Source organism: Actinotalea fermentans (assembly GCF_007991475.1).
GTDB classification, from domain to species: Bacteria; Actinomycetota; Actinomycetes; order Actinomycetales; family Cellulomonadaceae; genus Actinotalea; species Actinotalea fermentans.
In genome coordinates this window covers 112,560-158,366 of record NZ_BJYK01000002.1, presented here as the reverse complement: position 1 = coordinate 158,366, position 45,807 = coordinate 112,560, and the positions used below count along the sequence as shown (strand labels likewise).

The 45,807-nt window shown below is 73.7% G+C and carries 40 protein-coding genes (1 of these 40 cut by a window edge); 23 read left to right on the top strand and 17 right to left on the bottom strand.

Going from position 1 to position 45,807, the window contains the following annotated elements:
• The 6 genes from AFE02nite_RS07145 to AFE02nite_RS07120 all read left to right on the top strand — a co-directional run.
• Positions 1–4,232 (top strand): endo-1,4-beta-xylanase (locus AFE02nite_RS07145; protein ID WP_146819338.1); only part of this gene is annotated, 4,232 nt, incomplete at its 5' end.
• A 354-nt stretch (positions 4,233–4,586) separates the two neighbouring features.
• Positions 4,587–7,631, top strand: coding sequence for an endo-1,4-beta-xylanase (locus AFE02nite_RS07140; RefSeq protein WP_052113745.1), 3,045 nt, complete (start codon positions 4,587–4,589; stop codon positions 7,629–7,631).
• Positions 7,632–8,579: a sugar-binding protein gene (locus tag AFE02nite_RS07135; protein ID WP_146819337.1), complete on the top strand. Its 948-nt coding sequence runs from the start codon at positions 7,632–7,634 to the stop codon at positions 8,577–8,579.
• A gap of 154 nt (positions 8,580–8,733) precedes the next feature.
• On the top strand, positions 8,734–9,558 hold the full coding sequence (locus tag AFE02nite_RS07130; RefSeq protein WP_034246841.1) for a Bax inhibitor-1/YccA family protein: 825 nt from the start codon (positions 8,734–8,736) through the stop codon (positions 9,556–9,558).
• 92 nt (positions 9,559–9,650) lie between these two features.
• On the top strand, positions 9,651–11,057 hold the full coding sequence (locus tag AFE02nite_RS07125; protein WP_034246843.1) for a cystathionine beta-synthase: 1,407 nt from the start codon (positions 9,651–9,653) through the stop codon (positions 11,055–11,057).
• A 48-nt stretch (positions 11,058–11,105) separates the two neighbouring features.
• A complete protein-coding gene (locus AFE02nite_RS07120; RefSeq protein ID WP_034246845.1) occupies positions 11,106–12,098 on the top strand; it encodes an acetylxylan esterase in 993 nt (330 codons plus the stop codon).
• A gap of 15 nt (positions 12,099–12,113) precedes the next feature.
• Here AFE02nite_RS07120 and AFE02nite_RS07115 read toward each other — a convergent pair whose 3' ends face one another.
• Positions 12,114–12,701 carry a TetR-like C-terminal domain-containing protein gene (locus AFE02nite_RS07115; RefSeq protein ID WP_261765521.1) on the bottom strand — a complete coding sequence of 196 codons (588 nt, stop codon included), beginning with the start codon at positions 12,699–12,701 and terminating at the stop codon, positions 12,114–12,116.
• 22 nt (positions 12,702–12,723) lie between these two features.
• Complete coding sequence (locus AFE02nite_RS07110) at positions 12,724–13,569, bottom strand: alpha/beta fold hydrolase (RefSeq protein ID WP_034246067.1); 846 nt, start codon at positions 13,567–13,569, stop codon at positions 12,724–12,726.
• Between the two features lie 213 nt (positions 13,570–13,782).
• Between AFE02nite_RS07110 and AFE02nite_RS07105 the strand changes: the two genes are divergently transcribed.
• Positions 13,783–14,184, top strand: a complete 402-nt coding sequence (locus AFE02nite_RS07105; protein WP_034246070.1) for an FKBP-type peptidyl-prolyl cis-trans isomerase — start codon at positions 13,783–13,785, stop codon at positions 14,182–14,184.
• 90 nt (positions 14,185–14,274) lie between these two features.
• Here the strand turns inward: AFE02nite_RS07105 and AFE02nite_RS07100 are convergent, their stop codons facing one another.
• From AFE02nite_RS07100 to AFE02nite_RS07090, 3 genes are all read right to left on the bottom strand, one after another.
• A complete protein-coding gene (locus AFE02nite_RS07100; RefSeq protein WP_052113667.1) occupies positions 14,275–15,291 on the bottom strand; it encodes a glycoside hydrolase family 43 protein in 1,017 nt (338 codons plus the stop codon).
• Positions 15,292–15,438: 147 nt separating this feature from the next.
• Entirely contained in the window at positions 15,439–16,125 is a 687-nt protein-coding gene (locus AFE02nite_RS07095) for a response regulator (RefSeq protein ID WP_034246073.1), read from the bottom strand.
• On the bottom strand, positions 16,122–17,486 hold the full coding sequence (locus AFE02nite_RS07090) for a sensor histidine kinase (protein ID WP_052113668.1): 1,365 nt from the start codon (positions 17,484–17,486) through the stop codon (positions 16,122–16,124). Before AFE02nite_RS07090 ends, AFE02nite_RS07095 begins: the two co-directional genes overlap by 4 nt.
• Before the next feature lie 54 nt (positions 17,487–17,540).
• Here AFE02nite_RS07090 and AFE02nite_RS07085 point away from each other — a divergent pair, with 54 nt between their 5' ends.
• Both AFE02nite_RS07085 and AFE02nite_RS07080 read left to right on the top strand, forming a co-directional pair.
• Positions 17,541–17,852, top strand: coding sequence for an ArsR/SmtB family transcription factor (locus AFE02nite_RS07085; RefSeq protein WP_034246075.1), 312 nt, complete (start codon positions 17,541–17,543; stop codon positions 17,850–17,852).
• Positions 17,849–18,301 (top strand): SRPBCC family protein, encoded by a 453-nt coding sequence (locus tag AFE02nite_RS07080; RefSeq protein ID WP_052113669.1) that lies wholly within the window; start codon positions 17,849–17,851, stop codon positions 18,299–18,301. The genes AFE02nite_RS07085 and AFE02nite_RS07080 overlap by 4 nt, the downstream gene beginning before the upstream one ends.
• 113 nt (positions 18,302–18,414) lie before the next feature.
• Here AFE02nite_RS07080 and AFE02nite_RS07075 read toward each other — a convergent pair whose 3' ends face one another.
• The 3 genes from AFE02nite_RS07075 to msrA form a co-directional block, all read right to left on the bottom strand.
• Positions 18,415–19,275 carry an ABC transporter permease subunit gene (locus tag AFE02nite_RS07075; RefSeq protein ID WP_034246076.1) on the bottom strand — a complete coding sequence of 287 codons (861 nt, stop codon included), beginning with the start codon at positions 19,273–19,275 and terminating at the stop codon, positions 18,415–18,417.
• A complete protein-coding gene (locus AFE02nite_RS07070; protein WP_034246078.1) occupies positions 19,272–20,246 on the bottom strand; it encodes an ABC transporter ATP-binding protein in 975 nt (324 codons plus the stop codon). Before AFE02nite_RS07070 ends, AFE02nite_RS07075 begins: the two co-directional genes overlap by 4 nt.
• A 175-nt stretch (positions 20,247–20,421) precedes the next feature.
• Positions 20,422–21,084 (bottom strand): peptide-methionine (S)-S-oxide reductase MsrA, encoded by a 663-nt coding sequence (gene msrA, locus AFE02nite_RS07065; protein ID WP_034246081.1) that lies wholly within the window; start codon positions 21,082–21,084, stop codon positions 20,422–20,424.
• A 202-nt stretch (positions 21,085–21,286) separates the two neighbouring features.
• Here msrA and AFE02nite_RS07060 point away from each other — a divergent pair, with 202 nt between their 5' ends.
• From AFE02nite_RS07060 to ilvA, 3 genes are read left to right on the top strand one after another with little or no spacing between them, the layout of a single operon-like run.
• A complete protein-coding gene (locus tag AFE02nite_RS07060) occupies positions 21,287–22,486 on the top strand; it encodes a cystathionine gamma-synthase (RefSeq protein WP_034246100.1) in 1,200 nt (399 codons plus the stop codon).
• A complete protein-coding gene (locus AFE02nite_RS07055) occupies positions 22,483–23,658 on the top strand; it encodes an AI-2E family transporter (RefSeq protein ID WP_052113670.1) in 1,176 nt (391 codons plus the stop codon). The genes AFE02nite_RS07060 and AFE02nite_RS07055 overlap by 4 nt, the downstream gene beginning before the upstream one ends.
• Positions 23,655–24,872 (top strand): threonine ammonia-lyase, encoded by a 1,218-nt coding sequence (ilvA, locus tag AFE02nite_RS07050; RefSeq protein WP_034246083.1) that lies wholly within the window; start codon positions 23,655–23,657, stop codon positions 24,870–24,872. The genes AFE02nite_RS07055 and ilvA overlap by 4 nt, the downstream gene beginning before the upstream one ends.
• A 124-nt stretch (positions 24,873–24,996) precedes the next feature.
• On the opposite strand, the gene greA is transcribed toward ilvA, so the two are convergent.
• Positions 24,997–25,485, bottom strand: a complete 489-nt coding sequence (greA, locus tag AFE02nite_RS07045; RefSeq protein WP_034246086.1) for a transcription elongation factor GreA — start codon at positions 25,483–25,485, stop codon at positions 24,997–24,999.
• 247 nt (positions 25,486–25,732) lie between these two features.
• Positions 25,733–26,176, bottom strand: a complete 444-nt coding sequence (locus AFE02nite_RS07040) for a DUF4307 domain-containing protein (protein ID WP_034246088.1) — start codon at positions 26,174–26,176, stop codon at positions 25,733–25,735.
• Positions 26,177–26,344: 168 nt separating this feature from the next.
• Between AFE02nite_RS07040 and mca the strand changes: the two genes are divergently transcribed.
• From mca to AFE02nite_RS07025, 3 genes are read left to right on the top strand one after another with little or no spacing between them, the layout of a single operon-like run.
• The gene (gene mca / locus AFE02nite_RS07035) at positions 26,345–27,214 is read left to right on the top strand and encodes a mycothiol conjugate amidase Mca (RefSeq protein ID WP_034246090.1); all 870 of its coding nucleotides are present in this window, start codon (positions 26,345–26,347) and stop codon (positions 27,212–27,214) included.
• Positions 27,214–27,480: a hypothetical protein gene (locus tag AFE02nite_RS07030; protein WP_052113671.1), complete on the top strand. Its 267-nt coding sequence runs from the start codon at positions 27,214–27,216 to the stop codon at positions 27,478–27,480. Before mca ends, AFE02nite_RS07030 begins: the two co-directional genes overlap by 1 nt.
• 8 nt (positions 27,481–27,488) lie before the next feature.
• The gene (locus tag AFE02nite_RS07025) at positions 27,489–28,274 is read left to right on the top strand and encodes a nitrilase-related carbon-nitrogen hydrolase (RefSeq protein WP_052113743.1); all 786 of its coding nucleotides are present in this window, start codon (positions 27,489–27,491) and stop codon (positions 28,272–28,274) included.
• 35 nt (positions 28,275–28,309) lie between these two features.
• Here AFE02nite_RS07025 and trhA read toward each other — a convergent pair whose 3' ends face one another.
• Entirely contained in the window at positions 28,310–28,999 is a 690-nt protein-coding gene (gene trhA / locus AFE02nite_RS07020; RefSeq protein WP_034246830.1) for a PAQR family membrane homeostasis protein TrhA, read from the bottom strand.
• A gap of 226 nt (positions 29,000–29,225) precedes the next feature.
• On the opposite strand from trhA, the gene AFE02nite_RS07015 reads away from it, so the two are divergent.
• From AFE02nite_RS07015 to AFE02nite_RS07005, 3 genes are all read left to right on the top strand, one after another.
• Positions 29,226–29,987 carry an isoprenyl transferase gene (locus AFE02nite_RS07015; RefSeq protein WP_034246827.1) on the top strand — a complete coding sequence of 254 codons (762 nt, stop codon included), beginning with the start codon at positions 29,226–29,228 and terminating at the stop codon, positions 29,985–29,987.
• A 377-nt stretch (positions 29,988–30,364) separates the two neighbouring features.
• A complete protein-coding gene (locus AFE02nite_RS07010) occupies positions 30,365–31,621 on the top strand; it encodes a PhoH family protein (protein WP_261765524.1) in 1,257 nt (418 codons plus the stop codon).
• A 187-nt stretch (positions 31,622–31,808) separates the two neighbouring features.
• Entirely contained in the window at positions 31,809–33,941 is a 2,133-nt protein-coding gene (locus tag AFE02nite_RS07005) for a methyl-accepting chemotaxis protein (RefSeq protein ID WP_052113741.1), read from the top strand.
• Positions 33,942–33,957: 16 nt separating this feature from the next.
• Here AFE02nite_RS07005 and AFE02nite_RS07000 read toward each other — a convergent pair whose 3' ends face one another.
• The gene (locus AFE02nite_RS07000) at positions 33,958–35,466 is read right to left on the bottom strand and encodes an aspartate ammonia-lyase (RefSeq protein WP_146819334.1); all 1,509 of its coding nucleotides are present in this window, start codon (positions 35,464–35,466) and stop codon (positions 33,958–33,960) included.
• A gap of 2 nt (positions 35,467–35,468) precedes the next feature.
• Complete coding sequence (locus AFE02nite_RS06995) at positions 35,469–36,125, bottom strand: carbonic anhydrase (protein ID WP_146819333.1); 657 nt, start codon at positions 36,123–36,125, stop codon at positions 35,469–35,471.
• A 145-nt stretch (positions 36,126–36,270) separates the two neighbouring features.
• Between AFE02nite_RS06995 and AFE02nite_RS06990 the strand changes: the two genes are divergently transcribed.
• The 4 genes from AFE02nite_RS06990 (at position 36,271) to AFE02nite_RS06970 (ending at position 40,820) form a co-directional block, all read left to right on the top strand.
• The gene (locus AFE02nite_RS06990) at positions 36,271–37,563 is read left to right on the top strand and encodes an extracellular solute-binding protein (RefSeq protein WP_034246820.1); all 1,293 of its coding nucleotides are present in this window, start codon (positions 36,271–36,273) and stop codon (positions 37,561–37,563) included.
• Entirely contained in the window at positions 37,560–38,552 is a 993-nt protein-coding gene (locus AFE02nite_RS06985) for a carbohydrate ABC transporter permease (protein WP_034246818.1), read from the top strand. Before AFE02nite_RS06990 ends, AFE02nite_RS06985 begins: the two co-directional genes overlap by 4 nt.
• Positions 38,552–39,394, top strand: coding sequence for a carbohydrate ABC transporter permease (locus tag AFE02nite_RS06980; protein WP_034246816.1), 843 nt, complete (start codon positions 38,552–38,554; stop codon positions 39,392–39,394). The genes AFE02nite_RS06985 and AFE02nite_RS06980 overlap by 1 nt, the downstream gene beginning before the upstream one ends.
• A 118-nt stretch (positions 39,395–39,512) precedes the next feature.
• Positions 39,513–40,820, top strand: coding sequence for an ABC transporter ATP-binding protein (locus AFE02nite_RS06970; RefSeq protein WP_052113897.1), 1,308 nt, complete (start codon positions 39,513–39,515; stop codon positions 40,818–40,820).
• A gap of 67 nt (positions 40,821–40,887) precedes the next feature.
• Here AFE02nite_RS06970 and AFE02nite_RS06965 read toward each other — a convergent pair whose 3' ends face one another.
• The 3 genes from AFE02nite_RS06965 to xseA are packed head-to-tail and all read right to left on the bottom strand — an operon-like array spanning position 40,888 to position 43,651.
• The gene (locus AFE02nite_RS06965; RefSeq protein ID WP_307726039.1) at positions 40,888–41,958 is read right to left on the bottom strand and encodes a carbohydrate kinase family protein; all 1,071 of its coding nucleotides are present in this window, start codon (positions 41,956–41,958) and stop codon (positions 40,888–40,890) included.
• Positions 41,955–42,254, bottom strand: a complete 300-nt coding sequence (locus AFE02nite_RS06960; protein WP_034247751.1) for an exodeoxyribonuclease VII small subunit — start codon at positions 42,252–42,254, stop codon at positions 41,955–41,957. The genes AFE02nite_RS06965 and AFE02nite_RS06960 overlap by 4 nt, the downstream gene beginning before the upstream one ends.
• Positions 42,251–43,651 carry an exodeoxyribonuclease VII large subunit gene (gene xseA / locus AFE02nite_RS06955; protein ID WP_146819331.1) on the bottom strand — a complete coding sequence of 467 codons (1,401 nt, stop codon included), beginning with the start codon at positions 43,649–43,651 and terminating at the stop codon, positions 42,251–42,253. The genes AFE02nite_RS06960 and xseA overlap by 4 nt, the downstream gene beginning before the upstream one ends.
• 116 nt (positions 43,652–43,767) lie before the next feature.
• Here xseA and AFE02nite_RS06950 point away from each other — a divergent pair, with 116 nt between their 5' ends.
• Positions 43,768–44,853: a 4-hydroxy-3-methylbut-2-enyl diphosphate reductase gene (locus tag AFE02nite_RS06950; protein ID WP_034247752.1), complete on the top strand. Its 1,086-nt coding sequence runs from the start codon at positions 43,768–43,770 to the stop codon at positions 44,851–44,853.
• Between the two features lie 129 nt (positions 44,854–44,982).
• Here the strand turns inward: AFE02nite_RS06950 and AFE02nite_RS06945 are convergent, their stop codons facing one another.
• A protein-coding gene (locus AFE02nite_RS06945) for a DNA recombination protein RmuC (RefSeq protein WP_034247753.1) crosses the window boundary here: on the bottom strand, positions 44,983–45,807 show its 3' portion. It continues 465 nt past the right edge of the window; only the last 825 of its 1,290 coding nucleotides appear in the window; its start codon lies off the right edge, out of view; it ends in the stop codon at positions 44,983–44,985.

Sequence of the window (45,807 nt, the reverse complement as noted above, 5' to 3'; positions counted from 1 at the left end):
GCCCGGCCGGCCTCACCGCCGCCGAGCTCTACATCGAGGCCTCCGACGCGACCGCGTCCTTCCTCGTCGACGACGTCCTGATCACCGCGCCCGTCGCGGAGCCCACGATCCAGACGGTGCTGTCGAGCACGTTCGACACGGCTGACTACTCGCCGTGGTTCGGTCGGGGCATCGGTGGCACGGTGCTCGCGCAGGAGACCGCGGAAGCGCGGACCGGTGCGGGCAGCCTCTCGGTGACCGGGCGGACGGGCAACTGGCACGGGCCCGCGACGAACGTGTCGGCGCTGTTCACGGCGGGCACGACCTACACGATCTCGGCGTGGGTGAAGCTGCCGGACGGTGCCAGCGGCACCACCGACATGAAGTTCACCGTCGCCGAACAGCCCGAGAACTACCAGCAGGTCAACACGGCCGTCCCGGTCGGGGCGACCGACTGGGTCGAGCTGCGGGGCACCTACACGCGCCCGGCCGGCCTCACCGCCGCCGAGCTCTACATCGAGGCCTCCGACGCGACCGCGTCCTTCCTCGTCGACGACGTCCTGATCACCGCGCCCGGTTCCGCCGGCGGCGACGACTGGACGCCCGACCTGACCGACTTCGTGCCGGGCGGCGCCGTCGGCGCCGCCGCGACTCCGGTCACGACGGCTCGCGGTGACGGGAACGTCGCCGCCCTGACCTTCGACGACGGCCCCAACCCGGGCGAGACCGAGGCCCTGCTGGACTTCCTGGCCGACGAGGGCATCACCGCCACATTCTGCATCATCGGGCAGAACGTCCAGGCGCCGGGGGGCGCGGCGGTCCTGCAGCGGATCGTCGCCGAGGGCCACACCCTGTGCAACCACACGACGGGCTACGGCACCGTCGACACCCTGACGAAGGCGCAGGTGGAGACCGAGCTCAAGGCGAACCTCCAGATCATCCGCGACGCCCTGGGTGACCCGACCTACCCCGTGCCGTACTACCGCGCTCCCAACGGCCTGTGGGGCCAGAGCGCACAGGTGGCCGTCGCCCTCGGCATGCAGCCGCTCGGCGTGGTCAACACCATCGAGGACTGGGCGACGCAGGACGCCGCCACGCTGGCCACCAACCTGCGTGCGGCCATGAAGCCCGGGCAGATCGTCCTGGCGCACGACGGCGGCGGCGACCGCACCGGCACCATCGCGGCCGTCGTCGAGGTGGTCACCGAGCGGCTGGCCGCCGGCTGGACCTTCGGCCTCCCCGAGGGTGGGGTGCCGGCCGGGCTGCGCATGCAGTTCGACTTCGAGGACGGCCTGCAGGGCTGGGTGGCTCGGGCCTCGCAGGGCACCCCGACCGTCGACGTGACCGACGCCGACGCCCACGGCGGCGACCAGGCCGCGATCGTCACCGAGCGCGGTGGCCAGGGCGACGGTCTGCTGTACGACTTCAGCGGCATGCTCGAGACGGGCGTGGAGTACGAGATCAGCGCGTGGGTGAAGCTCGCCCCGGGCGAGAGCGCCGACGACATCGTGCTGAGCATCCAGACCGCCGAGAGCGGTGACGGCGCCTTCTCGAACATCGACCGGCTCACCGGCGTGACCGACGGCGAGTGGGTCGAGCTGCGGACGTCGCACACGTTCGCCGGCACGGACATGGCCCGGATCTACTTCGAGACCCCGTGGGTCAGCGCGGACGACCCGGGCACGACGACGTCGTTCATGGTCGACGACATCTCGATCGCGTCCGTCGACGCGACGCAGATCGAGGACCTCCCGTCGATCTTCGCCGAGTACGCCGACGACTTCCCGATCGGTGTGGCGATCGACTCGCGCGAGACCGTCGGGTCGCCGGCGGAGCTCACGCTGCGGCACTTCAACCAGCTCACGGCCGAGAACCACATGAAGGTCGAGTCCTGGTACGACGAGAACCGCAACTTCCGGATGCACCCGCAGGCGATCGCGATGATGGACTTCGCGCGCGACAACGACCTGCGTGTGTACGGCCACGTGCTGCTGTGGCACTCCCAGACGCCGGACTGGTTCTTCCAGGACGACGAGGGTCGGCAGCTGACGAACAGCCCCGAGGACCAGGCCTTCCTGGCCGACCGCCTCGAGACGCACATCGACAACGTGGCAGCGGCCATCGTCGCCCGGTACGGGGAGTTCGGCAGCGACACCAACCCGATGGTCGCCTGGGACGTCGTCAACGAGGTCGTCAACGACCAGCCGAGCGCTGCGACCGACGGGCTCCGCAACAGCCCCTGGTACCAGATCATGGGTGAGGGCTACATCGACCTCGCCTTCGAGCTGGCGAACGAGGCGTTCAACGGCACCTACGCCGCCGACGGCGTCGACCACCCGGTCACGCTGTTCATCAACGACTACAACACCGAGCAGTCCGGCAAGCAGAACCGGTACTACGCCCTCGTCAACCGCCTGCTCGACCGGGGTGTGCCGATCGACGGCGTGGGTCACCAGTTCCACGTGTCGCTCTCGATGCCGGTGGAGAACCTCGGCGGTGCGCTCGACCGGTTCGCGGACCTGCCCCTGGTGCAGGCCGTGACCGAGCTCGACGTCACGGTGGGCAGCAGCCCGACGGACGCGCTGCTCGTGGAGCAGGGCTACTACTTCCGCGACGCGTTCCGGGCCTTCCGCCAGCACGCCGAGGACCTCTTCTCGGTGACCATCTGGGGTCTGACGGACACCCGGAGCTGGCGGTCGGAGCAGGCGCCGCTCGTGTTCACGGGCAGCCTGCGTGCCAAGCCCGCCTACCACGGGATCATGGACGCCGACCTGCCGCCGCAGATCCGGACGGCGAACGTCTTCGCCGGCGACGTGGCCGTCACCGCGACGGCCACCCGCTCGCCGGAGTGGGGGCGGCTCCCGCTCCTGCCGCTCGGTGACGCCGGGGTGTTCGCGCTGCGCTGGGCCGCCGACCACCTCACCGCCTACGTGAGCGTCGACGACGCCACGAACGACGGGGCCGACGACGTGCTCGCCTTCGAGTACGGCGACGACACCCTGACGTTCGCCCGCAACGGCACCGGGGACCTCTCCGGCACCGTCGTCGAGCGCACGGGCGGCTACGACGTCGTCGTCCACCTGCCGGGGACGTTCACCCAGGGCCAGCAGCTCGGACTGGACGTGCGGGCCACCGACGGCGCCACGGAGTCCGAGAACGGGTGGAACACCCCGGGCGCGCTCGGCACGCTGACGCTCGTCGAGGCGCTGTCGTACACCGCCGTGGCGGAGGCGCCGACGGCGCCGACGATCGACGGCGAGGTCGACGGCGTCTGGTCCCTGTCGGAGGTGCTCACCACGGGCAAGCTCACGACCGGGACGTCCGACGGCGCGGCGACCGCCGAGGTCCGGACGCTGTGGAACGGGGACGGCTCGACGCTCTACGTGCTCATGGACGTCACCGACCCCGAGCTCCGGGCGACGGCCTCGGACCCGTGGGAGCAGGACTCGGTCGAGATCTACATCGACCGCGGCAACTACAAGAACGGCTCCTACCGGTACGACGACAACCAGATCCGCATCGACTTCGAGGGCGAGATCTCGTTCGGTTCGGGTGACGAGGCGTTCCAGGCCGACCAGGTCGACTACGACGTCGCGCTCACCGAGGGCGGGTACGTCGTCGAGGCCGCGATCAACCTGCTCGAGTACGGCGGCGCGCGGACGTTCCACGGCGTCGACTTCCAGGTGAACGACGCCACCCAGACGACGCGGAACATCCACAACTGGGCCGACCCGACCGGGCTCGGGTACCAGAGCACGGCGCGCTGGGGCGTCGCTCAGCTGGTGCCCGCGGCCACGCCGACGATCGCCCTGGGGCTGTCGGAGGTCAAGGCCGGCGGCACCGTGCCCGTCACGCTCGCCGGGTTCCAGCCCGGGGAGCAGGTCGAGCTCCACCTGGCCACGTCGGGGCTGGTGGCGCCGGGTGTCGCCCTCGCGGCGGCCCCGGGGGGCGCGCGTCTCGGTTCGCTCGTGATCGGTGCGGACGGCACCGGGCGGGGGACGCTCACCGTCCCGGCGACCGTGGTCGCGGGGTCGTACTGGCTGAACGTGCAGGTCGACGGGTCGGTGCTCGCGAGCGCGCAGCTCCGGGTGCTCGCCGCCGACCCGGCCGCGCCGGGCGGCGGCACGGGCGGCCAGCTCCCGCGCACGGGCTCGGAGGCGTTGGGCCTGGTCCTGACGGCTCTGCTGCTGATGGCGCTGGGCGCGGGCCTGGTCGCGACGCGGCGACCGCTCCGCAGGGGGCTCGTGGCCTGAGCGCGAGCATCGCGCCGGCGTGAGCGCCCGCCGCGCGTGAGGTGATGGCGGTCGTCAGCGGCCGTCGGACAGCGGCCCCGGGACCCTGCGTCCCGGGGCCGCTGCCGTCCCGCCATGCGAGCGGGAACGTCCCGGATCTCAGACGCCGGCAGTGAGCGTGCCGCGTGACGTGGCGAGATGCGTTCTGCAGAAATGTGTCGAATGGGTGCCGAAACTATCGCCCGATCGGGTGGTACGGTGCGTCTCATTTTCGGCAGGTCCCGCATTTCGAGAAATGTCTGACAAGGTCACCTATACCGCTCAGGAGTCCCCTACCGTGTGGCCATCGGCACTGCCACACGCAAAGGGGCGACCATGCGGCACTCCCGTTCCATCCGAGCCGTCACAGCAGCCGTCGCGGCCGCTGCGGCCGGTCTGATCTCGGCAGTCACGGCGCTGCCCGTCACCGCGGCGGACACCATCGTGATCAGCAGCGACTTCGAGGACGGCGCCGCCGCCCCCTGGCAGGCGCGCGGGTCGACGATCGCGGTCGTCGACACGGACGCGCACGGTGGCACGCACTCCCTGAGCGTGACCGGCCGGACGGCCGACTGGCAGGGCGTGCAGACCGACGTCGTCGGCCTCGTCACGCCCGGCCAGACGCTCACGGTGTCCGGGTGGGTCAAGCTCCAGGGCGAGGGCAGCACCACCGCCAAGTTCACCGTCAACGAGACGACGTCGAGCGCGTACACGCAGGTCACCGAGCCCGTCACGGTCGACGGGACGGCCTGGGTCGAGATGACCGGCACGTACACCGTCCCCTCCGGTGAGGCCGGCCTGATCCTGTACGTCGAGGCCGCGGAGCCGACGGCGAGCTTCCTGCTCGACGACCTCACGGTGACCGCCGCCGGCGCGCAGCCTGGGACCGTCACGGTCACGGGCGTGGACTTCGACGACGAGACCCTCGGCGACTGGACGACCAGTGGCAGCCCTGACCTCACCTACGTCGACGCCGACGGCGGCAAGGCGCTGAGCATCACCCGCGGCGCGGACTTCGACGGGATCCAGTCGCCGACCGGGCTGCTGGAGCCGGGCGTCGTCTACACGTTCTCGATGCGCGCCAAGCTGCCCGACAACTCGCCGCTCGACTCGAGCCAGATCCGCTTCGTCGTGGCGCCGGCCTACACCTGGGTCGCGAACACGACGATCACGAAGGACGGGTGGAGCGAGGTCACGGGCACCTACACCGTGCCGGCCGACACCGCCGACCCCACCACGCTGCAGGTGTACCTGGGGACCACGGACCAGGCGGTGGGCGACTACGTCATCCTCGTCGACGACGTCCTCATCACCAGGCCGACCGGCGGCGGCGGGGCCCCCGTCGACCTGCGGTTCGACTTCGAGGACGGGCTCCAGGGCTGGCAGGCGCGCGACGCGCAGGGCACGCCCACGGTCGCCGTGACCGACACCGAGGCCCACGGCGGCGCGCAGGCCGCTCTCGTCAGCGACCGCGCCGGTCAGGGCGACGGCATCGCGCTCGACGTCACCGACGTCTTCGAGCCGGGCGTGACCTACGACATCAGCGCCTGGGTGAAGATGGCGGCCGGCGAGGAGCCGGACGGTCTCTGGCTCTCCGTGCAGCGCGTGACCGAGGGCGCCAGCGCGTTCGACACCGTCGGGCAGTTCTCCGGCATCGGCTCGACGGAGTGGACGCAGGTCACCGCCAGCTACACGATGGCGAGCGCCGACACGGCCCTGCTGTACTTCGAGACCCCCTGGGTGAGCGAGACGGACCCGGGCACCACGACGCCGTTCCTCGTCGACGACATCACGATCCGGTCCCAGGACGCCCCGGTGGTCCAGGACCTGCTGCCGATCAAGGACACCGTCGACTTCCCGCTCGGCGTGGCCGTCGACAGCCGCGAGACCACCGGCTCCTCCGCCGAGCTCACGCTGCGGCACTTCGACCAGCTCACGGCCGAGAACCACATGAAGGTCGAGGCGTGGTACGACGACGCCCGCACGTTCCGGATGCACCCGGAGGCCATCACCGTCATGGACTTCGCGCAGGAGAACGACCTGCGGATGTACGGGCACGTGCTCGTGTGGCACAGCCAGACGCCTGACTGGTTCTTCCAGGACGACGAGGGCGCTCCGTTGACGGACAGCGAGGCGGACCAGCAGGTGCTCCGCGACCGGCTCCGGACCCACATCTTCAACGTCGCGCAGGCCATCTCCGACCGCTACGGCGCCTTCGGCAGCGACACGAACCCGCTCGTGGCCTGGGACGTCGTGAACGAGGTCGTCTCCGACAGCGCCGAGTTCTCCGACGGGCTGCGGCGCAGCGAGTGGCACCGGATCCTCGGCGAGGAGTTCATCGACCTCGCGTTCACGTACGCGAACGAGGCCTTCAACGGCGAGTACGCGGCCGAGGGAGCCTCGCACCCGGTGCAGCTGTTCATCAACGACTACAACACCGAGCAGAGCGGCAAGCAGGACCGGTACTTCGCGCTGGTCAGCCGGCTGCTCGAGCGCGGCGTCCCGGTAGACGGCGTCGGGCACCAGTTCCACGTCAGCCTGTCCACGCCGGTCGCCTCGCTGGCCGCAGCGCTCGACCGCTTCGCCACGCTCCCCGTGGTCCAGGCCGTGACCGAGCTCGACGTCACCGTCGGGTCGCCGGTGACCCAGGCGAACCTCGTCGAGCAGGGCTACTACTACCGCGACGCCTTCCGGATCTTCCGGGAGTTCCACGCGGCCACGGGTGACCTCTTCTCGGCCACCCTCTGGGGCCTGCAGGACGCGCGGAGCTGGCGCTCCGAGCAGGCGCCGCTCGTCTTCGACGGCCGGCTCCAGGCCAAGCCGGCCTACGACGGCGCCGTGGACGGCGAGCTGCCGGCCCGGCTCCAGGCCGAGCTCTCGTTCCAGGGCTCGGTGCCGCTGGACGACGCCGCGGCCGGCTCGCCCGAGTGGCAGCGCCTGCCGCTGCACGCGGTCGAGGACGTCGCGCGGTTCCAGACGCGCTGGGAGGCCGATCACCTGACCGTCCTCGCGCAGGTCACCGACCCGACCGTCGACGCGACGGACGGCCTGACCTTCGCCGTGGGGGACGCGACGTACGCCATCGGGCGGGACGGTGCCGGCGACGTGGCGGGCCTCGTCGCCGAGACGGAGGCGGGCTGGTCCGCCGTCGTGCACCTGCCGCTGACGGACGCGGCGCAGGGCGACGACCTCTCCTTCGACCTGCGGGTCACCGACGGCGAGGTGACCACCGGGTGGAACGCCCCGGGCGTGCTCGGCACGCTCACCCTGGTCGAGCCGCTGTCGTTCGTGCAGGTGGCGGAGGCCCCGGAGGCGCCCGTCGTCGACGGCGCGGTCGACGAGGCCTGGGCGCTGGCGAACGCCGTGACGACCGACACCTAGATCGAGGGGACCGCGGAGGGTGCGGCGACCGCCCAGGTCCGCACGCTGTGGAGCGGCGACGGCAGCACGCTGTACGTGCTGGCCGAGGTCACGGACGACCAGATCGACCTGACGCCCTCGAACCCGTGGGAGAAGGACTCCGTCGAGATCTTCGTCGACGCCGGGAACGTCCGGAACGGGCCTTACCGCTACGACGACACGCAGATCCGGATCAACGCCGAGAACGTCGTGTCGTTCGGCACGGGCGACGAGACCTACCAGCAGAACCGGCTCACCAGCGCCACCGCGCTGACCGACACGGGATACGTCGTGGAGGCGGCGATCAGCCTGCTCGAGGCGGGCGGGCCGGGGACCTTCCACGGCCTGGACTTCCAGGTGAACGACGGCACCGACGGCGCGCGGACCTCCGTGCGCACCTGGGCCGACCCGACCGGGCTGGGCTACCAGAGCACGGCGCGCTGGGGCGTCGCGCAGCTGACGCCCGCGCCGTTCGTGCCCGACCCCGACGTCGCGGTGCGCCCGCTCGTCGCCAAGGCCGGCTCGCCGATCACCGTCGACGTCTCCGGTTACCTGCCGGGGAGCACGGTGGCCCTCCGGCTGGACCCGGAGATCGTCCTCGGCCACGCCCGTCCCGTCGAGCTGGGCCAGGTCACCGTGGACGACTCGGGCGCCCGCAGCGCGCAGGTCACCATCCCGCGCGGCACCAAGCTGGGCGTGTACTCGGTCGTCGGCACCTCGGGCGACCTCGTCGCCGAGGACTGGCTGCTCGTCGTGCCGAAGCCGGCGCTGCCGGGCGGGCCGGGTCACGGTCAGGGGCCTGGTCACGGCCCCGGTCACGGGCCCGGCAGTCACGGGCCTGGTCACGGGCCCGGCGGTCACGGGCCTGGTCACGGGCCGGCTCCCGCGCCCGGGCACGGTCCTGGCCACGGTCGGGCGAGCTGGATCTGACGGTGGCCGACGGCGCCCCGGGTCCTCGTGGCCCGGGGCGCCGCGGTGCCCGTCGTGAGTCGTGGGAGTGATCGGGAACCCGGCGACCCCGCCCGGCGTTGCTTAGGATGGCGACACGTCCCAGCCGTCGCACGACGGCCCGACAGGAGGCACAGTGAGCAACCCCGTCTTCTCCAACAGCCAGGTCTTCGGCCAGCGCCGCGGCGCCGCGCCGGTGGCCTACGGCCAGGCGGGGGGCGTGGCCGCGGATGCCGCGACCCTCGAGCAGATGTACAGCGCGCCCACCGCGACGACCCGCGACACGGGGCGCATGACGTACGACGACGTGATCGTCAAGACCGGCGGCCTGCTGCTGCTCCTCATCGTCGTCGCGGCGGCCACGTGGCAGCTCGCGCCCGGGATCTGGCCGATCGGCATGGTCGTCGGTCTCGTGCTGGGCCTGGTCAACTCGTTCAAGCGGGAGCCGAGCCCCGCGCTCATCGTCGCCTACACGGTCGCGGAGGGCGTCTTCCTCGGGGGCGTGAGCCTGGCCTTCCAGACGATGACGCTCGACACGTCCACCGGCAACGCCCAGCCGATCGTGCTGCAGGCGATCCTCGGCACGTTCGCGACGTTCGGGGCGGCGCTCTTCCTGTACAAGTCCGGGCGGGTGCGCGTGACGCCCAAGTTCACGCGCTTCCTCCTCATCGCGCTCGTCGGCTACGCGCTGTTCTCGCTGGTGAACTTCGGCCTGTCGTTCTTCATGGCGAGCGACGGCTTCGGCCCGCTGCGCAACGGCGCCATGGGCATCGGCGTCGGGCTCCTCGCCGTCGGCCTCGCGGCGATGTCGCTCATCATGGACTTCGACGCGATCGAGCGCGGGGTCCGGCAGGGCGCCCCGGCCCGCTTCGCGTGGACCGCGGCCTTCGGGCTCGTGGTCACGCTGGTGTGGCTGTACCTGGAGATCCTGCGCCTGCTCGCGATGTTCAACCGCAACTAGCTCGTCCCACGGACCGCCCGGGAGCCGCGAGGCCCCGGGCGGTTCCGTTTCGCCGCCACCGCCGGTCCCAGAACGACCCGAGAAGGAGTCCCGTGCGCTACGCCGAGCACATCACCGAGCTGGTCGGCGGTACGCCGCTGGTGCGCCTGACGTCGGTCACGCAGGGCCTGAGCGCCACCGTGCTGGCCAAGGTCGAGTACCTCAACCCGGGCGGGTCCGTGAAGGACCGGATCGCGCTGCGGATGATCGAGGCGGCCGAGGCGAGCGGCGAGCTGCGGCCCGGCGGCGTGATCGTCGAACCGACCAGCGGCAACACGGGCGTCGGGCTGGCGCTCGTCGCCCAGCGCCGTGGCTACCGCTGCATCTTCGTGTGCCCGGACAAGGTCTCCCAGGACAAGATCGACGTGCTGCGTGCCTACGGCGCGGAGGTCGTGGTGACGCCGACGGCCGTCGCCCCCGAGCACCCCGACTCCTACTACTCGGTCTCCGACCGGCTCATGCGCGAGACGCCCGGGGCCTGGAAGCCGGACCAGTACTCCAACCCGAACGGCCCGGCGAGCCACTACGCCACGACCGGCCCGGAGATCTGGGCCGACACGGACGGTCTGGTCACGCACTTCGTGGCGGGCGCGGGCACCGGCGGCACCATCAGCGGGGCGGGCCGGTACCTCAAGGAGGCCAGCGCGGACCGCGCGGCCGACGGCGGTGGCGTCGTGCGCGTCATCGGCGCCGACCCGGCGGGCTCGGTCTACTCCGGTGGCGACGGCCGGCCGTACCTGGTCGAGGGCGTCGGCGAGGACTTCTGGCCGACGGCCTACGACCCGGCGGTGCCCGACGAGGTGGTCCCCGTCACGGACGCGGAGTCGTTCGAGATGACCCGCCGCCTCGCGCGCGAGGAGGGCCTGCTGGTCGGCGGCTCGTCGGGCATGGCGGTCGTGGCCGCGCTGCAGGTCGCGCGGCGCCTGCAGGAGGAGGACCCGGCGGCGGCCGCCCGCGCCGTGGTCGTCGTGGTCCTGCCCGACGGCGGGCGCGGCTACCTGTCGAAGATCTTCAACGACCACTGGATGCGGTCCTACGGATTCCTGCACGACGACGCGCACGCCGTCGTCGGCGACGTGCTCAGGGCCAAGACCGGCGGCATGCCCGCGCTCGTGCACGCGCACCCCACGGACACGGTGCGCGACGTCGTCGACATCCTGCGCGAGTACGGCGTCTCCCAGCTGCCGGTCGTGAAGGCCGAGCCGCCCGTGAAGTCGGGGGAGGTGGCCGGCTCCGTCAGCGAGCGGGCGCTGCTCGACGAGATCTTCGCCGGGACTGCCCAGCTGGCGGACGCCGTCGGGAAGCACATGGGCCCGCCGCTGCCGCTCATCGGCATCGGCGAGGACGTCGAGGCGGCGCGCGTCGCGCTGCAGCGCGCCGACGCGCTCATGGTCGTCGCCGACGGCGAGCCGGTCGGCGTCCTGACGCGACACGACCTGCTGGGCTTCCTCGCGCGCTGAGGTCGGTGGGAGGATCGAACCGATCCGACACCACGCGAGGAGGCCCCCGTGCCGTTGTACGACCTGCCCGTCGACCAGCTGCGGACGTACCGCCCGGACGTCGCGGAGCCCGAGGACTTCGACGAGTTCTGGGCCGGCACGCTCGACGACGCGCGGCGCCACCCGCTCGGTCTCCAGGTCCTCCCGGTCGCCTCCGGCCTGCGCACGGTCGAGGTGTTCGACGTGACGTTCGCGGGCTTCGGCGGGCACCCCATCAAGGCCTGGTACACGCGCCCGGCCGGGGTCGCGGGCGACCTGCCCGTCGTCGTGCAGTACCAGGCCTACGGCGGCGGGCGCGGGCTGGCGCACGAGCGGACCCTGTGGGCGAACGCCGGCTACGCATACCTGTTCATGGAGCCCCGCGGCCAGGGCAGCACCTGGGGCAACGGTGGACAGACCCCCGACCCGGTGGGCAACGGGCCGGCGCGCCCCGGGTCGATGACGCGCGGCATCCTCGACCCCCGCGAGCACTACTACCGGCGCCTGTTCACCGACGGCGTCCGGGCGGTCGAGGCGGCGCGCGCGCTGCCGGGGGTGGACGGCTCTCGGGTGATCGTCACCGGCATCAGCCAGGGCGGCGGCGTCACGCTCGCGGTCGCCGGGCTCGTGCCCGACCTCGTGGGCGTGATGGCGGACGTGCCCTTCCTGTGCCACATCCGGCGCGGGGCGGAGATCAGCCCGCAGGACCCGTACCTCGAGGTCGCGGGCTACCTGGCCGTGCAGCGGAACCACGTGGAGCAGGCGTTCCGCACGCTCTCCTACATCGACGCGGTGAACTTCGCCCGCCGCGCGAACGCGCCGGCGCTCGTCTCGGTGGGGCTCATGGACCAGATCTGCCCGCCGTCGACCGTCTACGCGGCGGTCAACCACTACGGCTCCCGCTCCGGCGGTCCGCGGCCGGACGTGGACGTCGTGGAGTACCCGTTCAACGACCACGAGGGCGGCGATGCGCACCAGCAGGCGCGCCAGCTCGCCTGGGTGGCGGAGCGGTTCGGCGCCTGACGGCGGAGCTGGCGGTCAGGCGCCCTCCTCGGCGACCCCCAGGCCGGAGACGAGGACCTCGAGCAGGAGCCCGAAGCTCCGCTCCAGGTCCTCGGGCAGGGCGAACCCGCCGTGCAGCTCCAGGTCCACGAAGCCGTGGATGGCCGCTCGGACGACGCGCACGACGTGCACCCCTGTCTCCTCCGTGTCGGTGCCGGCCGCGGCCGACTGTGCGGTGACGGCGCCGCGCAGGGCCTCGGTCAGGACGACGACGACGCGCCGCGACGCGGTGGACAGCCGCGCGTCGGGCAGGTCGCCGAGGCTCGGCGCCGCCTGCACGGCCGCGTACCGCGCCGGGTAGGCCAGCGCGTAGGCGCGGACCGCGCGTCCGGCGGCGCGCAGGGCCTCCGCCGGCGAGCGGACCGCCACGGAGCCCGCCAGCGCCTCCGCGAACTCGGTGGCGGCCCGCCAGGCGAGCTCGCGACGCAGGTCGACCAGGCCGTCGACGTGCTTGTACAGGCTCGGCACCGCGACGCCGGCGCGCGCGGCGACGGCCGCGAGCGTGAGCCCGTCGAACCCGCCCGGGCCGGCCTCGTCGGCGACGGCCTGGGCGAGGTCGACCACCGCGGCCCGGTTGAGCCCTGCCCTAGGCACGGACCTGGGCCAGGTGGGCGAGGAGGGCGGGCACGACGACGTCGGGCCGCTGGGCGTGCGGGTAGTGGCCCGCCTCCGGGACGAGCAGCCCCTCGACCGACGCGGCGCGGGCCTGGAGGCGGCTGACCGCGGTCGCGAGCTCGGCCGCCGGGTCCGTGAACTCGGGGTCGAGCGCGCCGTGCAGCACGAGCGTCGGGGCGACGACCTCCTCCAGCGGCACCGGGTGGTGGCTGGTGACCAGGGCGCGGGCGAGCCGGCCGAAGGAGACCAGGTGGGCGCCGTCGCGCAGCGAGGCCCGCACGGCGCGGACGTGCTCGTCGAACCAGTCCGCGCGCCGGCCCTTGTGCAGCGACCGGTAGTACGCCGTCCAGAAGCCGGCGCCGATCGGGCGGCGGATGGCCTGGGTCATGATCCGGGCGATCAGCGTCGCGACGCTCCCGCCGCCGGTCAGGTGCGGGCTGACGAGGACGAGGGAGCGGACCAGCTCCGGGCGGCGGGCCGCGACGACCGCCGCGGCGCCCGCGCTGACGGAGTGGCCCAGGAGCACGACGGGCACCCCGAGGTGCTGGACGAGGGCTTCGAGGTCGCGCGCGATGGCCAGCACGTCGTAGCTCTCGAACGTGGTGTCCGACTCGCCGTGCCCGCGCAGGTCGGCCGTCACCACGCGGGCGCCGCTCGCCCGCAGCGGCCCGACGACGTCACGGAACACCCCGCGGAGGTCACCCATGCCGGGGGAGAGGACCACGGTCGGCGCGTCCGTGGGAGCGCCCGCCGGCTCGAGGACGGTGTAGGCGATGCGACCGGTGCGGCGGTCGAGGTACTGGATCTCGGTGGTCATGACACCTAGGCTAATGCCATTAGCCACCGTGTCAAGCCTGGGAAACCGGTGCCGTGCTGAGCTGCCGCGGCGCTCGTCCGCAGCGGCACGCAGCGGGCGCCCGGCGGCGCACGGTTCGTCAGGTGCCCGACCACCCGGCAGGATGGGGGAGGCCCGCGAGGGTCCCGCGGCGCGGCGCCTCGCCCGTCGCGTGAGTCGACCGAGAGGTGTCTCATGCTCCCCACGGCGTCCGGTTCCTTCGGGGACAAGCCCGTCATCACGTTCCCCGACACGCCGGCCCCGGCGGACCTCGGCGTCGAGCCCCTGGTCCTCGGCGAGGGCGACGTCGTCGAGGCGGGCGACGAGATCGAGGTGAACTACCTCGGCCAGGTCTGGGGCGGCCGGGTGTTCGACAACTCCTACGACCGCGGGGCGCCCGTGCGCTTCCCGATCGGCGTGGGCGCGGTCATCCAGGGCTGGGACGAGGCGCTCGTCGGCGCCAGCGTCGGCAGCCGCGTGCTCATCTCGATCCCGCCGGACCTCGGCTACGGCCCGGCGGGCATGCCGCGCGCGGGCATCGGCGGCACCGACACGCTCGTCTTCGTGGTCGACGTCCTGGGCACGCACCGCCGCTGACCCGCGCTCGAGCTCGGCACACGCACGAGCTCGGCACACGCACGAGGGCCGTGGGTGGTGGCACCACCCACGGCCCTCGGTGCTCGTCCGTCAGGGCTCGATCGTGACGATCTCGCCGTCCGCGGTGTAGTCCAGCGGTGCCACCTTCACCGACCGCATGTGGTGCACCCCGCCCGACGCGAGGGCGTCGTGGTAGAAGAGCCACCAGCGGCCGGCCGCCTCCACGATGGAGTGCTGCGTCGTCCACCCCACGACGGGCGTCAGCACGACGCCGCGGTAGGTGTAGGGGCCGTAGAGGTCGTCGGCGGTCCCGTAGCAGATGAGGTGGCTGTCGCCGGTCGACCAGGACAGGTAGTAACGGCCGTCGTACTTGTGCACCCAGCAGCCCTCGAAGAAGCGGCGCGGGTCACCCTCCGTGAGCGGCTCACCGTCCTCGTCGACGATGACGACCTCGCGCGAGGGCTCGGCGAGGGCGGTGAGCTCCGGCGTCAGCCGCGCGACGCGCGGGCCGAGTGCGGGCTCGCCGACCGCCGGGACGCCGTTCGCCGGGTCGGCGACGTCGTCGCGGTAACGCTGGAGCTGGCCGCCCCAGAGCCCGCCCCAGAACAGGTAGTGGGTGCCGTCGTCGTCGGCGAACGCCGTCGGGTCCATCGAGTACGTCCCGGCGATGGGCTCGGGCTCGGCGACGAACGGACCCTCCGGGTGGTCGGCGATCGCGACGCCGATGCGGAAGACCCCGTCGGGGTCCTTCGCCGGGAAGAACAGGTAGTACTTGCCGTTCGCGGCTGCGGCGTCGGGTGCCCACATGTGACCGGCGGCCCACGGGACGTCGTCGACGTGCAGCAGCGGCCCCAGGTCACGAGCCGCGCCGTCGGGCGCGTCCCAGGTCAGCAGGTGGTAGTCGACCATGCCACCGAAGTGGCCGCCCTCGTCGTCGAAGGGCAGGCCGGCGTCCTGGTCGTGGGACACGTAGACGTACAGGCGCCCGTCGAAGACGTGGGCAGAGGGGTCGGCCGCGAACAGGTCGGGGACGAGGGGCTCGCGAACGCTGCTCGTTCCCTCGGCGGTCGGCAGCGCACCGCCCTCGGGCGTGGAGATGTCGGACATGATTCACCTTGATCGGCTCGGACGGTGCGGTGGCGCTCGTACCGCGGGGCCGCCCCCAAGGATAGGGGGATGCCGGGCACGGGGGCCGGGACCCGTGCCGGGGCGCGCAGACGTCAGTGCAGCCCGGACGTCAGTGCAGCGCAGACGTCAGTGCAGCCCGGGGCCGACGAGACCGGCCTGGTAGCACAGGACGACCGCCTGGACGCGGTCGCGCACCCCGAGCTTGGCCAGGATGCGGCCGACGTGGGTCTTGACCGTGGCCTCCGACAGGAACATCCGCTCGGCGATCTCGGCGTTCGACAGCCCCTCGGCGACCGCGCCGAGCACCTCGCGCTCGCGCGCGGTGAGCTCGGCGAGCCGCGGGTCCACACCGCCCGCCTCGGCGTCCGCACCCGCGGCGTCGGCGGGCAGCCGGTCCGCGAACATCTCGAGCATGCGCCGCGTGACGCGCGGGGAGACGACGGCGTCGCCCGAGGCGACCGAGCGGATGGCCGCCACGAGCTCGGCGGGCTTGGCGTCCTTGAGCAGGAAGCCGCTCGCGCCCGCGCGCAGCGCCGCGAACGCGTACTCGTCCAGGTCGAACGTCGTGAGGATGAGGACACGCGTGCCGGGGTGCTCGGCGACGATGCGCTCGGTCGCGTCGATGCCGTTCATCCCGGGCATCCGGACGTCCATGAGCACCACGTCCGGCCGCAGCGCGACCACCTGGTCCAGCGCGCTGCGCCCGTCTGCCGCCTCGCCGACCACCTCCAGGTCGGTCTCGCCCTCGAGCACGAGCCGGAAGCCCATGCGCAGCAGGGCCTGGTCGTCGACGAGCAGGACTGTCGTGGTCATGACGCCTCCTGGGGCCAGGGGATCGATGCGTGCACGCGCCAGCCGCCCGCGGCGGGACCCGCCTCGACGGTGCCGCCGTAGAGGGCCGCGCGCTCGCGCATGCCGATGAGACCGCGGCCGGTTCCCGGCGACGGCGGGACGGCGAGGGTTGCGCCGTGGTCGAGCACCGTCACCTCGACGGCGGCCGGGTGCCGGTGCACGCCGACCTCCACCGCCTGGGTGCCGGGCGCGTGCCGCAGGGTGTTGGTCAGCGCCTCCTGCACGATCCGGTAGACGGCCAGCCGCAGGTTGGCGTCCTCGGGCAGGCGCGCGTCGAGGACCGCGCGCACGGGCAGCCCGGCCGTACGGAACCGCTCGACGAGCTCGTCCAGGTCGGACCCCGGCTGCGGGACGAGGGGCGCGGCGTCGGCCGCGTCGGCGTCGGGGTCGGTGTCGAGCACCCCGAGGACGCGGCGCATGTCGGCCAGGGCGGCGCGCCCGGTGCCGGACAGCTCGTCGAGCGCCGCGCGTGCCCGGTCGGGGGAGCGCTCGAGGGCGACGCCGGCGCCGTCGGCCAGCGCGATCATCACGGACAGGCTGTGCGCGACGACGTCGTGCATCTCGCGCGCGATGCGCGAGCGCTCGGCCGCCCGCGCCAGCTGCGCCTGCTGGTCCCGGTCGCGGGCGAGCGCGTTGGCGCGCTCGACGAGGTCGGCGACGTGCAGGCGGCGGTTGCGCACGCTGATGCCGATGGCGAGCGCGACGAGGAAGGTGATGGCGAGGGCGACCACCGACGCGACGCGGTCGGACTCGGCGAAGGCGCTGGTGCGCCCCGCCATCGTGCCGTCGAAGGTGGGGACGAGGTAGATGGCGCCCGCGGTCGCGGCCAGCGTCGCGGCCAGCGTGCACCAGGCGACCCAGAGGGGGCGCGCGGCGGCGACGGCGTAGATCGTGAAGGCGACGGCCATCTCCGTCGTCGTGGCGCCGCCGGTGAGGAAGACGCTCGCGCAGAAGAGGAAGGTCTCGCCCGCGGCGACGAGGAGCGGGCGGCGGCGGCGCCAGAACAGCAGGGCGGTCGCCGCGACCGTGAGCGCGAGGTAGCTGGTGACGAAGCTGTCGTTCGCGGGCTGTGCGTCGGCGACCGCGCCGAGCAGCGCCGGCGCCACGAAGACGGCCATGACCAGCACGTCCATGGCGACCGGGTGCCGGACGAAGTAGCGGCGGACCGGGCCCAGGCGGCGCGCGGACAGCTCGGTGAACGGCGCGGCTTCGGGGGCGGTCGTCGGGGCGGCGGGTGCGGCGGGCGGCGGCCCCGCCTGGGCGACGGCCGGTCCGACCGTGGCGTCGGCGGCGGCACGCCCTCGCGTCGACCGTGCACTCACGGGGGTCAGCCTCTCACTCTGGCGAGATACTTAACCGTCTGGTTAAGTATCTCCATGCCGTTGGATGACACGCTCGGAGCGCTGGCCGACCCCACGCGCCGCGCCGTCGTCGAGCGGCTCGCGCGTGGTGACGCCACCGTCGGCACGCTCGCCCGGCCGTACCCCATGTCGCTGCCGGCGTTCAGCAAGCACCTGACGGTGCTGGTGGACGCGGGTCTCGTGCGGCGCAGCAAGGTCGGCCGCACCGTCGTGTGCTCGCTCGAGCCCGCAGCCCTCGACGACGTCGCCGCCTGGGTCGCGGAGACGACCGCCTTCTGGCACGCAGCCATCGACCGGCTCGAGCACGTCCTGGAGGAGGACACATGACCGGAGCCCCGACCGGAGCGCAGGCCGACCGGGCGCGCGTGCCGCAGGCACGCGTCGAGCGCACCCTGGCCGCCCCGCCCGAGCGCGTCTTCGCGGCGTGGACCGACCCGGCGGTCCTGCGCCGCTGGTTCTGCCCCAACCCGGACCTGGCGCTCGACGTCGAGGCGGAGGCCAGGGTCGGCGGGCGGTACCGCGTCGACATGGGCGAAGGTCGCTTCGTCGCCGAGGGCGAGTACACCGAGCTCGTCCCCGGCCGCGTGGTCGCCTTCACCTGGCGCTGGACGACGTCGGACGTCGTGAGCGCGGTGCGCGTCGAGCTGAGCCCGACGCCCGAGGGTGGGACCCGGCTCGTGCTGGTCCACACGGGCCTCGCGGACGCCGACGACGCCCAGGGCCACCGCGAGGGCTGGGAGCTCAGTCTCGCCCGCCTCGAGGCGCTCGACGCCTGACGCGGCGAGCGGGGCCATGGGGCTCCGGTCCGCGGCGGGACACCGGGTCGCCGGGCCCGCGGCGCCGCTCGTGGAGCGGTCGCGCGGGCCCGGCGCCCCGTGCACCGTCATGCTCAGGCGTCCCTCCTACGCAGGAGCACGGCGGCGAGCACCAGGAGGACGGCGACCCAGGTCAGCAGGACCCCGAAGCCCTGCCACGGGCCGAGGTCGACCCCGACGGAGGCCGCGTTCAGCGCGTCGACGTTCGCCTGGGTCATGACGAGCCGGCTGCCCGCGTTGGAGGGCAGCAGCGGCTCGAGGCGGTCGAAGAAGGCCAGCGGGATCGCGGCCACGACCTGCTCGACGACGAGGAGCAGACCCAGCACGATGCCGAGCGCGCCCGGCGAGCTGCGCACGAGGGCGCCGATCGCGAAGCCGAGGAGGGCGATGCCGGCGACGTAGAGCGGCATGCCGCCGAGCAGCCGCAGCGTCTCGCCGTCGGACAGGTCGAGCGTGACGCCGAGCCCGTCGTGGAACGGCATCCCGGCGATCGTGGCGGTCACGACGCCGACGAGGGTGGTGAGCGCCGCGACGACCGCGAGGACGATCGCCTTGGCCGCCAGCGCCGGGATCCGGCGCGGCACCGCGACGACGGTGGAGCGGATCTGGCCAGTGGAGTACTCGCCCGTGATGGTCAGCACGCCGAGGACGGCGAGGACCAGCTGCGCGAAGTAGCCGCCCGGGCCGATGAGCTCGGCGGCGGAGAGCTCGCCGGCCACCGGGTCGGTGCTGCCGCCCCAGGCCACGAGTGCCGTCGTGCCGGTCATCAGGACGATCGCGATGCCGAGCGACCAGACCGTGGAGCGCAGGCTCCAGGTCTTGATCCACTCCGACCGCAGGACGCCCGGGAACGTGAGGCCCCGGACGGGTCGGGCGGCGCTCCGGCCGGGCACGGCGGCGACGGAGCCGCTCGGGTCGAGCGTGGCGGCGGTCATCGGGCCGCTCCTTCCATGGGTGCGGGGGCTGCGTGGGCGGGGACACCGTTGACGGCGGGGCCTGGCAGGCCGCCGGAGTGGTACTCGACGTCGTCGGCGGTGAGCTGCAGGTAGGCGTCCTCGAGGGAGCCGGTGAGCGGGGTGAGCTCGTGCAGGACGACGCCGGCGCGGGCGGCCGCCTCGCCGATGGCGGGGGCGGTCGTCCCCGTGACCTCCAGCAGCCCTGACTCGACGGACGCGACCTCGACGTCGGGCGCGCGCAGCGCCTCGGCGAGCGCGGCGGCGTCGGGCGTGCGGACGCGCACCATCGAGCCCGCGGCCCGGCGCAGGATCTCGCTCACGGGTGCGTCCGCGATGACACGGCCGCGGCCGAGCACGATGATGTGGTCCGCCGTCTGGGCCATCTCGCTCATGAGGTGCGAGGACAGGAACACGGTGCGGCCCTGCGCGGCGAGGTAGCGGACGAGGGTGCGGATCCACAGGACGCCCTCGGGGTCGAGCCCGTTGACCGGCTCGTCGAGGATGAGGGTCTGCGGGTCGCCGAGCAGCGCCGCCGCGACGCCGAGCCGCTGGCCCATGCCGAGCGAGAAGCCGCCGACCCGCTTGTTAGCGACCGAGCCGAGCCCGGTGAGGTCGATCACCTCCTCGACGCGGGCCCGGCCGATGCCGTGCGTGGCGGCCAGCGCGCGCAGGTGGCTGCGGGCCGAGCGGCCGCGGTGGACCGCCTTGGCGTCGAGCAGGACGCCGACCTCGTGCAGAGGGGCGGCGTGCTCGGCGTAGGGCTTGCCGTTGACGGTGACGGTGCCGGCGGTGGGCCGGTCCAGGCCGACCACCATGCGCATCGTCGTGGACTTCCCGGCACCGTTCGGGCCGAGGAAGCCGGTGACCTGGCCCGGCGCGACGGTGAAGGTCGCGTGGTCCAGGGCGGTCGTCGAGCCGTACCGCTTGGTCAGGCCGATGGCCTCGATCATGGGTCTCCTCCTTCTGACGCCGACGACGCTAGGTCGCGGCGGGGGAGGAGCGGGACGCCCGCGCGGCCGATCTTCGGCGGGCGTGCGACTACGCCGGGAGGATGACCGGGTCATCCTCCCGGCGGGTCGTCAGCCGGGTTCGCGCGCGTCGTCGGCCGGGTCGTCGGCCGGGTCGTCAGGCGGTGGGCAGCGGGCAGGCGACGCCGGTGGAGTGCACCGGGCAGTAGCCGTGCGGGACCTTGTGCAGGTACTGCTGGTGGTAGGCCTCGGCGTAGTAGAACGGGCCGGCCGCGTCCGGCCCGGGCTCGCCGTCCGCCGGCCGGATCTCGGTCGTGACGGCCCCGTAGCCGTGCCGCGCGAGCTCGGCGGCGTACAGCTCACGGGTGGCGTGGGCGGCCGCCTCCTGCTCGGGCGTCGTGACGTAGATCGCCGACCGGTACTGCGTGCCGACGTCGTTGCCCTGCCGGTAGCCCTGGGTGGGGTCGTGCAGCATCCAGAACGTCGCGAGCAGCTCGGTCGTGGGCAGCACCTGGGGGTCGTAGGCGACCAGCACCGTCTCGGCGTGGCCGGTCAGGCCCGTGCAGACCTCCTCGTACGTGGGGTAGGCGGTGTAGCCGCCCTGGTAGCCGGCCGCCGTCGCGACGACGCCCGGCGTCTGCCAGAACTCCTTCTCCGCGCCCCAGAAGCAGCCGAGCGCGAGGCCGATGACCTCGGTGCCCTCGGGCCAGGGCCCGGCGAGCGGGGTGCCCAGCACGGCGTGCGTGGCGGGGACGACGAACGGGGAGGACGCGCGGCCGGTCAGGGCGCGGTCGGGGGTCACCATCTGGGTGCGGGACATGGGGCCTCCTTGGGTGGCACGCACCCCGTCCAACACCCGGTGGCGGGTGGGGTGTTCCCACGCTCGCTCCGCACCCCGGACCGCGCGCAGGCTCGGGGGGCCGCCCGGGCGCGAGTGCCTCTAGCCTGAGCGCGTGAGCGACATCCACGAGAGCCCCGGCGCGCAGGACGCGCACACCGAGCCCGCGCACATCGAGCCCGCGCTGACCGAGCACGACTGGACGGCCGCGGGCTTCGCCACGCGCGCCATCCACGTCGGCTCCGACCCGGACGCCGCGACGGGCGCCGTCGTGCCGGCCATCTACCAGGTCTCCACCTACAAGCAGGACGGCGTCGGCGGCCTGCGCGGCGGGTACGAGTACTCGCGGTCGGCGAACCCGACCCGCGCGGCCCTCGAGGAGGCGCTCGCGTCGGTCGAGGGGGGCGCCGCGGGCTTCGCGTTCGCGTCGGGGCTCGCCGCCGAGGACACCCTGCTGCGCGCGGCGCTACGACCGGGCGACCACGTCGTCGTGCCGAACGACGCCTACGGCGGCACCTACCGGCTCATCGCGCGCGTCTTCGGGCCGTGGGGGATCGAGCACACGCCCGTGGACCTGTCGGACCTGGACGCCGTCGCCGAGGCCATCCAGCCGGGCCGGACGCGGCTGGTCTGGGTCGAGACCCCGACGAACCCGCTCCTGACCGTCAGCGACATCGCGGCGATCTCCGCCCTGGCGCGCGCCGCGGGCGCCGTCCTCGCCGTGGACAACACCTTCGCGACGCCGTACCTGCAGCAGCCGCTCGCGCTCGGGGCCGACGTCGTCGTGCACTCCACGACGAAGTACGTCGGCGGGCACAGCGACGTCGTCGGCGGGGCGCTGGTGGTGGCCGACGGCGCGCAGCTGCCGGTCGGCCTGGAGGGGCCCACGGGCACGACGTCGGTGCGGGACGCCGTCGCCTTCCACCAGAACGCGTCGGGGGCGATCGCCGGGCCGTTCGACGCGTGGCTGACGCTGCGCGGCCTCAAGACCCTCGCGGTGCGGATGGACCGGCACTGCGCGAGCGCGCTCGCCGTCGCCCGGTTCCTGGAGGACCACTCCGCGGTCACCGAGGTCATCTACCCCGGCCTGCCGAGCCACCCCGGGCACGAGCTCGCCGCGCGCCAGATGCGCGGCTTCGGCGGCATGGTGGCGTTCCGGACGACGAGCGAGGAGGCCGCCCTGGCCGTCTGCGCGCGCACCCGGGTCTTCACCCTCGCCGAGTCGCTGGGCGGCGTCGAGTCGCTCATCGAGCACCCGGGGCGGATGACGCACGCGTCGGTCGCGGGCTCGGCGCTCGAGGTGCCCGCCGACCTGGTCCGGCTGTCGGTCGGGCTCGAGGACGTCGCCGACCTGGTCGCCGACCTCGGTCAGGCCCTCGCGTGAGCGGCGGGCTCCCTGGCGAGACCGGGCACCCCGTACCCGCGTCCGTGCGGGCCGCCGCGGCGTGGTCCTGGCGGGTGCTGCTCATCCTGGGCGTCATCGGCGTGGTCGTGCTGCTGCTCGCCGTGTCCAAGGTGCTGTGGGTCCCGGTGGTCGTGGCGCTGCTGCTCACCGTGCTGCTCACGCCCCTGGTCAACGCGCTGCAGCAGCGCCTGAGGTTCCCGCGCGGTGCCGCGGCGGCGACGGCCGTCGTGCTCCTCCTGGTCGTCGTGGCGGGCCTGGTGACCGTGGCCGGGCGGCAGATCATCGACGGGTTCGAGGACCTGTGGTCGCAGACCCAGGCGGGCTTCACCGAGCTGCTCGACTCGCTCGCCGACGGGCCGCTCCAGCTCGACCGCGAGGAGCTCGACGGGTACCTGACCCAGGCCGGCGACCAGCTGCGCGCGAACGGCAGCACGCTGGTCTCGGGCGCCGTGTCGGCCACGGTGACCGTGGGGCACGTGCTCGCGGGCGCGCTCGTCGCCCTGTTCACCACCCTGTTCTTCCTCAAGGACGGCGCGCTCATCTGGGCCTGGCTGGTGCGCCTGGTGCCGGCGCCGTCCCGGCTGCGCGTGCACGAGGCCGGCCGCCGCGGCCTGGTGACCCTCGCCGCCTTCACGCGGACGCAGATCCTCGTCGCGCTGATCGACGCCGTCGGCATCGGGCTGGGGGCGCTGATCCTGGGCCTGCCGCTGGCCGTCCCGCTCGCGGTGCTCGTGTTCCTCGCGAGCTTCATCCCGTTCGTGGGCGCCATCGCCACCGGCGCGATCGCGGTGCTCGTCGCCCTCGTGGACCAGGGCCCGACGACGGCGCTGATCATGCTCGCCATCGTCCTGGCCGTGCAGCAGATCGAGAGCCACGTGCTCCAGCCGCTGCTGCTGGGCCACGCCGTCTCGCTGCACCCGGTGGCCGTGCTGCTGTCGGTCACGGCCGGCTCGCTGGCCGCCGGCATCGTCGGCGCGCTCTTCGCCGTCCCGTTCGTGGCGACCCTGAACACCGTGGTGCTCCACCTGCACGGGCGCGACAAGTTCCCCCAGCTCGGCACGGATCCCGAGGGCCTGCACCGGTGGCTGCGTCACCTCGACGGCGAACCCGGTGCCACGCCTCCCGTCGTTTCGGAGGAGGAGACGGAATGAGCCGGTCCGGTCCGCGCGGCCCGGTCGGGCCGGCCGAGGTGGCCGCCGCGGCCACGGTGCTCGCCGACGTCGTCGACCGCACGCCGGTGCTCGAGTCGAGCGCACTGTCCGCGCTCGCGGGCGGCCGGGTGGTGCTCAAGTGCGAGAACCTCCAGCGGGCCGGCTCCTTCAAGATCCGCGGCGCGTACCTGCGGATGTCCCGGCTGAGCGCGGACGAGCGGGCCCGTGGTGTCGTCGCCGCCAGTGCGGGCAACCACGCCCAGGGCGTGGCGCTCGCCGCCCGCCTGCTGGGGGTGCGCGCGACCGTCTTCATGCCCGACGGCGCCTCCCTGCCCAAGATCGCCGCCACCAGCGAGTACGGGGCCGAGGTGGTGCTCGGCGGGGTGACGATCGACGACGCGCTGGTGCGTGCGCGCGCCTTCGCGGACGAGACCGGCGCCGTCCTCATCCACCCGTTCGACCACCCGGACGTGGTGGCGGGCCAGGGGACCGTGGGCCTGGAGATCCTGGCCCAGGTGCCCGACGTGCGCACGATCCTCGTCCCCGTCGGCGGCGGCGGGCTGGCCGCCGGCATCGCGGCGGCGGTCGCGGGGACCGACGTCCAGGTCATCGGGGTGCAGGCGGCCGGCGCGGCCGCGTGGCCGGCGTCGTTGGCCGCCGGGCACCCGGTGCCGGTGACGGCGATGAGCACGATGGCGGACGGCATCGCCGTCGGCTGCCCGGGTGACGTGCCGTTCGCCGTGCTCGCCGAGCGTCACGCGCCGGTCTGCACGGTGTCCGAGGAGGACCTGTCGCGCGCGCTGCTGCACGTCGCGGAGAAGTCCAAGCTGCTGGTGGAGCCGGCCGGCGCGGCCGGCGTCGCGGCGCTGATCGGCGGGCTCCAGGTGGCCACGCCCGCCGTCGTCGTGCTCTCGGGGGGCAACATCGACCCGCTGCTGCTCCTGCGGGTGGTGCGGCACGGCCTGGCGTCCGCGGGCCGCTACCTGCAGATGCGCGTCCGGATCACCGACCGGCCCGGGGCACTCGCCGGTCTCCTGGCGGAGCTCGCGGCCAGCGGCGGGAACGTCATGCACGTCTCGCACGTGCGCACGGCCATCGACCTCGGCGTGGACGAGGTCGAGATCGAGGTGCAGGTGGAGACGCGGGGCCCCGCGCACTGCACCGAGGTGGTCGCCCGGCTCACCGCGGCAGGGTTCCGCGTGCGCGAGGCCTGACTGGCGAGCTCGGCCCGCCCCGCGAGCCCGCCCGGCACGCCGGTGGAACAGCGAACCGGCCGGCCCCCGTGGGGACCGGCCGGCTCGTGGTTCGTGGCGCGCTCGTCGTCAGTGCACGAATCGATCAGTGCACGAACGGCTTCGCGTCGTGGATGACGACCTCGATGGTCGCGCCCGTGGGCGTGGTGTACGAGGTGGTCTCGCCGGCGGAGCGCCCGACGATGGCCGAGCCCAGCGGGGACTTCTCGCTGAAGACCTCCATGCCGGTGCCCTCGGCCACCTCGCGCGAGCCGACGAGGAAGGTCATGCGGTCGCCCGCGACGGTCGCGGTGACGACCATGCCGGGCTCCACGACGCCGTCGTCCGGGGGCGCCTCGCCCACGACGGCGTTGCGCAGCAGCTCCTCGAGCTGGCGGATGCGGGCCTCCTGCTTGGCCTGCTCCTCGCGGGCGGCGTGGTAGCCGCCGTTCTCCTTGAGGTCGCCCTCGGAGCGCGCCGCCTCGATGCGGTCGGCGATCTCTGCGCGGCCCTCACCCTTCAGGTGATCGAGCTCGGCGCGCAGGCGGTCGTGAGCCTCCTGCGTCAGCCAGGTGGCGGCGGTCGTCTCGGCCACGGTCTCTCCTCTCCGGCCTGCGGGTGTGTCGTCCGGCACGGGGTGTGCCGGGCGGCACGTCCTGGTGGGCGTGCCTTGGTCCTGGGTACGTCTCGCGGTACGTCTCGCGCCGGGTCGCCGCACCCGTGCGCGGCGGTTCGCGTCAGGTCGCGTCGAGCCCCGGAGTTGACGCCGCCACGAGAGCGCGCGAATCCCCAGGCCCGGCCTGCGAAACGACAATGATAGCAAACTTGCTGCTCAGAGCCACTCAGTCGGTGAGGCGGCAGGACCGGACCGTGCCCGAGACGGCGAGCTCCGACGTCCGTAGGGGCGTCGTCAGCCGCACGCGCGTCGCCTCCGACGGCGCCACGTCGACGGTCACCACGCCGACCTGGGCGTGACCCTCGTTGAGCGCCTCCACCACGCAGCTCGCCGGACGCGACGGGTCGGGCCGGGTGACGTCGAAGGTGACCTCGATGAGGTCGTCACCCTCGACACGGAACCCGACGTCGTGCCAGTCCACCGGGACCACACCCACGCGCAGGCCGAGCCACACGGCGAGCGCCAGCCCCGCGAGGCCCGCGGCCGCCAGGGCGACCACCACGAGGCGCCGCGACGGGCCCGCCGTCGTCCGCCCGTAGCGGCCCGGCGGGGGCGCGAGCGGGGCGCCGGACGGCGTGGCCGCGGGCCCGGGCGTGGGCTGGGTGGTCATGGGCGTCCTCCTGTGCCGATGCCCTGATCCTCTCGCACCGCGGCGGGTGCGCGGACCCCTGGTGGGGTCGGTGGTGGGCGTCGTCGGCGGCATCGTGCACGATGGTCCCCATGGCCCGACCGGGCCGGGGAGGAGTGCCGCGTGGTCGAGCGACCTGGGCTGCGGTTGATGGCGGTGCACGCGCACCCTGACGACGAGTCGAGCAAGGGTGCCGCGACGACGGCGCGCTACGCCGCGGAGGGCGTCGAGGTCCTCGTGGTCACGTGCACCGGCGGCGAGCGGGGCAGCGTCCTCAACCCCTCCTACCCCGACCCGCCGTCGTCCGCCGAGGCGATGGCCGAGGTGCGCCGCGGGGAGATGGCGGCCGCGGCCCGCGCGCTCGGGGTGCGCCAGCACTGGCTCGGGTTCGTGGACTCTGGCCTGCCCGAGGGCGACCCGCTGCCCCCGTTGCCCGACGGCTGCTTCGCGCTCGTCCCGCTCGAGGAGGCGGCCGCGCCGCTAGTCGCGCTGGTCCGCGAGTTCCGCCCGCACGTCATGACGACGTACGACCCGAGCGGCGGCTACCCGCACCCCGACCACGTGATGTGCCACAAGGTGGCCTACGAGGCGTTCGGTGCCGCCGGCGACCCCGACCGGTACCGCGGTCACGGGCCGGACGGCGGCACGCCGTGGCAGCCCCGCAAGCTCTACTACAACCACGACTTCTCGCTGCGGAAGATCCGCACCATCCACGAGGCGCTCCTGGACGCCGGCCTCGACTCGCCGTACGGGGACTGGGTCGAGTCGCGCGAGGCGCGCGAGATCCCCGAGCGCGAGGTCACGACGCGCGTGCAGGTGGCGCCCTGGTTCGGGGCGCGCGACGCCGCCCTGCGCGCGCACGCCACGCAGATCGACCCGGAGGGCTTCTTCTTCGCCGTGCCCCGCGACCTCGAGGCGCGCGTGTGGCCCGTCGAGGAGTTCGAGCTCGCCCACGCGCACGTACCCGTGCACCTCCCCGAGGACGACCTGTTCGCGGGCATCCACATCGAGGACGACTGATGACCACCTGGCACGCGACGGCGCTCGCCCTGGGCGCCGCGCTGGCGGCGGCGACGCCGACCCCCTCACCCGAGCCCGCCGCAGCGACCGGGCCGGGCATCGCGGGGTTCCTCGTGACCTTCGCGCTCGTGGTCGCGTGCATCCCCCTGTTCCTGTCGATGACCCGCAAGGTGCGCGGCGTCCGCTACCGGGACGCCGACGGCGGTGCCGCTGCGTCGCGCGGCGAGGCGGGCGACGGCCGGGACGAGCCCGCGTCGCGCGGCTGACCGGCCCGGTGCGCGTCCACGCGGTCGCGGCCCGGAGCACGCCGCTGAGCTCGCAGAACGTCGCCGGCGCGGTCGCCGCCGTCGAGGCGGCGGTCGCGGACGGCGCCGACCTCGTCGTCCTCCCGGAGTACGCCGCGGCGTTCGACCCCCGCGGGGTCGGGCGCGCGCTCGCGGAGCCCCTCGCCGGACCGTTCGTGACGGCGCTGCGCGAGGCGACCAGGACGGGCGTCGTCGTGGTGGCGGGGACGGCCGTGCCCGAGGGGGAGCGTGCCGCCAACGTGGTCGTCGCGATCGCGTCGGGGGAGCTGGTGGGCGCCTACCGGAAGGTGCACCTCTACGACGCCTTCGGCCACCGCGAGTCCGACCGGCTGGTGGCGGGGGACCCGGCGCAGCCGCCGCTCGTGGTGGCCGTCGCCGGGCTGGTCGTCGGGGTGCTGACCTGCTACGACCTCCGGTTCCCGGAGGTCGCGCGGCGGCTGGTCGACGCCGGGGCCGAGGTCCTGCTCGTGCCGGCCGCGTGGGCCGCCGGTGAGCACAAGGCGGACCACTGGGAGACGCTCGCCCGCGCCCGTGCGATCGAGAACACGTGCTACGTGGTCGGCGCGGCGCAGCAGGGCCCGGGCGTGACCGGCGACGCGCTGGTGGTCGCGCCCGACGGCGTCGTGCTGGCCCGCGCGTCGCAGCCGTGGACGGCAGCGGTGGCCGACCTGTCGGCGGACGCCGTGGCCGTGGTCCGCGAGCGCAACCCGTCCCTGGCGAACCGGCGCTACGACGTCGTCCCGCGCCGGGACTGACGGGCGCGGCGCCTCACCGGACGGCCGCGGGCGCCTCAGGCGACGGTCACCGTCGCGATCGTCACGGCCACGAAGTGGCACGTGTAGCCCACCACGGTGAGCGAGTGGAAGATCTCGTGGAACCCGAACCACCGGGGGCTCGGGTTGGGTCGCTTGAGGCCGTACACCACGGCGCCGAGGGTGTACGCGATGCCGCCGGCGATGACCAGCCAGAGGATGGCGGTGCCGCCCGCCTCGGTGAACTCCGGCAGGAACCAGACCGCCACCCAGCCGAGGGCGACGTAGATCGGCGTGTAGAGCCAGCGCGGGGCGTTGAGCCAGAACACCCGCATGAGCAGGCCGGCCAGCGCGCCCGACCAGACGATGACCAGCAGGGTCCGCTCCGTCGCGGCGTCCAGCAGGATCACCGACAGCGGCGTGTAGGTGCCGGCGATGATGAGGAAGATGTTCGTGTGGTCCATGCGGCGCAGCACGCCCGCGACGCGCGGGGACCAGCGTCCGCGGTGGTAGACGGCGCTGGTGCCGAAGAGCATCAGGGCGCTGAGCCAGAAGACGACGTTCGCGGCGCGCGCAGGGCCAGTCGGGGAGATCGCGACGAGCACGATGCCCGCGACGAGCACCAGCGGAGCCATGCCGGCGTGGATCCAGCCCCGCAGGCGCGGCTTCACCGCGTCCAGCAGGGGGTGGTCGTCCGCGTGGTGGCTGGGCTCGGTGCTCGTCGTCATCGCGACCTCCACGAAGGGGTGTCAGCAGGTGCGGGGCGGCGGCATGCCGCCCGGTCCACGCGGAACCTACGGATGCGTAGGTTTACGGGTCCGTAGGTTACTGCATCCGGACGCGCGCGCGGCCTCCTGCCGGTGGCCAGTCCCGGGCGGGTACCGTGACTGCGACGCCTGATCAGCATGACGACCAGATCACCACGACCACCACGACCCGGGGACTCCGCGACACATGCGCCTGCCGCACCCGCTCTACGGACTCTACGAGCGCCGCCTCGCCGCCTCGCTGCCGCCCGGTGCGATCCCGCGGCACATCGGCGTCATCCTCGACGGCAACCGTCGGTGGGCCCGCAGCGTCGGCCTCGACAAGTCGAGCGGGCACCGGCGCGGCGCCGACCACATCGCCGAGGTGCTGCGCTGGTCGGACGAGGTCGGCGTGGAGGTCGTCACCCTGTGGATGCTGTCCACCGACAACCTCACGCGGGAGCCTGAGGAGCTCGCCGAGCTCGTAGGCATCATCGCCGACACCGTCGGCGACCTCGCCGCCACGGGACGCTGGCGGCTGCAGGTGGTCGGCGCGCTCGACCTGCTGCCGGCCTCCGCCGTCGCCGCGCTGCGGTCCGCGGAGGAGCGCACCGCGCACGTCACGGGCATGCACGTGAACGTCGCCGTCGGCTACGGCGGCCGGCGCGAGATCGCCGACGCCGTCCGTTCCCTCCTGCGCGAGCACGCGGGCAACGGCACCACCCTCGAGGAGCTCGCGGAGACGGTCACCGTCGAGCACATCGCCGAGCACCTGTACACCAAGGGCCAGCCGGACCCGGACCTGGTGATCCGGACGTCGGGGGAGCAGCGGCTCGGCGGGTTCCTGCTCTGGCAGAGCGTGCACACCGAGTTCTACTTCTGCGAGGCCTACTGGCCGGACTTCCGGCGGGTCGACTTCCTGCGGGCGCTGCGGTCGTACGCGGCCCGCGAGCGCCGGCTCGGCCGCTGACCCTGCCGTCGGGCGGGCAGGGCCGCCGCGCGGTGCCGCGGGCTGCGCCGGCGGTCAGGGGAGCTGCCGGCGGTCAGGTGAACTCTGCGTGACGACTCGCGGCGCGTCCGCGTGTCGGCAGCGGTGCGTCCGGAGCGCGACGTAGCGTCCGCCGTATCGGACGACGCCCGTCGTCCCTCGGGAGGCCAGCCCATGGAGCGTCCGCTCCGGGAGGGGGGCCGGATCCCGGCCCTCGGGCCGGTCGACCGGGTCCACCTCGCCAAGCGCCGATCGGCGCGGAGCGGCCAGGCGCGGTCGTAGGGCCGCCGCCGGAGGGAGCCACCGTGACCCGTACCTACGTGCTCGACACCTCCGTCCTGCTGTCCGACCCGCGGGCCATGCTCCGCTTCGCCGAGCACGACGTCGTGCTCCCCGTCGTCGTCATCACCGAGCTCGAGGCCAAGCGGCACCACGCCGAGCTGGGCTTCTTCGCGCGCAGCGCCCTGCGGCTGCTCGACGACCTGCGGGTCGAGCACGGGCGCCTGGACCACGCCGTGCCCGTCGGTGACGCGGGCGGCTCACTGCGCGTCGAGCTCAACCACGTCGACGCCTCGGTGCTCCCGTCGGGCTTCCGCCTGGGGGACAACGACACCCGGATCCTCGCCGTCGCCAAGAACCTCGCCGACGAGGGCCGCGAGGTCACGCTCGTCTCCAAGGACCTGCCCTTGCGCATCAAGGCCTCGGCGTGCGGCCTCGCCGCCGAGGAGTACCGGGCCGAGCTCGCCGTCGACTCCGGGTGGACCGGGATGAGCGAGCTGCACCTGGCCGAGGAGCAGATGGCGCAGCTGTGGCAGGCCGAGGAGCTGGAGCTCGCCGACCTGGACCTCACCGGTCAGGACCCCGGGCCGCTGCTGTGCCACACGGGCGTCGTCGTGCACTCCCCGCGGGGGTCGGCGCTCGGGCGGGTGACCGAGGACAAGCGGGTGCGGCTCGTCCGCGGCGACCAGGACGTCTTCGGCGTGCACGGGCGCAGCGCCGAGCAGCGCATCGCGATCGACCTGCTCCTGGACGAGTCCATCGGGATCCTGTCGCTGGGCGGCCGCGCAGGCACCGGCAAGTCCGCGCTCGCCCTGTGCGCGGGCCTGGAGGCCGTCATGGAGCGGCGCCAGCACCGCAAGGTCATGGTGTTCCGGCCGCTGTACGCCGTCGGCGGCCAGGAGCTCGGCTACCTGCCCGGCAGCCAGGACGAGAAGATGAACCCCTGGGCGGAGGCGGTCTTCGACACGCTCGGTGCCGTCGTCTCGCGCGAGGTCGTCGAGGAGGTCGTCGACCGCGACATGCTCGAGGTGCTGCCGTTGACGCACATCCGCGGGCGCTCGTTGCACGACGCGTTCGTGATCGTCGACGAGGCGCAGTCGCTCGAGCGGAACGTGCTGCTGACCGTGCTGTCGCGCATCGGGCAGAACTCGCGCGTGGTCCTCACCCACGACGTCGCCCAGCGCGACAACCTCCGCGTGGGCCGGCACGACGGCGTCGCGGCGGTCATCGAGGCGCTCAAGGGCCACCCGCTCTTCGCCCACGTGACGCTCACGCGGTCCGAGCGGTCCCCGGTCGCGGCGCTCGTCACCGAGATGCTGGAGGGCATCGAGGCCTGAGGACGGGGCGCCGCGGCGGGCCTCGTCGGGGCTCTCTCGGCCACCGGAGGGGCCGCGCGGGCAGGGGCGTCCGGAAGTCTCACCCGGACGACTGCCTCACGTCGTGGACGTGGCGGACGATCGGGCGGCCAGGGGGCAGCGACCAGGTCCGCGCCCCCTCGGACCCGCTGCTCCGCGAGGAGGGGCCATGGCCCAGGGTCTGCGCGGTCGCGCGCACCGGAGTCGTCGTGGCGGTCTGCGTGGCAGCCTTCGCGCCCAGCTCGTCGCCATCGGCGTGGGCGCGGTCGTGCTGACCGCGGCGGTGCTCACGGTGATCGGGACGACCGAGACGTCGGCGCTCGCCGACCGCACCGGTCAGGACGTCGAGCAGCTGAACGAGGCGTCGCTGCACGAGGTCATCGACCAGGCCCACACGCTCGTGGCGACGCAGGTCGCCACCGTGACCGACCGCATGGCGTCCGAGCTCAACGTCGCCCGCGCCGTCGTCGCGCAGGCCGGTCCCGTGTCCTCGGGCGCGCCGCGCGCCTGGTCGGCGAAGAACCAGGTGACCGGCGACGTCGTCGACGTCACGCTGCCGGAGCTGCTCCTCGGGGGGAGCTCGCTCGGGCAGAACGCCGCCACGGACGTCCCCACGCCCGTCGTCGACGACATCACCGCGATGCTCGGGTCCGCGGCGACGGTCTTCCAGCGGATGAACGCCGACGGCGACATGCTGCGCATCGGGACGACGGTGCAGACCGCCGACGGTGCCCGCGCGATCGGCACGTACATCCCGGCCGTGGGGACCGACGGAGCACCCAACGCGGTGATCGCCGCGCTCCTGGCAGGGCAGCCGTTCTACGGCACCGCGCAGGTGGTCGGGCAGCCGTACGTGACGGCGTACGCACCGATCTCCGACGCCGCGGGCGACGTCGTCGGCGCCGTGTTCGTCGGCGTGCCGCAGGCGCAGGTGGCCGAGCCGCTGCTCGTCGCCCTCGCGGAGGTGACGGTCGGGCAGACGGGCTACCTCACCGTGCTCGACGGCGCCGGCGAGTGGGTCGTCCCCCCGCCGGGCGCCTCGGGCAGCGCTGCCGACGCCGTGGACGCGGCGGGAGCCCCGTACGTCGCGCAGCTCATGGAGGCCACCGCGGGGCTGGGCGACGGGGACGAGACCGAGCTGTCGGTCGACCTGCCGCAGGGCGCCGCCGCCGTGCACCTGACGCGTTTCGAGGAGTGGGGCTGGACCCTGGCGGCCTGGGGCTGGGACGCCGAGCTGAACGCGGCGCCCGAGCGGCTCGCCGCCGGCTCCGCCTCCCTCGGCCGCACGCTGCTGCTGGTGGGCGTCCTCGTCACGGTGCTGGCGGCGGCGGCCGTCGTGCTGCTCTCGGGCCGGATCGTGCGGCGCGTCGGGCGCCTGACGGAGACGCTGCGCCGGGTCGCGCAACGGGACCTGTCCGTCGAGGTGCACCCGGAGGGCGTCGACGAGATCGGCGTCATGGGCGTGGCGCTCGCCGAGGCGGTGGCCGGGATGCGCGGCGCCGTCGAGCGCATGGCGACCGGGGCGGACGCGGTGCGGCGGACGGCGGAGCTGCTCGACGGGTCGAGCGAGACGCTCGGCGTCGCCGCGGACGAGACGAGCGAGCGAGCGGGCGCGGTGACGCGCAGCGCCGGCACCGTCGACACTCAGGTGCAGGCCGTCAGCGCGGCGATGACCCAGATGCGCACGGCGATCGAGACCGTCGCGCGGGACGTCACGGCAGCGTCGGCGCAGGCCGCCCAGGCCGTCGCCGAGACGCACGACGCCGCGGGCGTCGTGTCGCGGCTGGGCGCCTCGTCCTCGGAGATCATGGCCGTGCTCAAGGCGGTCACGTCGATCGCCGAGCAGACGAACCTGCTGGCCCTCAACGCGACCATCGAGGCGGCGCGGGCGGGCGAGGCGGGCCGCGGGTTCGCCGTCGTCGCCGGCGAGGTCAAGGCCCTCGCGCAGCAGACGGCCGCGGCCATCGAGACGATCGCGCCCGTGCTGGCCGCCGTGAGCGCCGACGCCGCCGACGTGCACGCGGCGGTCGGGCGCATCGCGGAGACGATCGCTCAGGTGGACGTCCACCAGGCGTCGATGGCCGCCGTGGTCGAGCAGCAGGCGGTGACCACCTCCGACGTCGAGCGCAACCTCGTCCTGGCCGCGAGCGGCACGACGGAGATCGCGGGCTCGGTCGCCGACGTCGCCGACGCCGCGGTGCGGGCCGTGGCGGGCTCGGCCGAGGTGCGCCGCGCCGTCGGCGAGCTCGGTGACGTGGCCGGCGAGCTCACGCAGGGCGTGCGGGAGTTCGTCCTGGCCTGAGCGCGGGCCGGGCGGGCTACTGGGGCGGGCGGGTCATCGACAGCACGTCGAGGGCGGTGTCCAGCTGCTCGACGGTGAGCTCACCGCGCTCGAGGTAGCCGAGCTCGACGACCGCCTCGCGCACGGTGATGCCCCGCGCCACGGCGTGCTTGGCGACCTTCGCGGCGGCCTCGTAGCCGATCACGCGGTTGAGCGGCGTGACGATCGACGGCGAGGACTCCGCGTAGGCCCGCGCGCGCTCGACGTTCGCGACGATGCCGGACACGCACCGGTCCGCCAGGAGGCGGCTGGCGTTGGTCAGCAGCCGGATCGACTCCAGCAGGGCCTGACCCATGACCGGGATCTGCACGTTGAGCTCGAAGGAGCCGCTCGCACCCGCCCAGGCCACTGTCGCGTCGTTGCCGACCACCCGCGAGCAGACCATGAGCACGGCCTCGGGGATCACGGGGTTGACCTTGCCCGGCATGATCGACGAGCCGGGCTGGAGGTCCGGCAGGGCGATCTCGGCCAGGCCCGTGTTGGGGCCGGAGCCCATCCAGCGCAGGTCGTTGGAGATCTTCGTCAGGCTCACGGCGATGGTGCGCAGCGCGCCGGAGAGCTCGACGAGCGCGTCGCGCGCGCCCTGCGCCTCGAAGTGGTTGCGCGCCTCGACGAGCGGCAGGTTGAGCTCCGCGCCCAGCAGCTCGAGCACGGTCGACGTGAAGCCGGCGGGCGTGTTGATGCCCGTTCCCACCGCCGTTCCGCCGAGCGGCACCTCGGTCGCGCGCGGGAGGGCGGCGAGGAGCCGCTCGGTCCCGTAGGTCACCGCGGCCGCGTACCCGGAGAACTCCTGGCCGAGCGTCACCGGCGTGGCGTCCATGAGGTGGGTGCGGCCCGACTTCACGGCCGTCGCGAACTCGGTCGCCTTGGCCTCCAGGGCGACGCCCAGGTGCTCGAGGGCGGGCAGCAGGTCGCGCACGACGCCGAGCGAGGCGGCCACGTGCACCGACGTCGGGAAGACGTCGTTGGACGACTGCGAGGCGTTCACGTGGTCGTTCGGGTGCACCGCACGGCCGAGGCGGCTCGTCGCGAGCGTGGCGAGCACCTCGTTCATGTTCATGTTCGACGACGTCCCCGAGCCCGTCTGGAAGACGTCGACGGGGAAGTGGTCGTCGTGCTGGCCGGCGGCCACCTCGTCGGCCGCGCCCGCGATCGCCTGGGCGACGTCGTCGGGCAGCACGGCCAGGCGCGCGTTGGCGAGGGCCGCGGCCTTCTTGATCCGGGCGAGCGCCTCGATGTGCCGGCGCTCGAGCCGCGTCCCCGAGATCGGGAAGTTCTCGACGGCGCGCTGGGTCTGCGCGCGGTAGAGCGCGTGCTCGGGCACCTCGACGTGGCCCATGGTGTCGCGCTCGAGGCGGAAGCCCGGCCGCGCCGTGGGCTGGCTGGTGGGCTGGCTGGTGGGCTGGCTGGTGGGCTGGCTGGTGGGCTGGGCCTGCGGCTGGGTCGCGGGCTGGCCGTGCTGCGGGGCGGTCGTCGGGTCCGTCATGATCAGATGCTCCCATCCGGCCGGGCGGTCGTCTCCACGTGCGCGTCGAGGGCGTCGACAGGGCCGTGGGCGGCCACCACGCGCACCCGGCCCTCCGCGAGCTCGTAGGTGGTGCCGACGACGGCGCAGCGGCCCTCGGCCACGGCGGCGCGGACGGCGACGGAGTCCTCCAGGAGCGTCCGCACGGTGTAGCGCACGTGCTCGGTCAGCACCTCGTCCGCGGGGGCGTCGACGTGCTCGACGACGCTCGGGCGGACCCGGTCCACGATGGACCGGATGTGCCCGGGGGGCTGCACGCCCGTGCGGATCGACTCGAGGGTCGCGGCGATCGCGCCGCACGAGTCGTGCCCGAGGACGACGACGAGCGGGACGCCGAGGACCGCGACGCCGTACTCGACCGAGCCGAGCACGGTGGCGTCCGAGACGTGGCCCGCCGTGCGGACCACGAAAAGGTCCCCGAGGCCGCGGTCGAAGATGATCTCGGCCGCGACGCGGGAGTCGGAGCAGCCGAGCAGCACGGCGAACGGCTGCTGGCCGGTGCGCACGTCGGCCCGGCGGTCGGCGTCCTGGGACGGGTGCTCCATGGTCCCGGCGACGAAGCGCTCGTTGCCGTCGCGCAGGGCGCGCCAAGCCTCGGCGGGAATCGTGTGGTGCGGCATGGGGTGCATCCTGGCAGGCCCTTCGCCGAGCGTCCTGCTGGTCCACGGGCCAGACCGTGTTTTCCCCATCGCCCGGGGCTCTCCGGTGGCGGACGAGCGCGAGCCGAGGTCCCATGGGCCGAGGCAGACGAAGGGGGTGCCGGGGGTGTCACGTCGCCGCAGGCTCGCGCAGGGGCTGGCCGTCGCGCTCGTCAGCGCCGGGCTGGTCGCCTGCCAGGGCGAGCCCGGACCGCCGGTGCTGACCTGGTACACCAACCCTGACGCGGGCGGCCAGGACCGGATCGCCCAGGCCTGCACCGAGGCCGCGGGTGGGGAGTACGTCATCGAGACCGCGGGGCTGCCGCGCGAGGCGTCCGCCCAGCGTGACCAGCTCGCGCGGCGCCTGGCGGCGCAGGACTCCTCGATCGACCTGATGAGCCTCGACCCGCCCTTCATCCCCGAGTTCGCGAACGCCGGCTTCCTCGCGCCGATGCCCGACGACGTCGCGCAGCGCGTCGGCGACGGCGTCGTCGAGGGCGCGCTCGCAGGCGCGACGTGGTCCGGCGAGCTCGTCACCGTGCCGTTCTGGGCCAACACGCAGCTGCTCTGGTACCGGACGTCGGTGGCCGAGGAGGCTGGTCTCGACCCGGCCGCTGGGCCAGTGACCTGGGACCAGCTCGTCGAGGCGGCCTCGGCCACCGACACCTACCTCGGCGTGCAGGGCACGCGCGCGGAGTCGCTCACCGTGTGGATCAACGCGCTCGTGGAGTCCGCCGGCGGGCACATCGTCGAGGACCCGTCGGCCGATGCGGCGGACGTCGCCATCACCCTCGACACCGACGCCGGGCACGAGGCGGCGCGGATCATGTCCGAGATCGGGCGCCAGGGCCTCGGCGGCCCGGGCCTGCCCACCGCCGACGAGAACGCGACCTTCTCGATCTTCCAGGGCGACCGGGGCTCGTTCATGGTCAACTGGCCGTTCGTCTGGCCCGCGATGCAGTCCGCCGTGGAGGCGGGCCAGCTCGACCAGGGCGTGCTCGACGACGTCGGCTGGGCGCTCTACCCGGCCACCGTCGAGGGCGAGGACGCGCGGCCGCCCTACGGCGGGATCAACCTCGGCGTCGGCGCCTTCTCCGCGCACCCCGACCTCGCCTACGCGGCGGCCGAGTGCATCGCCGACCCCGCGAACCAGGCGGAGTACTTCATCAGCGACGGGAACCCGCCGTCGAGCACGCAGGCCTACGACGACCCCGCGGTCCAGGAGGCGTTCCCGATGGCCGACCTCATCCGCCAGTCGCTCGAGCAGGCCGCGCCGCGGCCGCAGACGCCCTACTACAACGAGGTCTCCGGCGGGCTGCAGCAGACCTGGCACCCGCCGTCGGGCATCGACCCCGAGCGCACGCCGCGCCAGGCCGCGGAGCTCATCACCGCCGTGCTGAAGGGGGAGCAGCTGCTGTGACCAGCGCCACCGCACCGACGCGCGGCAGCAGGGCCGCGCAGCCCGCCGCCGGCGGTCAGGGCCGTGACGCGGCCCGACGCCGGTCCGCCGCCTCGGACCGCACGCGCGCCGAGGCGCGTCTGGGCTGGTACCTCGCCGGGCCCGCCTTCGTCGTCATGCTCGCCGTGACGGCGTACCCGATCCTGCAGGCCGTGTGGGAGTCGCTGTTCAGCTTCCGCCTGACCGCGCCCGACGAGCGCGCGTTCGTCGGGCTGGGCAACTACCGCGTGGTGCTCACGGACGAGATCTGGTGGCGCGACCTCGGCGTGACCGTGCTCATCACCGTGATCACGGTGGCCGTGGAGCTCGTGCTGGGCTTCGCGCTCGCGCTCGTGATGCACCGCGCGGTGCGCAGCCTGCGGGGCGTCCTGCGGACGGCGATCCTCGTGCCCTACGGGATCATCACGGTCGTCTCGGCGTTCGCGTGGTTCTACGCGTTCGACATCAACAGCGGCTTCATCAACGCGTGGTTCGACTGGGTGCCGGGGATCGACCCGGACCTCAACTGGTTCGCCCAGACCGGCACGAGCCTGACGGTGATCATCCTGTCGGAGATCTGGAAGACGACGCCGTTCATCTCCCTGCTGCTCCTCGCCGGGCTCGCGCAGGTGCCGACCGAGCTGGAGGAGGCCGCGAAGGTCGACGGCGCGACCTGGTGGCAGGTCCTGCGCCGCGTCATCGTGCCGAACATGAAGGCCGCGATCATGGTCGCGGTGCTGTTCCGGGCCCTGGACGCGTTCCGGATCTTCGACAACGTCTTCATCATGACGAACGGCGCCAACGGCACCGAGGTGCTCTCGCTGCTCGCCTACCGGCAGGCGATCGCGCGGCTGGAGATCGGGCTCGGCTCCGCCATCTCGGTCCTGCTCTTCGGGTGCGTGGTCGCGATCTGCGTGGTCGCGATCAAGCTCTTCAAGGTCGACCTGGCGGGCGCGAGGGGGGAGCGCTGATGGGCACGCTGACGCGCAGGCAGAAGACGTGGTGGGGCGTGGTCACCGTGCTCGTGCTGGTCTACGCGCTGTTCCCCGTCGTGGCGATCTTCGCGACGAGCTTCAAGCTGCCCAGCGACCTGAACTCCGGGCAGCTGCTGCCGGCGCAGTGGTCGTGGACCAACTACGAGCAGATCCTCGTCGGCAACGCGCAGGGGCTGTTCCTGTCGTCGCTGCGCAACTCGATCGGCATCTCGCTCATCGCGACGCTGATCGCCGTCGTGCTCGCGACGCTCGCCGCGTACGCCATCGCCCGGCTGGACTTCCCGGGCAAGCGCCTCATCCTCACGACGGCGCTCGGGGTGTCGATCTTCCCGGTCATCTCGATCGTCACGCCGCTGTTCAACGTGTGGCGGGCCGTCGGGCTGTACGACACGTGGCTGGGCCTGATCATCCCGTACCTGTCGCTCACCCTGCCGATCTCCATCTGGACGCTGGCGGCGTTCTTCCGCCAGATCCCCTGGGAGCTCGAGCAGGCCGCCCAGGTCGACGGGGCGACGGCCTGGCAGGCGTTCCGCAAGGCGATCGTGCCGCTGGCCGCTCCGGGCGTCTTCACGACGGCCCTCATCGCGTTCTTCATCGCGTGGAACGACTTCGTCTACGGCATCTCGCTCACCTCGACGGAGACGGCACGGCCGGTGCCAGCGGCGCTCGCGTTCTTCACGGGCGCGTCGCAGTTCGAGGAGCCCACCGGGTCGATCTCCGCGGCGGCCGTGATCGTGACCATCCCCGTCGTCGTGCTGGTGCTGCTCTTCCAGCGCCAGATCGTCGCCGGCCTCACCCAGGGCGCCGTCAAGGGCTGACCCGGCCCGACCCGCCCGAGCCACCACCCGACCCAGCCGAGCACCCACCCGAGCACCCACCCGACCCACCCGAGCACCCACCCGACCCACCCGAGCACCCACCCGAGGGGAGACGCAGATGGCCTCGATAGTCCTGCGGGACGTCGTCAAGGAGTACGGGGACGGGTTCCTCGCGGTGAAGGGTGTGAGCCTGGACATCAAGGACGGCGAGTTCGTCATCCTCGTCGGGCCGTCCGGCTGCGGGAAGTCCACGATCCTTCGGATGATCGTCGGGCTGGAGGACATCAGCGACGGCGACCTGGAGATCGACGGCGCACGCGTGAACGACCGCGCGCCGCGGGACCGGAACCTCGCCATGGTGTTCCAGAACTACGCGCTCTACCCGCACCTGACCGTGTTCGAGAACATCGCGTTCCCCATGCGGCTGGCCAAGGGGCGGTTCAGCGAGGAGGAGGTCCGCGAGCGCGTCACCCGCGCCGCCGAGACGCTCGAGCTGAGCGAGCACCTGGAGCGCAAGCCGGCGAATCTCTCGGGCGGCCAGCGGCAGCGGGTGGCCATGGGGCGCGCCATCGTGCGGGACGCCGACGCGTTCCTCTTCGACGAGCCGTTGTCGAACCTCGACGCCAAGCTGCGCGGCCAGATGCGGACCGAGATCGCGCGCATCCAGCGCCGGCTCGGGACGACGACCGTCTACGTGACCCACGACCAGACCGAGGCGATGACGCTCGGCGACCGGGTCGCCGTCCTGCGCAAGGGCGAGCTGCAGCAGGTCGCCTCGCCGCGGGGGCTGTACGAGCAGCCCGTGAACCTCTTCGTGGCGGGGTTCATCGGCTCGCCGCCGATGAACTTCCTGCCGGGGCGGGTCGACGGGGACACGCTTCACCTGCCCCTGGCCGACGTCCCCCTCGACGAGCGCCTGCGGGCGGCCGTCGGGGACCGCTCGCTCGTCATCGTGGGCCTGAGGCCCGAGCACGTCTCGGACGCGGAGCTCCTCGAGGACGACAAGGCAGCGACGGGCGTGACCTTCGAGACCGACGTGGACGTCACCGAGTGGCTGGGTGCGGAGCTGTACGCCTACATCCCGTTCGAGACCGAGCCGGCCGTCGCGGCCAAGCTCGAGGAGCTCGACCGGGACCTGGACGGGGAGGGCATGCGCTCGCAGGCGGTCGTCGCGCTCGACGCCGAGTCCCGCGTCCGTGAGGGTGACCGGGCCGCGCTGTGGTTCGACCCCGCGCGACTGCTCGTGTTCGACCCCGAGACCGGCGCGAACCTCACCCGCGACGAGGACGCGGCCCGCGAGATCGACGAGCGCAACGAGAAGGTCCGCCGGGCGTCGCTCGACCGCGCCCAGCGCCGGGACCGCGACGCGGCGGGTCGACGGCCGGACCCGGGGTCCCGGTCGCAGCCGGAACGCGCGGCCTCCTAGCGCCACGCCGCGAGCCGGACCGCGAGGTGACCTCGGCCCCTGCGGCGGACCTGGCCGCCGCCGCGGCCTAGGCCCCGTACGCGGCGACCTCGGCCGCCGTCGGCGGGTTCGCCCCGGGGCGGCTGACGGTGATCGCGGCGATCACCGCGCACCGCTCCAGCACCGAGCGGAGGGTCGCCTCGTCGATCGCGCGCAGCGCGGAGCGGGCGTCGGGCCCGAGCAGCCCCGCGCCCCACAGCCCGTCGACGAGACCCGCCATGAACGAGTCGCCGGCGCCGACCGTGTCGGCCACGCTGACGGGGGGCGCCGGGACCTCCATGCGGACGCCCGTCGCGGACCAGGCCACGGCCCCCTGCCCGCCGCGGGTCACGACGACGAGCGCCGGCCCCGCCGTCACCCACTCCTGTGCCAGACCCAGCGGGTCGTCCGGCGCGAGCCAGGCGAGGTCCTCGTCGCTGACCTTGACGACGTCCGCCAGCGCGACGACGCGCTCGACCACGGGGCGCGTCTGCTCCGGTGGGGGCATCAGCGAGGGGCGCAGGTTCGGGTCGTACGTGATCGTGGCCGACGCGCGGTGTGCCGCCAGGATGCGGGCGACGTCGCCCGCACCCGGCTCGAGCACCGCGGCGATCGAGCCCGTGTGCACCGCGATCGGCGGGCCGGGCGGGGACGCCCACGTCTCGGGGATGCGCCACGTGAGGTCGAAGTCGTAGGTGGCGCTGCCGTCGTCGGAGAGGCGGGCGGTGGCGACCGAGGTGCGCCCTGCGCCGTCGGACCCGGGCACGAGCGCCGCTCCCGACGCCGCGAGGTGCTCGGTGATCCGGTGTCCACGGTCGTCCCGGCCCAGCCACGTCAGCAGGTCGACGCCGCGGCCCAGTCGGCCCAGGCCCAGCGCGACGTTCGCCGGGCTGCCGCCGACGTGCTCGGTGACGGCTCCGTCGCGCGCGTGCACCACGTCGACGAGGGCCTCACCGATGACGAGCACGCGGCGCTCCGCGGCGTCGACGGGCACACCGGGCGCGCTCTCGGTGAGGGGCGCGTACGCACGCTCGACCACGTCGGCGTCCTCCGGTCGGCCCGGCGCCTGGGTGGGTTCGAGGACGTCGGTGCCCTCCGGATCCGGGGAAGCCGCGGTCACGAGAGGTCCTCGTCGGCTGCGTCGCCCGGGACTGCCTGGTCGGTGGGGCGCCCCGACGGGCCAGCGCCGCCAGAGGTGCCGGGGGCGGCGCGGACGGCGTCGAGTCGTTGCCGGGCGCCGTCGAGCCAGTCCTGGCAGCGCGCGGCGAGCGCCTCACCGCGCTCCCACAGGGCGAGCGAGCCCTCGAGGGTCTCGCCGCCGGCCTCGAGGCGGGCGACGACGGCGACGAGCTCGTCGCGCGCCTGCTCATACGTCAGGTCCTGCACGGGGCGGTCCTTTCCTGGCGCGTCGCTCATGATTCCCGCTCGCCCTTCGTCTTCCGTGGTGCCCGCTGAGCCTGCTGGCCCTGCGTCTTCGTGGAGCCCTGCTTCTTCGTGGCGTCCTGCTTCTTCGTTGCGTCCTGCGCGCTCGTGGACTCCGGGCCGGGCCGGCCGCCGGAGTCGGGCAGGACCTCCGCCGCGAGCTCGCCCCTGGCGAGGCGCACGCGAAGGCGCGCGCCGGGGGCGACGTCGTCGGGCGAGCGGACGACGGCGCCGTCGTCCCGCTGGACCACCGCGTAGCCGCGCTCGAGCGTCGCGGCGGGCGACAGGGCTGCGACCTGCGCCGCCAGGTGGCGCACCTCGGCCGTGCCCGACGTCACGCGTGCGTCGAGCGCCCGCCAGGAAGCCCGCCGCAGGTCGAGGACGTGGCGTTGGTGCGCGTCGAGCAGCGTCTCGGGCCGCGCGAGCGCCGGACGGGAGCGCACCGCGGCGAGCCGGTCGCCCTCACGGCGCACGAGTGCGTCGAGCGTCGACCGCATGCGGGTCCGGGCCTGCAGGAGGCGCGCGCGCTCCTCGCCGACGTCGGGCACGATCCGCTTGGCGGCGTCCGTCGGCGTGGAGGCGCGGTAGTCGGCGACGAGGTCGAGCAGGGGTGCATCGGTCTCGTGGCCGATGGCGCTCACCACGGGGGTGCGGCACGCGGCGACGGTGCGCACGAGCGTCTCGTTGCTGAAGGGCAGCAGGTCCTCGACCGAGCCGCCGCCCCGCGCGACGACGATGACCTCGATCCGCGCGTCGGCGTCGAGCGCCGTCACGGCTCGGCTCACCTCGCCGACCGCGCTGGGGCCCTGGACCGCGACCTCCCGGATCTCGAACTCGACCTGCGGCCAGCGCGCCCGGGCGTTCACGACGACGTCGTGCTCGGCCTTCGACTCGCGTCCGCAGACGAGGCCGACGACGCGCGGCAGGAACGGCAGGCGCCGCTTGCGGTCGGCGTCGAACAGGCCCTCGGCCGCCAGGACCCGCTTGAGGTGCTCGATGCGGGCGAGCAGCTCCCCGAGCCCGACGGCGCGGATCTCGTCGGCCTGGAGCGACAGGGTGCCGCGCTTGGCCCAGTAGGTGGGCGTGGCGTGCACGACGACGTGCGCGCCCTCCTCGACGGGCGCGGTCGCCGCGGCGAGCACCCGCGTGTGGACGGTGACGGGCATCGACACGTCGGCGTCGGTGTCGCGGAGGGTGAGGAACGCGACCGAGGCGCCCGGGCGACGGTTGAGCTGGACCACCTGGCCCTCGACCCAGACGCCGGGCATGCGGTGGATGTAGTCCGCGATCTTCTGCGCCAGGTGCCGCACGGGCCAGGGCGCCGTCGGCGAGGTGTCGGCCGCGCGCGGGGGGAGCGCGGTGGGGCGCTCGAGGGGCGCGGCGTCGGTCACGGGCACAGCCTGCCATCCACGGCCGACCTCCTCGCGGCAGGTCGCCCTGTGGCCCCTCACCAGTCGCACGACGGGCCACCACGGGTCGTTCACAGGGGGTTTCGTAGACTGAGGCGGTGAACCCCCTCCACGACTCGTCGAGCGATCCGACGGCACGTCCGGCGTCCAGCCCGTCGGCCGGTGCGCCCGCCCCGGCGCGCGGTCGCGTCCTGCTCGCTGCGCCCCGCGGGTACTGCGCGGGCGTGGACCGTGCGGTCGTCGCGGTGGAGAAGGCCCTCGAGCACTACGGCCCGCCCGTGTACGTCCGCAAGGAGATCGTCCACAACAAGTACGTGGTCGAGACCCTGGCGGCGCGGGGAGCGATCTTCGTCGACGACACCGACCAGGTGCCCGAGGGCGCCCGGGTGGTCTTCTCGGCGCACGGCGTCTCGCCGGCGGTCCACGCGGCTGCGGAGGCGCGGGGTCTGCAGACCATCGACGCCACCTGCCCGCTCGTGACGAAGGTGCACAAGGAAGCGGTCCGGTTCGCCGGGGACGACTTCGACATCCTCCTCATCGGGCACGAGGGGCACGAGGAGGTCGAGGGCACGTCGGGCGAGGCGCCCGACCACATCCAGGTCGTCAACTCCCCGGACGACGTCGACGACGTCGTGGTCCGCGACCCCGCGAAGGTCGTGTGGCTCTCGCAGACGACGCTGTCGGTCGACGAGACCATGGAGACGGTGCGCCGTCTGCGGGAGCGGTTCCCGCTGCTCGCGGACCCGCCCAGCGACGACATCTGCTACGCCACCCAGAACCGCCAGGTCGCGGTGAAGAAGATCGCCGCGGAGTGCGACCTCGTCATCGTGGTGGGCTCGGCGAACTCCTCGAACTCGGTGCGCCTGGTCGAGGTCGCCCTGGAGTCGGGTGCGCGGGACTCGCACCGGATCGACCACGCGGCCGAGATCGACCCGGCCTGGCTCGACGGCGTGCGCACCGTGGGAGTGACCTCGGGGGCGTCGGTGCCGGAGATCCTCGTGGGCGACGTGCTGGTGCGGCTCGCGGAGCTCGGCTACGGCGACGTCCAGGAGGTGCGCACCGCCACCGAGGACCTCATGTTCTCGCTGCCGCGCGAGCTGCGTGCCGACCTCAAGGCCGCGGGAGAGCCGGTCGGGCGCCCGGCGCGGGGCGAGCGTCGGCCCCTCTCGGTCGAGCCGGTCTAGGCACCTCTGACGAGTCGCCTCTCAGCCGTGGGCGACAACGCGGTCGCCTCAGCCGTGGGCGACGACGCGGTTGCTTCAGCCGAGCGCGACGACGCGGTCGCCTCAGCCGTGGGCGACGACGCGGTCGCCTCAGCCGAGCGCGACCACGCGGTTGGCCTCCGCGGCGACGAGCTCGGCCGCCTGGACCTGGCGTGCCGCTCGGTCGATCTGTGCAGGGACCTCGAGCTCGGCGTCCGTGACCTTGAGCTCCGCCATGCGCCGGGCGCTGACCAGGACGCGTGACTCCAACGAGCTCACGGTCTCGTTGTAGGCGCGCACGGCTCCGTCGAGCTGGCGTCCCAGGCGCCCCACGTGACCGCCGAGCGTGGCCAGCCGTCCGTGCAGCTCGCGTCCCAGCGTGAGGACCTGCTGAGCGTTGGCGGCCAGGGCGTCCTGGCGCCAGGCGTAGGCGACCGTTCGCAGGAGCGCGACGAGCGTCATCGGGGTCGCGAGCACGACGCCCCGCTCCATCGCGTGCTCGATGAGCGTCCCGTCCGCCTCGAGCGCCGCATGCAGGAACGCCTCGGCGGGGACGAACATGACGACGAACTCCGGGGACGGCGCCACCTGCTCCCAGTACTCCTTGGCGGCGAGGTCGTCGATGTGTCGGCGCATGTGGCGTGCGTGAGCGGCGAGCCGGTCGGCGCGCACCGCCTCGTCGGTGGCCTGCATGGCGTCCAGGTAGCCGAGCACGGCGACCTTGGCGTCGACCACCACGTTCTTCCCGCCGGCCAGGTGCACGACCATGTCGGGTCGCAGCGCTCCCTCGTCGGTCGTCACGTGATGCTGCTCGACGAAGTCGACGTGCTCGAGCATGCCCGCGGACTCCACCACCCGGCGCAGCTGGACCTCGCCCCACCGTCCGCGCACCTGCGAGGTGCGCAGTGCACTGACGAGCTGGCCCGTCTCGGAACG

Bases quoted from the DNA above. Each gene is read 5' to 3' on its own strand.
- AFE02nite_RS07140 (WP_052113745.1), top strand. From the start codon at position 4,587: ATGCGGCACTCCCGTTCCATCCGAGCCGTCACAGCAGCCGTCGCGGCC.
- AFE02nite_RS07110 (WP_034246067.1), bottom strand. From the start codon at position 13,569: ATGACCACCGAGATCCAGTACCTCGACCGCCGCACCGGTCGCATCGCC.
- AFE02nite_RS07105 (WP_034246070.1), top strand. From the start codon at position 13,783: ATGCTCCCCACGGCGTCCGGTTCCTTCGGGGACAAGCCCGTCATCACG.
- AFE02nite_RS07100 (WP_052113667.1), bottom strand. From the start codon at position 15,291: ATGTCCGACATCTCCACGCCCGAGGGCGGTGCGCTGCCGACCGCCGAG.
- AFE02nite_RS07095 (WP_034246073.1), bottom strand. From the start codon at position 16,125: ATGACCACGACAGTCCTGCTCGTCGACGACCAGGCCCTGCTGCGCATG.
- AFE02nite_RS07085 (WP_034246075.1), top strand. From the start codon at position 17,541: ATGCCGTTGGATGACACGCTCGGAGCGCTGGCCGACCCCACGCGCCGC.
- AFE02nite_RS07080 (WP_052113669.1), top strand. From the start codon at position 17,849: ATGACCGGAGCCCCGACCGGAGCGCAGGCCGACCGGGCGCGCGTGCCG.
- AFE02nite_RS07075 (WP_034246076.1), bottom strand. From the start codon at position 19,275: ATGACCGCCGCCACGCTCGACCCGAGCGGCTCCGTCGCCGCCGTGCCC.
- AFE02nite_RS07070 (WP_034246078.1), bottom strand. From the start codon at position 20,246: ATGATCGAGGCCATCGGCCTGACCAAGCGGTACGGCTCGACGACCGCC.
- msrA (WP_034246081.1), bottom strand. From the start codon at position 21,084: ATGTCCCGCACCCAGATGGTGACCCCCGACCGCGCCCTGACCGGCCGC.
- ilvA (WP_034246083.1), top strand. From the start codon at position 23,655: ATGAGCCGGTCCGGTCCGCGCGGCCCGGTCGGGCCGGCCGAGGTGGCC.
- AFE02nite_RS07040 (WP_034246088.1), bottom strand. From the start codon at position 26,176: ATGACCACCCAGCCCACGCCCGGGCCCGCGGCCACGCCGTCCGGCGCC.
- mca (WP_034246090.1), top strand. From the start codon at position 26,345: ATGGCGGTGCACGCGCACCCTGACGACGAGTCGAGCAAGGGTGCCGCG.
- AFE02nite_RS07030 (WP_052113671.1), top strand. From the start codon at position 27,214: ATGACCACCTGGCACGCGACGGCGCTCGCCCTGGGCGCCGCGCTGGCG.
- trhA (WP_034246830.1), bottom strand. From the start codon at position 28,999: ATGACGACGAGCACCGAGCCCAGCCACCACGCGGACGACCACCCCCTG.
- AFE02nite_RS07015 (WP_034246827.1), top strand. From the start codon at position 29,226: ATGCGCCTGCCGCACCCGCTCTACGGACTCTACGAGCGCCGCCTCGCC.
- AFE02nite_RS07010 (WP_261765524.1), top strand. From the start codon at position 30,365: ATGCTCCGCTTCGCCGAGCACGACGTCGTGCTCCCCGTCGTCGTCATC.
- AFE02nite_RS07005 (WP_052113741.1), top strand. From the start codon at position 31,809: ATGGCCCAGGGTCTGCGCGGTCGCGCGCACCGGAGTCGTCGTGGCGGT.
- AFE02nite_RS07000 (WP_146819334.1), bottom strand. From the start codon at position 35,466: ATGACGGACCCGACGACCGCCCCGCAGCACGGCCAGCCCGCGACCCAG.
- AFE02nite_RS06995 (WP_146819333.1), bottom strand. From the start codon at position 36,125: ATGCCGCACCACACGATTCCCGCCGAGGCTTGGCGCGCCCTGCGCGAC.
- AFE02nite_RS06980 (WP_034246816.1), top strand. From the start codon at position 38,552: ATGGGCACGCTGACGCGCAGGCAGAAGACGTGGTGGGGCGTGGTCACC.
- AFE02nite_RS06970 (WP_052113897.1), top strand. From the start codon at position 39,513: ATGGCCTCGATAGTCCTGCGGGACGTCGTCAAGGAGTACGGGGACGGG.
- AFE02nite_RS06960 (WP_034247751.1), bottom strand. From the start codon at position 42,254: ATGAGCGACGCGCCAGGAAAGGACCGCCCCGTGCAGGACCTGACGTAT.